The organism is Streptomyces spinoverrucosus, from assembly GCF_006539505.1.
Taxonomy (GTDB): domain Bacteria; phylum Actinomycetota; class Actinomycetes; order Streptomycetales; family Streptomycetaceae; genus Streptomyces; species Streptomyces spinoverrucosus.
In genome coordinates, this window is sequence record NZ_BJND01000033.1 from 1 (window position 1) to 57,076 (window position 57,076).

Sequence of the window (57,076 nt, forward strand, 5' to 3'; positions counted from 1 at the left end):
GGCGGGTCGCCAGCCGGGCGACCCGCCGTTGCTGTTCCTCGGAGCCCAGGGCCTCCAGGAAGAGCGAGGCCGTGACCAGCATCTGGTCGACGTACAGCCCCGCGAGCATCAGCAGATCGTCGTCGCTCCAGCCCTCGGCCGCGCGATCCTTGGCCAGTTCGGCCTTCACTTCCTCGGTGAACAGGGCCAGTTGACCGCGAATGGCCTCCCGCACCGGCTGGACCCCGCCGTGCTGCTCGCGGGCGATGAAGCGGACGTGGGCGGGGTGGGCCCGCACATGACCGCCGATCAACTCCACGGCGCGGGTGATGCGTTCGTCGCTGTCACCGGCCGTGGACACGATGGTGCGGATCGTCGGGTGCAGACTGCTCAGCGCCTCCTCGACCAGGGCCACGCCGAGGTCCGCGGTGGAGCGGAAGTGCCGGTAGAAGGCGGTCGGGGCGACACCGACCGCACGGGTGACCTCGCGCAGACCCAGGCTGCTCAGGCTCTGCTCCTCCAGCAGCTCCAACGCGGCGTCCAGGAGCGCCTGTCGGGTCTTCTGCTTCTGCGCCTGCCGGATGCCGAGGGTGTGACTCATACCATGCAGTTAACAACTGTTCTCTGTAATTGGGAAGTCGTGCGGCGCGCTAGACTGGGAAGTCAGTGAACAAGTGTAACTACAAGCGTTCACCGAAGCGGAGGGGACTCATCCCATGCTCTTCCTGGTCGCCGCGCTCCTGCTGCTCGGCGTGGTCATGGGCACCGTGGCCCACGCGCCGATCGGCTTCACCCTCGTCACCGCCGCCGTGATCGCCGCCTGGCTCGGCGTCTTCGCACTCCGTGAGCGTCACGGCCGTCGGCGCCGGACGCCGACCCACTGACCGTCAGGAGCCCATCATGCAACTGACCGCACCGGCCAAGCGCCGCACCGGCATCCACGACACCGACGGCATGGCCGTCGCGTCCTTCGTCCTGGGCCTCCTGGGCCTTCTGGTCCTCAACATCTTCCTCGGCCCCATCGCCATCGCCCTGGCCACCATCGCCCTCTGGCGCGGCACCAACCGCCGCTTCCGCGCCTACCTCGGCCTCGGCCTGGGCGTCGCGGACCTGCTGGTCCTGGCGGCATTCATGCAGGCGGACAACACGATTTCCTGGAGCTTCTGAGGGCGACCTACGACTAGAGGGGGTGGACACCAACCCCGGCCAACCTCGAAACCAGCCAAGGACCGCCGCGCGTAGAATCGGCGTCACCATGGCATACCTCGACCACGCCGCGACCACCCCGATGCTCCCGGAGGCGGCAGAGGCACTCACCGCCCACCTGCGCAGTACGGGCAACGCCTCCTCCCTCCACGCATCCGGCCGCCAGGCCCGCCGCACCGTCGAGGAAGCCCGCGAGACCCTCGCGGAAGCCCTCGGCGCCCGCCCCAGCGAGGTCGTCTTCACCTCCGGCGGCACCGAGGCCGACAACCTCGCCGTCAAGGGCCTGTACTGGTCCCGGCGTGACGCCGACCCGGCCCGCACCCGGGTCCTGGCCAGCCCCGTCGAGCACCACGCCGTCCTGGACGCCGTCCACTGGCTCGGCGAACACGAGGGCGCCACCGTCGAGTACCTCCCCGTCGACTCCTACGGCCGGGTCCACCCCGAGGCCCTGCGCGAGGCCATCGCCCGCAACCCCGACGACGTCGCCCTCGCCACCGTCATGTGGGCGAACAACGAGATCGGCACGGTCCTGCCGATCCGCGAACTCGCCGAGACGGCCGCCGAGTTCGGCGTACCGCTGCACTCCGACGCCGTCCAGGCCTTCGGCCAGCTCCCGGTCGACTTCGCCGCCTCCGGCCTCGCCGCGATGACCGTCTCCGGCCACAAGATCGGCGGCCCGTACGGCATCGGCGCGCTGATCCTGGGCCGTGAGTACAGCCCCGTACCCGTCCTGCACGGCGGCGGCCAGGAGCGTCACGTCCGCTCCGGCACCCTCGACGTCCCCGCCATCGCCTCCTTCGCCGTGGCCGGCCGGCACGCCGCCGAGCACCGCGAGCAGTTCGCCCGCGAGATCGGCGCCCTGCGCGACGACCTGATCGACGTGGTCCGTACGGCGGTGCCGGACGCGATCCTCGGCGGTGACCCGGTGAACCGCCTCCCGGCCAACGCCCACTTCACGTTCCCCGGCTGCGAGGGCGACTCCCTGCTGCTGCTCCTGGACGCCCAGGGCATCGAGTGCTCCACCGGCTCCGCCTGCACCGCCGGAGTCGCCCAGCCCAGCCACGTCCTGCTCGCCACCGGCACCGACCCGGACCTGGCCCGCGGCACCCTCCGCTTCTCCCTCGGCCACACCTCCACGACGGCCGACGCCGAGGCGGTGGCCAAGGCCATCGGACCGGCGGTGGAACGGGCCCGCGCGGCAGGGCTGACGTAATCCCGCGTCAGGCCGGCGTCGCAGCCGAGCTCGCCTGCCGTACGAGCTTCATGTACCGGTCCCAGTCCCAGTGCTCCCCGGGATCGGTGTGGTCGGTGCCCGGCACCTCCACGTGCCCGATGATGTGCTCGCGGTCGACGGGTATGCCGTACCGCGCGCATATCCCAGCCGTGAGGCGGGCGGACGCGGCGTACATCGCGTCCGTGAAGTCCTGCGGGCGGTCGACGAAGCCCGCGTGCTCGATGCCGACGCTGCGTTCGTTGTAGTCGCGGTTGCCCGCGTGGTACGCCACATCCAGCTCGCGGATCATCTGCGCGATGTGGCCGTCCTTGCGGACGATGTAGTGCGACGCCGCTCCGTGCCCCGGGTCCTGGAAGACCCTCACCGCGCTGTCGAAGCTGCCCTGGGTGACATGGATGATCACCATGTCGATCGTGTAGTCGTCCGGCCGGTCCGCCCGCCGCCAGTTCGCCGACGAGGCCGCCACCCAGCGCGCGCCCGTGTAGTCGACGGCCCCCGCCACCCGCGGCTTCTCCACCCCGGGCACCTGCCACCACAGCTGCGACAGCTCGTCCCGCGCCAGCACGGCACCCGTGCCCACCGCGGCCGCGGCCCCGCCGATGATCAGCGCGCGCCGCCCGATCCGCCGGTCCTGGCCGCCGCCCTTCGTCTGCTCCATGTGATCGAGAACGGATACTCGCGGGCTCTGGTTCCCGCGCCCCCGTACCCTGGAAGGGCTATGACTGACACCCCGCAGCGCTCCCGCCCCCTCCGCGTCCTCGCCGCCATGTCCGGCGGGGTCGACTCCGCCGTCGCCGCCGCCCGCGCGGCCGAGGCGGGCCACGACGTGACCGGAGTCCATCTCGCGCTCTCCGCGAACCCGCAGTCGTTCCGCACGGGCGCGCGGGGCTGCTGCACCATCGAGGACTCCCGCGACGCCCGCCGCGCCGCCGACGTCATCGGCATCCCGTTCTACGTCTGGGACCTCGCCGACCGCTTCCGCGAGGACGTCGTGGAGGACTTCGTCGCCGAGTACGAGGCGGGCCGCACGCCCAACCCGTGCCTGCGCTGCAACGAGAAGATCAAGTTCGCCGCGCTGCTGGACAAGGCGCTGGCGCTGGGCTTCGACGCGGTCTGCACCGGGCACTACGCGAAGATCGTGACCCTGCCCGACGGCAGCCGCGAGCTGCACCGCGCCTCCGACATGGCCAAGGACCAGTCGTACGTCCTCGGTGTACTGGACGAGAAGCAGCTCGCGCACGCGATGTTCCCGCTCGGTGACACGGTCACCACAAAGGACGAGATCCGCGCGGAGGCCGAGCGCCGGGGCCTGGCGGTGGCCAAGAAGCCGGACTCGCACGACATCTGCTTCATCGCCGACGGCGACACCCAGGGCTTCCTGGCGAACCGGCTCGGCCGGGCGGAGGGCGACATCGTCGACGAGTCCGGCACCAAGCTGGGCACCCACGACGGGGCGTACGGCTTCACCATCGGCCAGCGCAAGGGGCTCAGGATCGGCACCCCCGCGCCCGACGGCAAGCCGCGCTACGTCCTCGACATCTCGCCGGTGAACAACACGGTCACCGTGGGCCCCGCCGAGGCCCTCGACGTCTCGGCGCTCACCGCGATCAAGCCCCGCTGGTGCGGCGCCGCCCCGGTCGGCCCCGGCACCTACACCGCCCAGCTGCGCGCCCACGGCGGCGAGACCGAGGTGACCGCGGAGCTCATCGACGGCGAACTCCAGGTGACCTTCACCGAGCCGGTCCGGGGCGTGGCCCCGGGCCAGGCGATCGTTCTGTACGACGGCACGCGCGTGGTCGGCTCGGCGACCATCGCGTCGACCACGCGCGCGACGGCGGGCGTGGCCTGAACCGACCGGCTCAGGCCACCTTGTAGGAAGGTCAGGCCACCTCCACCTCGTAGAAGCAGAGGTGGTCCTTGATCGCGGCCACGTCCGGCTTGGGTTCCGGGTAGGACCAGACGAGGTCCGCGGCGTCCGGCAGCGACCAGTAGGACGCCGTGCCCTTGAACGGGCAGACGGTGTGGGTCTCCGACGGGGTGAGCAGGTCGAGCCGGACGTCCTGCGGCGGGATGTAGTAGCGCACGGGGCAGCCCGTCTCCCGCAGGACAAGGGGCCGGTCGCTCTCCGCCAGCACCTGCCCGTCGTGGACGACGCGCACGCGCTGCGTGCCCTGCTCGATGGTGATCGTGTGGCCTCGGGTCGTGTTCTGCGTCATGTCGGGAAAAGCGCTCGCGGGCGCCCGGTTCTTCCCCCGTACGGTTGCTCCATGAATATCTGCGTCTTCCTCTCCGCCGCCGACCTCGACGACCGCTACACGCGCCCCGCGCGCGAGTTCGCGAAACTGCTGGGCAAGGGCGGGCACACGCTGGTGTGGGGCGGTTCGGACGTCGGCCTGATGAAGGTGGTGGCCGACGGCGTGCAGGAGGCGGGCGGACGCCTCGTGGGCGTCTCCGTGGAATTCCTGGCGGCCAAGGCGCGCCAGGGCGTCGACGAGATGGTGATCGCCAGGGATCTGGCCGAGCGCAAGAAGCTGCTCCTGGAGAAGTCCGACGCCGTGGTGATCATGGTGGGCGGCACCGGCACGCTCGACGAGGCCACGGAGATCCTGGAGCTGAAGAAGCACGGCCACACCGACAAGCCCGTGGTGCTGCTGAACACCGCGGGCTTCTACGACGGCCTGAAGGAGCAGTTCCGCCGCATGGAGGACGAGGGGTTCCTGCCCCGGCCGCTGGCCGACCTGGTGTTCTTCGCGGCGGAGCCGGTGGGTGCGCTGGCGTACCTGGAGGAGAGCCGGGGCGTGGCGTGATGACACGCGGGTGATGCGAGCATGGCGGGCATGGCTACACATGTGATCACCGGGGCGGGTTCCGGCATCGGCGCGGCCGTGGCCCGCCGTCTGCACGCGCGCGGGGACGACCTCGTGCTGCACGCGCGCGACGCGGGCCGCGCGAAGGAACTGGCCGCCGAGTTCCCCGGGGCGAGGACCCTCGTCGGCGACCTCGCGGACCCCGACCGGCTGAGCTGGGCGCTGTCCCACCAGACGCTGCCGGACCGGGTGGACTCCCTGCTGCACATCGCCGGCGTGGTCGACCTGGGCCCGGTCGGCGACCTCACCCCCAAGACCTGGCGTCACCAGCTCAACGTCAACCTCATCGCCCCCGCCGAGCTCACCCGTCTTCTCCTGCCCCAACTGCGCGCCGCCCGCGGCCACGTGGTCTTCGTGAACTCGGGCGCGGGGCTGAACGCCCACGCCGACTGGTCCGCGTACGCGGCCTCCAAGCACGGCCTGAAGGCCCTCGCCGACTCCCTGCGCCACGAGGAGCACGCGGGCGGCGTCCGCGTCACCTCCGTCTATCCCGGCCGCACGGCGAGCCCCATGCAGGCCAAGGTCCACCAGCAGGAGGGCAAGGAGTACGACCCGTCGAAGTGGATCGACCCGGAGTCCGTCGCCACGACGATCCTGATGGCCCTGGACCTGCCGAGGGACGCGGAGGTGAACGACCTGACAGTGCGGCCGGGGCGGTGAAATCGGCGGCAGGCGTTCCGTAGGCTGCCGGAGTGAGCGAAAACAGCCAGTTCCACTTCGGTGCCGCCACCGGCGTCGGTTCCCTGCCGGGCGGGGACGCCCGTGAGGCCGCCAAGACCGTCACCGGGTCCTTCGAGGACTTCCCGTTCCTGCCCGAGCTGCCCGCGCGGGGGCCCGGCGCCGACATGATCGGGCGGACCGCCGGGATGCTCGTCGAGCTGTACGCGCGCGTGGAGCCCAGTGGCTGGCGGCTCGGGGACCGGCCGGGACGGGACACCAAGCGGGCGTGGTCGTGGCTCGGCGAGGACCTCGACGCCCTGGAGGAGTTCACGCAGGGGTACGAGGGCCCGCTGAAGGTGCAGGCCGTGGGGCCGTGGACGCTCGCCGCGGCCATCGAGCTGAAGAACGGCGAGGCGGTCCTGTCCGACCCCGGCGCATGCCGCGACCTCGCCGCCTCCCTCACCGAGGGCCTGCGCCTGCACCTGGACGAGGTGCGGCGGCGTATCCCCGGCGCCCGGCTCGTGCTCCAGCTCGACGAGCCCTCCCTCACCGCCGTACTGCGCGGCCAGGTGCGGAGCGCCAGCGGCTACCGCACCCACCGAGCCGTCGACCGGCAGATCGTCGAGGCCACGCTCCGGGACGTCGTCGGCGTGCACGACGGCGGCCCGGTCGTGGTCCACTCCTGCGCCCCCGACGTCCCGTTCGCGCTGCTGCGCCGGGCCGGTGCCGCCGCCGTCTCCTTCGACTTCTCGCTTCTCACCGAGCGTGACGACGACGCGATCGGCGAGGCCGTGGAGGGCGGCACCCGGCTGTTCGCCGGTGTCGTGCCGAGCACGGACGGCCCATTGTCAGACCCTGCCGGTAGCGTCATGGGTGTCAGGACGCTGTGGCGCAGGCTGGGGCTGTCACCGGGGCTTCTTCCGGAGGCGGTCACGGTCACGCCCACGTGCGGACTCGCGGGCGCTTCCCCCGAGTACGCGCGCAGGGCCCTCGCCCACTGCGTCCGGGCGGCGAGATCCCTCGCGGACAACCCTGAGTAACGGGAGGACAACACGGTGGCCGGCGACAAGCAAGCGGAGTCCACAGCGGTACCCGCCGAGGCACGGGAGCGGCATGCGCGGCTCGCCGAGCAGGTCGAGGAGCACCGCTTCCGGTACTACGTGAAGGACGCTCCCGTCATCAGCGACGCGGAGTTCGACCAGCTCCTGCGCACCCTGGAGGAGCTGGAGGAGGAGTACCCGGAGCTGCGCACCCCGGACTCGCCGACCCAGAAGGTCGCCGGGTCCTACGAGACGGATTTCACGGCGGTCGAGCACCGCCAGCGCATGCTGTCCCTCGACAACACCTTCAACGACGACGAGCTCGCCGCGTGGGCCGACCGCATCGCCCGCGAACTGGGTGCGCAGGACTACCACTTCCTGTGCGAGCTCAAGGTCGACGGCCTCGCCGTCAACCTCACCTACGAGCACGGCCGCCTCACGCGCGCGGCGACCCGCGGCGACGGCCGCACCGGCGAGGACATCACCCCCAACGTCCGGACCATCGCCGAGATCCCGGACCGGCTGAAGGGCGACCGCGTCCCGGACCTGGTGGAGATCCGCGGCGAGGTCTACTTCCCGATGGAGAAGTTCGAGGAGCTCAACCGCCGCCTGGTGGAGGCCGGCGACAAGCCCTTCGCCAACCCGCGCAACGCGGCGGCCGGTTCCCTGCGCCAGAAGGACCCGCGCGTCACGGCCACCCGCCCGCTGCACATGGTGGTGCACGGCATCGGCGCCCTGGAGGGCTTCCAGGGCCTCACCCGCCTCTCCCAGGTCTACGACCTGCTGGGGGAGTGGGGCCTGCCCACCTCGCAGCACAACAAGGTGGTCGACGACCTCGAAGGCGTACGGGAGTTCATCGCGTACTACGGCGAGAACCGCCACTCCGTGGAGCACGAGATCGACGGTGTGGTGGTCAAGCTCGACGAGATCCGCCTCCAGGGCCGCCTCGGTTCGACGGCCCGCGCCCCGCGCTGGGCGATCGCGTACAAGTACGCGCCGGAGGAGGTCAACACCAAGCTCGTCAACATCCGCGTCGGCGTGGGCCGTACCGGCCGCGTCACGCCGTACGCGCAGGTGGAGCCGGTGACGGTGGCCGGCTCGGAGGTCGAGTTCGCCACCCTGCACAACCAGGACATCGTCAAGGCCAAGGGCGTCCTCATCGGCGACACGGTGGTGCTGCGCAAGGCCGGTGACGTCATCCCGGAGATCCTCGGCCCGGTCGTCGACCTGCGCGACGGCACCGAGCGCGAGTTCGTGATGCCGTCCGAGTGCCCCGAGTGCGGTACGGCGCTGAGGCCGATGAAGGAGGGCGACGTCGACCTGCGCTGCCCGAACTCCCGTGCCTGCCCCGCACAACTGCGCGAGCGGCTGTTCTATCTGGCGGGCCGCAAGGCGCTGGACATCGAGCACTTCGGCTATGTCGCCGCGGCCGCGCTCACCGGTCCGCTGGAGCCGGAGGAGCCGCCGCTGAAGGACGAGAGTGATCTGTTCGACCTCACCGTCGAGCAGCTGCTGCCCATCAAGGCGTACGTCCTCGACCAGGACAGCGGCCTGCCCAAGCGGGACCCCAAGACCGGCGAGGAGAAGATCGCCACGGTCTTCGCCAACCAGCAGGGCGAGCCCAAGAAGAACGCCCTCGCGATGCTGGAGAACATCGCGGCCGCCAAGCAGCGCCCGCTCGCCCGCGTCCTGACCGGCCTGTCGATCCGTCATGTCGGCCCGGTCGCCGCGGAGGCGCTGGCCCGCGAGTTCCGCTCCATCGACCGCATCGAGCAGGCGACCGAGGAGGAACTGGCCACCACCGACGGGGTCGGCCCCATCATCGCCGCCTCGCTCAAGGAGTGGTTCGCCGAGGACTGGCACCGCGAGATCATCCGCAAGTGGAAGGCCGCCGGCGTCCGCCTGGAGGAGCAGAGCACCGGCGAGGACGAGGGCCCCCGCCCGCTCGAAGGCCTCACCGTCGTCGTCACCGGCACGCTCGAACACTTCACGCGGGACGGCGCGAAGGAGGCGCTGCAGACCCGGGGCGCCAAGGTGACGGGTTCGGTTTCGAAGAAGACGTCATTCGTCGTTGTGGGTGACAACCCCGGATCGAAATACGACAAGGCGATGCAGCTCAAGGTGCCGGTCCTGAACGAGGAGGGGTTCAACGTCCTTCTGGAGCAAGGGCCTGAGGCCGCGTCGGAGGTCGCGCTTCCGACCGGCGAGTAGCGGTTGAGGAACACCCGATCGGCGCATATCAGATGCATACGGGCGGCCGGGGCGCATTCGGGCAACCGTCGACGACCGCTGCCCGTGGAAGCCTTCTGCGGCCTACTGTTGAGGTGTGCACCTGCCGTGCCCAGCTGCGGTTGGGGCATTCCCTTGCTCCTGGCGAGCACGGGGAACGGTTTTCCAACGCGGTGCCGTTGATGGATGTCGGGCAACGGGCCGCGTGGCGTGGGCACCGCCGGCTGTGAGAGGGACGGGAATGGAACCGACCGAGAGCGCCGCCCCGTACTCACGGCTGCGCCGGATGGCCGGCGCCTGGCGAGGGGGCCTCCGTTCTGCCTGGCGTGCGAGTGCCGCGGCGACGAGGGACACCGACGCCGGGCAGCGCATCGTGCCGGCCGGATGCGACGCCGCCGCCCTCACCGCCGGGCACGCCCCAGGACTGCCAGGAGTCGACGCCGAACGGCACCTGTCCTGGCCCGCGCTGCCCGCGGCGGTCGTCGCGGCCGCCGGGTTCGCCCTCGGCGCCGGATTCCTGCGGGCGTTCACCGGCCACCACCCGCTCTTCCCGTCCGGCACGGCCGGCTGGTCGCTGGCCGTGCTGACCGGCATCATCGTCGGCCACCTGGTCGCGCTCGGCCGCGCCCGCTGGTGGGGCGGCACCGGCTCCGGCGCCGCGCTCACCCTCGCCGTCCTGCTGCTGTACGGCTGGGTGCCCGCCGGGCTGGTCAGCCTCACCGTCGTCGTCCTGGTCGGCATAGCCCGGCGGCACCGCTGGCGGCAGGGCGTGCTGCACGGCGCGGTGGACATCCTCGGCATCGGCGCCGGCGCCCTCCTGCTGGCCGCCTTCGGCCGCGTACCGTCCGTCGAGACCCCCTGGCACCCCGCCACCTGGTCCCTCTACACCGCCACCGAGGTCATCCTGGTCGCGACCGCCTACCTCGCGGTCTCGCGCACCCTGCTGTGGTACCTGCACGCGCCCCGCCCCGGCGGACTGCCCACCATCGCCCGCACCGCCCTGGTCCGGCACGGCCTGGTCGCGGTCGCACTGCTCGGCATCGCACCCCTGATCTGTGTGGTCGCCGTCGCCAAGCCGATCCTGCTGCCGCTGTTCGCCATCCCCCTGATCGCCCTCGACTCCACCCTGTGGATAGCCCGCGCCCGCGCGGAGGAGCAACTGCGCGATCCGCTCACCGGGCTCCCCAACCGCCAGTGGCTCCTGGAGCGCATCTGGACCGCACTCGACGACGCCGAGCGCATCGACGCCCGCGCCGCCCTGATGCTGATCGACCTGGACCGGTTCCGATCGGTCAACGACACCCTCGGTCATCTCGCCGGTGACCGGCTGCTGCTGCAGACCGCCGACCGGCTGCGGCTGGCCCTGCCGCGCGGGGCGGAGGCCGCCCGGCTCGGCGGAGACGAGTTCGCCGTGTTACTCCCGGTCGCCGACTCCACGACGTCCGCCACGAGGATCGCCCGCGGCCTGGTCACCGCGCTCAGCTCCCCGATCGACCTCGACGGCCTCACCCTCGTGCTGGAGGCCAGCGCCGGCGTCGCCGTCTTCCCCGACCACGCCCTCGACGCCGAGGGCCTGCTGCGCCGCGCGGACGTGGCGATGTACCAGGCGAAACGCGACCGTACGGGGGTGGAGGTGTACGAGTCCAAGCGGGACTCCAACACCCCGGACCGGCTCGGTCTTCTCGCCGACCTGCGCCGCGCGCTGGACGCGCACGAGGTCGAGCTGCACTACCAGCCCAAGGTGCGCTTCGACGGGCAGGTGGCCGGTCTTGAGGCGCTGGTGCGGTGGGTGCACCCGGAGCGCGGGAAGGTGCCGCCGGACGAGTTCATCGCGATCGCCGAGTCGTCCGGGCTGATGCCGCAGCTGACGGAGTACGTGCTGGAGACGGCGCTCGGGCAGGTGGCGCAGTGGCGGTCGCAGGGGCTGTTCGTGCCGGTCGCGGTGAATGTGTCCCCGCGTGACGTGCACACTCCCGGCTTCGCGGGCTCGGTCGCTGCGCGCCTCGCCCGGCACGGAGTGCCCGCGGGAGCGCTCCAACTGGAGATAACGGAACACGTACTCCTTGAGGACCCGCAGCGGGCGGCCGACACGCTCGCCGGGCTGACCGGGCACGGCGTGAAGATGTCGCTGGACGACTTCGGCACGGGGTACTCCTCGCTCGTCCACCTCAAGCGGCTGCCGGTGAGTGAGCTGAAGATCGACCGTTCGTTCGTGGCACGGCTGGCGGTCGACGCGGAGGACGCGGAGATCGTGCGGTGCACCGTCGACCTGGCGCATTCGCTGGGGCTGCTCGTGGTCGCCGAGGGGGTCGAGGACGACGAGACGTGGGAGCGGCTGCGGGATCTGCGGTGCGATGCCGTGCAGGGGTGGCTGGTCGCCGCGGCGATGCCTCCTGAGGAGACGACGGCTTGGTTGCGGGCTCGGGGGGCCAGGGGGTGGCAGCGGCCGAAGGCCGCCTTGCCTGCGGCCGACTGAACTTCCATGGGTAGTGCCGGGTACTGAAGTCGTTTGGTAGTGCCGGGTACTGAAGTCGTTCGGCTGCGGCGGCGTCGTGGTTGATCGCGCAGTTCCCCGCGCCCCTTAAGGGCGTGGCTGCACCGTCTCTCAGAGAGCTGCTGTTAACCGTTTCACTGTCACCCCTCCCCGCCCCATAGGATTGAGGCCAAACCACACACACTCACCCCAGAGGATCGCTGCATGCCTGGCATCACGCGCGAGGAGGTCGCCCACCTCGCCCGGCTGGCGCGTCTGGAGCTGAAGCCCGAAGAGCTTGACCACTTCGCCGGCCAGCTGGACGACATCATCGGCGCGGTCGCCCGCGTCAGCGAGGTCGCCGACCAAGACGTACCGCCGACCTCGCACCCGCTCCCGTTGACGAACGTCATGCGCCCGGACGAGGTCCGCCCGTCGCTCACCCCCGAGCAGGCGCTCTCCGGCGCCCCGGCCCAGGAGCAGCAGCGTTTCAAGGTGCCGCAGATCCTGGGGGAGGAGTAATCCGCATGACGGACGCAATCATCAAGCTCACCGCCGCCGAGATCGCCGCGAGGATCGCCTCCGGCGAGCTCACGGCCGTCGAGGTCACCGAGGCCCACCTGGCCCGCATCGAGGCCGTCGACGAGAAGGTGCACGCCTTCCTGCACATCGACCGCGAGGGCGCCCTCGCCCAGGCCCGTGCCGTCGACGAGAAGCGGGCCAAGGGGGAGAAGCTCGGGCCGCTGGCCGGCGTTCCCCTCGCGCTCAAGGACATCTTCACCACCGAGGGCGTTCCCACCACCGTCGGCTCCAAGATCCTGGAAGGGTGGATTCCGCCGTACGACGCCACCCTCACCAAGAAGCTGAAGGACGCCGACGTCGTCATCCTCGGCAAGACCAACATGGACGAGTTCGCCATGGGGTCCTCGACCGAGAACAGCGCGTACGGGCCCACCGGCAACCCCTGGGACCTCACCCGTATCCCGGGCGGCTCCGGCGGCGGTTCCTCCGCCGCGCTGGCCTCGTTCCAGGCCCCGCTCGCCATCGGCACCGACACCGGCGGCTCCATCCGTCAGCCGGCCGCCGTCACCGGCACGGTCGGCGTGAAGCCGACGTACGGGGCCGTCTCCCGGTACGGCATGGTGGCGTTCTCCTCCTCCCTCGACCAGGGCGGGCCCTGCGCCCGTACGGTCCTGGACGCGGCCCTGCTGCACGAGGTGATCGCCGGGCACGACCCGCTCGACTCCACCTCCATCGACGCCCCGGTCCCGCCGGTCGTCGAGGCCGCCCGCAACGGCAGCGTCGCCGGGATGCGCGTCGGCGTCGTCAAGCAGTTCCGCGGCGAGGGCTACCAGGCCGGCGTGATCCAGCGCTTCGACGAGTCCGTGACCCTCCTCAAGGAGCTGGGCGCGGAGATCGTCGAGCTGGACTGCCCGTCCTTCGACCTCGCGCTGTCGGCGTACTACCTGATCGCCCCGAGCGAGTGCTCCAGCAACCTCGCCCGCTTCGACGGCCTGCGCTACGGCCTGCGTACCGGCGACGACGGCTCGCACTCCGCCGAGGAGGTCACCTCGCTGACCCGCGAGGCCGGCTTCGGCGCCGAGGTCAAGCGGCGCATCATGCTCGGCACATACGCCCTGTCGAGCGGCTACTACGACGCGTACTACGGCAGCGCCCAGAAGGTCCGTACGCTGATCAAGCAGGACTTCGACAAGGCGTTCGAGCAGGTCGATGTGATCGTCTCACCGACCACGCCCACCACCGCCTTCCCGATCGGTGAGCGTGCCGACGACCCGATGGCGATGTACCTCGCGGACCTGTGCACCATCCCGACCAACCTGGCGGGCAACGCGGCCATGTCCCTGCCCTGCGGCCTCGCCCCGGAGGACAACCTCCCGGTCGGCCTGCAGATCATCGCCCCGGCGATGCAGGACGACCGCCTTTACAAGGTGGGCGCCGCCGTCGAGGCCGCCTTCGTGGAAAAGTGGGGGCACCCGCTCCTGGAGGAGGCTCCGTCGCTGTGAGTGCACTGTCCAAGGCCAAGGGCTTCAAGAAGTCGAAGTCCGGTACGTACCTGTCCATGGCCGCCACCGCGTTCGGCGCGATCGGCGTCGCCAAGCAGATCAAGAAGGCCCGTGCCGAGAACGACACGCTGCGGCTCGTCGACGCCGTCGTCACCGCCGCCGGCGTCGTCACCGGCCTCGCCATGCTCTACCGCGAGCTGAAGCGGCTGGGCGACGACGACGTCCTGCTGGGCTGAGAGGGAAGTTTCACCGTGACCACCACGACCGACCTGGTGTCGTACGAGGACGCGCTGGCGTCGTACGACCCCGTCATGGGCCTTGAGGTCCATGTCGAACTCGGCACCAAGACCAAGATGTTCTGCGGCTGTTCGACCGCGCTCGGCGCCGACCCGAACACCCAGACCTGCCCCGTCTGCCTCGGCCTGCCCGGCGCGCTCCCGGTCATGAACAAGACCGGCGTCGAGTCGGCCATCAAGATCGGCCTCGCGCTGAACTGCGAGATCGCCGAGTGGTGCCGCTTCGCCCGGAAGAACTACTTCTATCCGGACATGCCGAAGAACTTCCAGACCTCCCAGTACGACGAGCCGATCGCCTTCAACGGCTACCTCGACGTACAGCTGGAGGACGGCACCACCTTCCGCGTGGAGATCGAGCGCGCCCACATGGAGGAGGACACCGGCAAGTCCACGCACGTGGGCGGCGCGACGGGCCGGATCCACGGCGCCTTGCACTCGCTGCTGGACTACAACCGCGCCGGCATCCCGCTCATCGAGATCGTCACCAAGCCGATCGTCGGAGCGGGCGAGCGTGCTCCCGAGGTGGCGAAGGCGTACGTCCGTGAGCTGCGCGAGCTGATCCGCGCGCTCGGCGTGTCCGAGGCCCGCATGGAGATGGGCCAGATGCGCTGCGACGTGAACCTGTCGCTGATGCCCAAGGACGCCGACAAGTTCGGCACGCGCTCCGAGACCAAGAACGTCAACTCGCTGCGCTCCGTGGAGCGTGCGGTGCGCTTCGAGATCCAGCGGCACGCGGCCGTGCTCGGCGACGGCGGCACGGTGATCCAGGAGACCCGGCACTTCCACGAGGACACGGGGACGACGACCTCGGGCCGTACGAAGGAGGAGGCCGAGGACTACCGGTACTTCCCCGAGCCGGACCTGGTGCCCGTGGCCCCGTCCCGGGAGTGGGTCGAGGAGATCCGCGCCTCGCTGCCGGAGCTGCCGCTGGTGCGCCGCAACCGGCTGCGCGAGGAGTGGGGCATCTCCGCCACGGACATGCAGGCGATCCTCAACGCCGGTGCGCTGGACCCGATCGTCGCCACGATCGACGCCGGTGCCGACGCGGCCGCCGCCCGCAAGTGGTGGATGGGTGAACTGGCCCGCAGCGCCAACGAGTCGGGCAAGGCGCTCGACGAGCTGGCGATCACTCCGGCCCAGGTCGCGCGGGTCGCCGAGCTGGTCTCGAAGGGCGACCTGAACGACAAGCTGGCCCGCCAGGTCATCGAGGGCGTCCTCGCGGGCGAAGGCACCCCGGACGAGGTCGTCGACAAGCGCGGCCTGAAGGTCGTCTCCGACGAGGGCGCGCTCACCGCCGCCGTCGACGAGGCCATCGCCGGCAACCCGGGCGTCGCGGACAAGATCCGCGGCGGCAAGGTGGCCGCGGCCGGCGCCCTGGTCGGCGCGGTCATGAAGGCGACCCGGGGCCAGGCCGACGCGGCCCGCGTCAAGGAGCTGATCCTGCAGAAGCTGGGCGTCAGCGAGGGCTGAGCAACGACCAAGGGGGGTGCATCGGTCTCGGTGCACCTCCCTTGGTGTGTCCGCCCTTTGGTGTGTCCCCCTTTGGTGTGCCCCCCTTGGTGTGTCACAACGGCCGCTGCCCCACCAGTCGTACGAAGCCCAGCGCGCGGCCCTCGTCCGCCCGCAGCATCTCGCCGACCCGGCGGGACATCGTGCGATGGAACTCCTCCGGGCTCTCCTCGGCGACCACGTCGCACCACAGCAGCCAGTCCCGCCAGCCGTCGTCCAGCCAGTCGGCGGCCTCGACCTCGACAGCGCCGCCGCGGGTCCAGTGGCGTCGCCACCAGTCGGCGGAGTGGAAGCACCAGAAGTCGGGCTCCCACCATGGTCTGAGATGCTCGGGCGGCTCCGTGCCGTCCGGTTCGTCCCGCAGTGCGGGCACGACGACACCGATCCGCCCGCCGGGCTTCACCAGCCGCGTCAAGGTGGGCAGGTAGAGGTCGTCGGTGCCGAAGTACTGATACGCGTCGATGCTCACGATCGCGTCGAACGTGTCCTCGCCGAACGGCAGGTCGTGCGCCTCGGCGTGCACCGGCAGCACCCGGTCGGCGACGCCCGCCGCGGCGAGCCGCTCGGCGTTCTCGTCGGGCTTGATCCACAGGTCGGCGGCGGTGACCTGGACGTCGTACTCCCGGGCGAGGAAGACCGAGGTGAGCGCGCGGCCGCAGCCCAGGTCGAGCACACGCGCGCGTGGGGGCAGGGAATCGAGGCCGAGCGCGGGGGCCAGCCACTCCAGCAGCCACAGCGGGTTCGGGCCCATCTGATGGTCGACGACCCAGCGCGCGTCGTACTGGTTGCTGCGCGGGTAGCGGTCGTGGATGAGTCGCTCAGTGAGATCAGGCATAGACAGAGTTCACCCGATTGTCCTGTGAGCTGCCTCCCACTCTTGTGAATAAACACACGAAACGACCAAACGATCATTTCTCCCTGTAAGAGTGGCTGCATTGCTCATGCGTTCTTTGCGGGCCGTTCAGACTACGGACGACTGTTCCCGGTCAAAGATCCACAAGTCATATCCTGGGAGCACGTACGTGGCAGCCCTCGCCCGCTGGTGTGTTCGGAACCGCTTGGTCGCTGTTCTCCTGTGGCTCCTCGCTTTCGGCGGCGTTGCCGCTGCCGCCACCGCGACCGGCACGGCGTACTCGAACGACTACCAGGTCCCCGGCACCGAATCGGGGCGGGCCGGGCAACTGCTGAAAGAGGGCTTCCCGGAGCTGGGCGGCGCTGCGGGCACGGTCGTCTGGCACACCGAGACCGGGTCCGTCCGCGCGGCCGACGTCGAACAGACGATGACCCGCACCCTGCACGCCATCGCACAACTGCCCGGCGTGGCCACCGTGGTGAGCCCGTACGACGGTCAGGGCGCGGGCCAGATCAGCGAGGACGGCCGTACCGCGTACGCCACGGTCGCCTTCCGCGACCAGTCCCAGGACATCGGCGAGTCCGAGGCGCGGGCCGTCGTGGACACCGCCAAGGACGCCCAGGCCGACGGGCTCCAGGTGGAGCTGGGCGGCACCGCCATCGGCCTCACCGACCCGTCCGGCGGCCATCTCGCCGAGGTCGTCGGCGTGGTGGTCGCCGCGGTCGTGCTGTTCCTCGCCTTCGGCTCGCTCGCCGCCTCCCTGCTGCCCATCGCCACCGCCCTGGTCGGCGTCGGCACCGCCTACGCCGGGATCGTGCTGCTCGGGCACGCCATGACCGTCGCCGACTTCGCGCCCATGCTGGGCATGCTGATCGGGCTAGGCGTCGGCATCGACTACGCGCTGTTCATCGTCACCCGGCACCGGCGGGGCCTGAAACGCGGCCTGGACGTCACCGAGGCGGCCACAACGGCCGTCGCCACCACGGGACGTGCGGTGGTGTTCGCGGGTGCCACCGTTTGCATCGCGCTGCTGGGGATGCTGATACTCCAGCTCGGCTTCCTCAACGGTGTGGCCATCGCCGCCTCGCTGACCGTCGTGCTCACCGTCGCGGCCTCCGTGACCCTGCTGCCCGCCCTGCTGTCCTTCATCGGCATGCGCGCGCTCAGCCGCCGCGAACGCCGCCACCTGGAGGAACACGGTCCCGAACCCGAGCTGCCCACCGGGTTCGCCGCCCGCTGGTCCGCCTTCGTCGAACGGCACCCCAAGAAGCTCGGCGCCGTCGCGCTCGCCGTCATCACGCTGCTCGCCCTGCCCACCCTCTCGCTCCGCCTCGGCACCTCCGACCAGGGCAACAACCCCGAGTCGACCACCACCAGGAAGGCCTACGACCTCCTCGCCGACGGCTTCGGACCCGGCGTCAACGGCCCCCTCACCCTCGTCACCGACATCCACGGCGCCGAGGACCGGCTCGCCGTCGACAGCCTCGGCAGCAGCCTGCGCGCCACCGAGGGGGTCGCCGCCGTGACACCGGTGACGTTCGACTCCGGCGGGCACACCGCGTACCTCACCGTCGTACCCGAGTCGTCCCCGCAGTCGGCGAGCACCAGTGACCTCGTCGACCGGCTGCGCACCGAGGTGCTGCCGCGCGCCGAGGCCGGCACCTCGCTCGACGTGCACGTCGGCGGGGTCACGGCCGCCTACGACGACTTCGCGGAGGTGATCATCGACAAGCTGCCGCTGTTCGTCGGCGTGGTCATCGGGCTCGGCTGTGTGCTGCTGCTGCTCGCCTTCCGGTCCGTCGGCATCCCGCTGAAGGCCGCCGCGATGAACGTCGCCGCCGTCGCCGCCTCCTTCGGGGTGGTCGTCGCGATCTTCCAGTGGGGCTGGGGCAGCGAACTGCTCGGGCTCGGCCGCGCGGGCCCGATCGAGCCCTTCCTCCCCGTGATCATGGTGTCGGTGCTCTTCGGGCTCTCCATGGACTACCAGGTCTTCCTGGTCAGCCGGATGTACGAGGAGTGGCTGGAGACCGGCGACAACCGGCGGTCCGTCCGGGTCGGCCTCGCCGAGACCAGCCGGGTGATCAACTCCGCCGCGGTCATCATGATCTCGGTCTTCCTGGCCTTCGTGCTCAGCGGCGACCGCGTGATAGCCATGTTCGGCATCGCGCTCGCCGCCGCCGTCGCCCTCGACGCGTTCGTGCTCCGTACGCTGCTGGTGCCCGCCCTGATGCACCTGCTCGGCGGCGCCAACTGGTGGCTGCCCGGCTGGCTCGACCGGCACCTGCCCCGGATCAGCATCGAGCCGCCCGAGTCCCGCGCCGAGCAGGAAAATCTCAAGGACGTCGACGCCGAACGTGAGAAGCTCACGGACGTCGTGGACGTACTGGAGAAGGAGCGGCGTTCGGATGTACGCGATATCCCTGGGTGACGACGGGGCCCGGCTGCGGCCCCTGGAGCCCTGGCACGCCGAGGAGTTCCTCGCCCACCTCGACCGCGGGCGGGACTTCATCACCCGGCACATCCCGTTCGGCGCCAAGGCCACCGACCTCGACTCCGCCCGGGCCCTGCTCCAGTCGTACGCCGACAAGCGCGCCGCCGACAGCGGCTCCATGCACGGCATCTGGCTGGACGGCAAGCTCGTCGGCGGTGTCCTCTTCCGCGTCTTCGACGCCGCCACCGGGGTCTGCGAGATCGGCGTCTGGCTGGAACCGGCGGCCACCGGACGAGGCCTCATCACGCGCGCGTCCCGCATCCTGATCGACTGGGCGTTCGACGAGCGCGGTATGCACCGGGTGGAGTGGCACGCGGCGTCCGACAACACGGCCAGCATCAACGTGGCACGCCGGCTCGGCATGACCCGGGAGGGCGTGCTGCGCGAGAGCTATCCCTGGCGGGGCGTGCGGCAGGATTACGAGATCTGGGCGGTGCTGGCGCCGGAGTGGGCCGAGGCAAGCATGCGCGGCGCTCACAACGATCATTAAGGAACCTCTCAGACTCCGTCCGTACGGTGCGGGGCATGGGAACCAAGACTGTGGACGAGACCCCCGCCGAGACCGGCGCCGAGGCCGAGGCGAAGACCGACGAGGAGCGGGTCGAGGAGGCGGCGGACGCCACCGCCACGGAAGCCGACACCGACCCCGGCGCCGAGGACGGTGACGCGCAGCCCGAAGCGTCCAACGACGCCGGCCCCTCCGGTGTCGGCCAGGGCGCCGGCGCCGTCGTCGCCGTCGCGCTCGGCATCGTCTCGCTCACCGGCAGCTGGGTCGGCACCGTGGCCTCCGCGCGCGAGTCGCTGATCGGCCAGCTGCAGACCTCGCAGACCTCCAGCGTCGCCACCATGGTCAAGGAGGGCTACGGCGACGCCTGGGCCGCCAACGCCCTGTGGGCCGGCGTGTTCGCGCTGGCCGCGCTGATCGTCGGCGTCGTGGTCCTGGCCCGCCCCGCGTTCGGCGCCCCCGGAAAGCCGCAGGCGCCGTGGATCAAGTCGGTCGCCTGGGCCGGTGTCTCCCTCGGCGTGATCGGCCTGTTCCTGGCCGTCCTGAAGTACACCGGCGTACTCCTGGGCCTGCCCGCCACCGGCTGAGCCGACACGGACCCACGAGGGGTCCCCGGACGTCCAGAGGTACTGACGGACGTACGGGGACCCCTCGTTTTTTGCGCGTCGGCGTGCGGCTCAGGAAGCGAGCACTGCGCGGCCCTCGGCGATGATGGCCGCCAGTTCCTCGACCTCCTGCGGGGCGAGGGACGTCAGCGGCGGCCGTACCGGTCCCGCTTCGATGCCCTCCAGGGTGACCCCGGCCTTCACCAGCGCCACCGCGTAGCCCGGAACCCGCTGGCGCAGCCGGACCAGGGGGTGGAAGAAGGCGCGCTGCAGCGCGTCGATCCGCTTCTGGTCGCCCTCCTCCACCGCGCGGTGGAAGGCGATGGAGACATCCGGCGCGAAGGCGAAGGCGGCCGAGGAGTACAGCTCCACCCCCAGCGCCCGGTACGCCTGCTGGCTGGCCTCTGCCGTGGGCATGCCGTTGAAGAACTGGAACTGCTTGCCGGTCCCGTCGAGTGAGTCCCGTACGGCGGGGACGATCCGCGCGACGAGATCGAGGTCGCCCGTTCCGTCCTTCAGACCCATGACGGTGTGCAGCTGGGCGACCTCCGCCGCCGAGCGCTCGTCGAACCGCGCGTTGGCCCGGTTGTAGACGATCAGCGGCAGGTCGGTCTCCCCGGCGACTTCCCGGGTGTAGGCGACGAGCCCGGCAGCGGGTGCCTCGACCAGGTAGGGCGGCATGAGCAGCAGGCCGTCCGCACCGGCCTCGGCCGCCGCCCGCGCGAACCGCCTGGCCAGGCCGAGGGCGCCGCCGGCCCCGGCGTACACCGGGACGCGTCCCCCCACCGCGTCGACGGCGGTCCGTACGACCGCGGTGAACTCATCCAGGTCCAGGGCATGGAACTCGCCGGTGCCGCAGGCGACGAACACTCCGCCCGGGCTGGCGTCGACCCCGGCCGCGATGTGCCGGCGCAGCGCGTCGAGGTCGACCTCGCCGGTCGCGGTGAACGGGGTGACGGGGAAGAAGAGAACGCCTTCGAGCATGGTGTTTTCCTACTCATCGTGAGGGACAGCGCGGGCGGGGGACGGGGGTGCTGCGGCGACGCTTCCGGTTGACGCCGGGGCGCGGACCACGTTGCTGAGCGCGTCGCCGCGCTTCAGCCGGTCGATGTTGTCGGCGATCTCTGTCGCGCGGGCGGCGAAGGTGTCGGCCGTGTGGCCCGAATGGTGCGGGGTCATCAGCACGTTCGGCAGGTCGTGGAAGGGCAGTCGGCTGGGCGCCTCGGGAGGGCCCGACCACCACACGTCCAGTGCGGCGCCCGCGATGGTGCCCGAGCTCAGCGCTTCGTAGAGCGCTTCCTCCTGCACCACCGGCCCGCGGGCCACGTTGACCAGCAGGGCCTCGGGGCCCATGGCCGCCAGTTCGGCGGGGCCGATCAACCCCCTGGTGGCGGCGGTGAGGGGGACGGTGACCACCACGATGTCGGAATCGGCGAGGAGTTCGGCCAGCCGGTCGTTGCCGCCGACCCAGTCGGGCCGCAGATCCGCGGGGACCGGCGCGCGGGGGTCGCGCCGTACGGCACGGATGCGCAGGCCGACCGCCTGGCAGAGCCGGGCGACCTCGGTGCCGGTCTCGCCGAAACCGATGATGCCCACGCGGCGGCCCGGCAGCGTGGTCCCGAAGGCAAGCCCGGGATCGACCGCCACATTGCGCCAGCGTCCGGCGCGCAGCGCGCGGTCGGCTCCCAGGACGTCCCGGGAGAGCATCAGGATCGACATCAGCACGTGCTCGGCGATGGAACGGCCGTGGTGGTGGGTGGTGGCGACCGTGACCCCCGGGTGGAGCGCGTCCAGCGGGATGCCGTCGTAGCCGGCGCCGACAACATGGACGAGCCGCAGCCGTTGGGCACGCCGTGCGTCCTCGGGGCGCAGCGTGGAGCCGACGTAGACCTCGACGTCGGCGATGGCCTCGGAGCGCCGCGCCGCGTCCCAGTCGTAGGACTCCAGCCAGTCGTGCTGTCCCCGCGTGGACGTTGTGAGCCGGTCGTGGAAGCGGCTCAGGATGCGGTGGTCCAGCATGATGCGCATGAGCCGCTCACCACCTCCGAGTTCCGTATCATGAACGCCATCCCCATATGTAGTCGGCGTTCTCATTTGTAGACAGCTGTGGGCCGCGGTGTCAATGGGCGGCCTCCGGCACCGGGGTGAGCAGGACCCCCTCGGTCATGAACCGCTCCACATTGCGCAGCACCAGCTCGCCCATGGCCTCGCGGGTCTCCCTGGTGGCGCTGGCGATGTGGGGGAGCAGGACCACCCGGTCCGAGTCCAGCAGCGCCTGGGGCACGTTCGGCTCGTCGGCGAAGACATCGAGCGCCGCACCCGCGATCCGCCCCGCCTCCAGCGCCGCGACCAGGGCCGATTCGTCGACGACGCTGCCCCGCGCCACGTTCACCAGGTGACCCTCGGGCCCGAGCGCCTCCAGCACCGCCGCCGAGACCAGCCCCTCGGTGCCCGCCCCGCCCGCGACCGTGACCACGAGCGCGTCGCAGGCGGCGGCCAGCGCCTCGGCGGTGGGCAGATGGCGGTAGGGCACATCGGCCACCGGGACGCGCGAGCAGTACGACACCTCGGTACCGAAGCCTTCGAGCCGCCGCGCGACGGCCCGGCCGATGCGGCCGAGCCCGAGGATGCCGACCCGCTTCCCGCTCACCCGCGAGGCCAGCGGAAACGGCGCGGCGGTCCACCCTCCGCCGCGTACGTACCGGTCGGCGGCCGACAACCGGCGCATGGAGTCGATCAGCGCGCCCACGGCGAGGTCGGCCACACAGTCGGTGAGCACGTCGGGGGTGTTGCTGACGTCGATGCCGCGCGCCCGGGCGCGGACCACGTCCGTGGTCTCGTAGCCGACGCCGAAGTGGACGATGGCGCGCAGCCGCGGCAGTGCGTCCATCAGGGCGTTGTCGACCCCGGTCCGCGCGCTGGTCACGGCGGCGACCACCTCGCCGCCGTGGTCGCGCAGGTACGCGGCCGGATCGGGCAGTTCGTGCAGGCGCACCGTGCGGTAACGCCCGGCCAGGGTCCGCTCCAGGCCGGTGAGCAGGGGCGACACCTGGAGCAAGGTGGCCGGGGTGCTGGAGGTGATGTCGGCCGTGGGTCCGGGGATGGCCATGTGATCTCCTGTCTGCGTCGAGGAAGTCGAGGAAGTCGAGGGGTCGGGGGCGCGCGGCACGTGCGGCCGGGGTGGGTCGGGCCGGGGGGTGCGGAAGCGGCGCGGGACGGGTCCGATCCTGCGCATCCCTTGACGCTGCCACGGCGCCGGTTTAGCTTCGGCGTTCACAGATGCGGACCGCGTACGCAAGTGTAGACACCGCCTCGCGGCCGCCCGTACGTGGAACGCGACACATCAGCACTCACCGGAGACGAGCCGACAATGAAGTTCTCCGTTTCCCCCATCCCGCCCGCCGGACGAAGGCGGTCCCGCGCGACGACTGCGATGCTCCTGGCGGGCACGGTGCTGTTGTCCAGCGGCTGCGCTGTCGCGGGCAGCGCCGCCGGTGACGCCGGCCGCGCCGACGGCCGCACGCTGCGGGTGGTGCTCACTCAGGAGCCACCGACCCTGGAACCGTGCGAGGCCTCCCTGACCGGCACCGGCGTCGTCGTCCGGTCCAACATCACCGAGCCGCTCGTCGAACGCGACCCGGACTCCGGCGAACTGCACCCCCTGCTCGCCACGGGCTGGAAGCAGACGGACGAGCGCACCTGGACTTTCGACACGCGCACCGGGGTGACCTTCCAGAACGGCGAGCCGTTCACCGCCGAGGACGCCGCCTTCTCCATCGACCGGGCGGTCAACTCCGACCTCGCCTGCAACGTCGAGGGCTATGTCTTCGGCGACGCCGACCTCGAAGTGAAGGCGGTGAGCGACACCCGGCTGACCGTCACCACCGAGCAGCCCGACCCGATCCTGCCGCTGCGCCTGAGCTTCGTGGAGATCGTGCCGCGCACGACCGACGCCGAGGCAAAGGTCCGTATCCCCATAGGCACCGGCCCCTACGCCGTCAGCTCCTGGCAGCCCGGAGCGGCGATCTCCCTCAACCGCTACGACGGCTACTGGGGCGAGGCCCCGGCCTTCCCCCGGGCCCGTTACGTCTGGCGCAGCGACGCGAGCGTCAGGGCCGCCATGATCGACAAGGGCGAGGCGGAGATCGCGGTGGCCCTCGACCCCATCGAGGCCCACAAGGACACGACTGCCTCCTACCCCAACAACGAGACGACCGCGCTGCGGCTGGACGGCCGCGAGCCGCCGCTCGACGACCTCCGGGTACGCCGGGCCGTCGACCTGGCCGTGGACCGCGAGGGCATCATCGACGCCCTGCTCGGCGGACTCGCGGAGCCGGCCGGGCAGCTGGTCCCGCCCGGCGTGGTGGGACACAACGACGAGATCCGGCCGACCCGGCAGAACGTTGCCCGGGCCAAGGCCCTGATCGAGGAGGCCAAGGCCGACGGTGTGCCCGTCGACCGGCAGATCACCCTGGTAGCCCGCAACGGCATGTTCTCCGGGGTGTCGGAGACCGCTGAGGCCCTCCAGTACCAGATGCAGCAGATCGGGCTGAACGTACGAGTACGGATGGCCGACACCGCCACCCAGCTCCAGTACCAGCTCCGGCCGCTGCCCAAAGGCGTCGGCCCCATCGCCCTGCTGATCATGCACGGCAACCAGGCCGGCGACGCGGCCTTCACCACGAGCCAGTACCTGATGAGCGACGGCCCGCAGTCCACCTTCGGCACCGAGGAACTCGACCGGCGCATCGCCGAGGCGGATGCCCTCTCCGGCGACGAGCGCCAGAAGGCCTTCGCGGAGTTGCTCGCCGACCAGAACAAGACGGTCGTTCAGTACACCCATCTGGCCCACATGAGCGGACTGCTCGGCCTGTCACCGTCCATCCGGTACGAGCCGGACTCCGCCACCGGCGACGAGATGCGGCTGGCAGAGGTCAGCCCGGCGAAGGCGGCACAGCACTGACATGGTTACCTTTCTGCGCAAACGCATGCTCTCCAGCGCCATCCCCCTGGTGTGCGTGGTGCTGGGCGTGTTTTTCCTGGCCCGGATGACGGGCAACCCGGTCGACCTCTACCTCCCGCTGAGCGCCACCGCCGAGCAGCGCGCGGAGTTCGCCGCGGCGCAGGGCTTCGACCTCTCCATCCCGGCACAGCTGTGGAACTACCTCGTCGACGCCGCGCACCTGGACTTCGGCACCTCGCTCAGGACCGGGCAGTCCGCGACCGAGATGGTGCTCGACGCCTTCCCCGTCACCCTGCAGCTCGCCGGCGTGACCATGCTGCTGGCGATCACCGGAGCGGTACTGATCGGCAGCCTGGCCGCCTACCGGCCCAACTCCCTGGTCGACCGGATCGCCAGCCTGCTGTCCATGACGGCCGCCAGCATCCCCGACTTCTGGTTCGCCGTCATGGGCGTCCTGGTCTTCGGCGTGAGCCTCGGCTGGTTGCCCACCTCGGGCACCCTGGGCGGACCCGAGGTCTGGGTCCTGCCCATCGCGACCCTGCTGATCCGCCCGTTCGGTGTGCTGGTCCAGGTGGTGCGCGGCAGCATGGTCTCCGCGCTCTCCGCGCCCTACGTCAAGATCGCCCGGAGCAAGGGCGCCACGCCCCGCCGGGTGATCTTCGGTCACGCCCTGCGCAACGCGGTGACGCCCGTGCTGACCGTGGCCGGTGACCTGACGGTGGGCCTGGTCAACGGTGCCGTGATCGTGGAGACGATCTTCGGCTGGCCCGGCATCGGCAAACTCATGATCGACTCCATTCTGCAGCGCGACTTCGCGGTCCTCCAGGCGGCCGTTCTGCTCACCGCGGTGACCATCTTCGCGCTGAACATTCTGGTCGACGTCTGTCACGCGCTGACCGATCCCCGAGTGCGTCAGGCGGTGCCGGCATGAGCGAAGGAAGCAGCATGACCACAGCAGAGACCTCCGCCGTCCCCGTGAACGAAACCGTTCCCGCCCGGCACCGTCCGCCGCGCTGGTGGCGGCTGCTCGGCCGGGACCGCGCCGCGGCCGCCGGAGCCGTCGTCCTCACCCTGGTCGCCCTCGTCGCCCTCTTCGGCCGGCTGTTCATCGGCGACCGCGCACAGCGCCAGGACCTGGACGCCTCCCTGCGGCCGCCGTCCCTGAGTGACGGGGTGTACGGGCTGCTCGGCACCGACGTCCTCGGGCGCAGCGTGCTCGCGCGCCTGATCGACGCGGCGGGGACGACCCTGTCCGTGGCCGTCCCCGCGGTGCTGTGCTCACTCGTGATCGGATCGGCCCTCGGCCTGTGGGCCGGCTACCACGGGGGACGCCGGGAGAGTCTGGCGATGCGCGTCGCCGATGTCATCCTCAGCTTCCCCTCCCTGCTCATCGCGGTGGTCGTGCTCTACGTCTTCTCGCCCTCCGCGCTGAACATCGTGCTGATCCTCGCCGTGGCCCGCATCCCGGTGTATCTGCGCACCTCCCGGGCGGAGGCGGCCGAGCTGAGGAGCCGGCTGTTCGTCGACGCGGCCCGCACCTTCGGCACCCCCAGCCGGCACATCATCTACCGGCACATCCTGCCGATCGCCCTGCCGACGCTGCTGACCGTCGCCACCCTCGACTTCTGCTTCGTGATGCTCACCGAGTCCTCGCTGAGCTTCCTCGGCATCGGAATCCAGCCCCCGGACGTCAGCTGGGGCCTGATGGTCGCCCAGGGCCGGCAGTACCTCCAGACCGCCTGGTGGATCACGGTGCTGCCCGGGCTCGCCATCGTGCTCACCACGGTGTCCGCCACGCTGCTCGCCGCGTGGGCCCGGATCGCCACCGACCCCGCCCAGCGCTGGCGTCTGACGCTGCCCCGCAAGCGCCGCGGTGCCTCCGCCGCCGTTCCTCCGGAGATGATCCCGTGACGACCACTTCCGCCCCCGCCCCGTCCGACACCGCCCCCGCCCTCGACGTCGAAGGGCTGTGCGTGGACCTGAGCACGCCCTCCGGGACCGTACGCGCCGTGAACGGCGTCAGCTTCAGCGTCCGCCGCGGCCGCACCCTCGCCCTGCTCGGCGAGTCCGGCTGCGGCAAGTCGATGACCGCGCTGTCGGTGGTGGGACTGCTCGACCCCGCGGCCTCCGTGACCGGCGGCGCCGTACGGGTCAGGGGCAAGGACACCCTGCGGCTGAGCCCGGCCGAACGCCGCAAGCTGGCCGGCCCCGTCCTGTCCATCGTCTTCCAGGACGCCCTGACCGCCCTCAACCCGGTGCAGCCGGTGGGCCGGCAGATCGGCGAGCCGTTCCGCATCCACCGCGGACTCTCCCGGCGGCAGGCCGAGGAGAAGGCGATCGAGCTGATGACCCGCGTGGGCATCCCCGAGCCGCGGCAGCGGGCCAAGTCCTATCCGCACCAGTTCTCCGGGGGCATGCGCCAGCGGCTGCTGATCGCGATGGCCGTCGCCCTCGACCCCGACGTGCTCATCGCCGACGAGCCGACCACCGCGCTCGACGTCACCGTGCAGGCACAGATCATGCGGCTGCTGCGGGACCTCCAGGACGAGCGGCACATGGCCGTCGTACTGATCACCCATGACCTGGCCGTGGTCGCCCAGCGCGCCGACGACGTGGTCGTGATGTACGCCGGGACGGTCGTGGAGCAGGGAGCGGTGCACGACGTCTTCACCTCACCCCGCCACCCCTACACCCGCGGACTGCTCGACTCGGTCCCGGAGGACGCCGAGCGCGGACGCCCGCTGCCCGCCGTCCCCGGCAGCCCGCCCGAGCTGAGCGCGGTGCCGCCCGGCTGTGTCTTCCAGGCCCGCTGCCCGCTGGTGCGGGAGCGGTGCGTCCGGGAACGGCCGTCCCTGCGCAGCACGGGCGACGGACGTTCGGCCGCCTGCCACTTCTCCGAGGAGCTCGACCGTGCCTGAGTCCCGCGCCACCACCGCCGCCCCCGAACCCCGGGCGGAGGGAACCGACGGACACCCGCCGCTGCTGGAGGTCCGCGGTGTCACGAAGAGCTTCGGCAGCGGCCGACGCCGGCTGACCGCCCTGGACGGAGTGGACGTACAGCTCGGCCGGGGACAGACACTCGGGCTCGTCGGGGAGTCCGGCTGCGGCAAGTCCACCCTGGCCCGGGTGCTGCTCGGGCTGGAACGGCCCGACGCGGGCACGGTGCGGTACGACGGCGTCGACCCCTTCGCGCTGCGCGGCAAGGAGCTGCTGAACTGGCGACGCCGCGTCCAGATGGTCTTCCAGGACCCCTTCGCCTCCCTCAACGCCCGTATGTCGGCCGCCGATCTGATCGGTGAGCCCTGGCGCACCCACCGGGACGTCGTCCCGGACGCGAAGGCCCGCGAGAAGCGGATCCGGGAACTGCTGTCCCTGGTCGGGCTACGGGAGAGCGACGCCCACCGCTACCCCAACGAGTTCTCCGGCGGGCAGCGCCAGCGCATCGGCATCGCCCGCGCGCTGGCCCTGGACCCCGACCTCATCGTGTGCGACGAGCCGGTCTCCGCCCTGGACCTGTCGGTGCAGGCACAGGTCCTCAACGTGCTCTCGGAACTCCAGTCGCGCCTCGGCGTCGCGTATGTGTTCATCTCCCACGACCTGTCCGTGGTGCGGTACATCTCCGACCGGGTGACGGTGATGTACTTGGGCAAGGTCATCGAACACGGCGAGACCGAGGACGTGTTCGAACGCCCGCAGCACCCCTACACGGCCGCGCTGATGTCGGCCGCACCCGTCCTGGACACCTCCCGCGCCTCCGACGACCAGGAGATCCAGCTCAAGGGCGAGATCCCGTCGCCCTTCGACATCCCGTCCGGCTGCCGCTTCCGCACCCGGTGCTGGCGCGCCGAGGACCGCTGCGCCACCGAGGCGCCTCCGGCCGTCGTCCGGGAGCCACAGGGCATGGGCGACGCCCACACCGCCCTGTGCCACTTCCCGCTGTAAGTCGGGGCTTAGGAGATGCCCTGCCGAACCGGTGCCGTACTAAGTGCCTTCCAAGGCCCCGACCCCGCCCAAGATACGGAACTCTCCCGATGTGGCGAACCCCCCTGGGAAACGAAGGTGGAGGCATCGCACCCAGCGATACCGCACACCGAACTCTCCGGGGGAGAAGAGATGTACGAGTACGAGCTTCAGCAGATCCGTTCCGCCGAGCTGATCCGCCGCGCCGAGCACCAGCGGCTGGTCCGCGAAGCCATACGCAGTGGCCGCGCCGCCCGCCGGGAAGCCGCCGAACGCGCCGCCGGGAACGAGGCGGATACCCGCCGTCCACGGCGGAACCGGTCCCCACGCACCGCGTGAGCGAGGCCGGGCCGGGGGACGGCTCGCGGGACGGACTCCACCGCACGAAAACCGGTGCCGCGTTGTCAGACCCCCGTGCGATGCTCGGGGGCGTGGAGACCAGGTCCGTCAGTCCCGTCTTCGTCGGCCGCGCCGAGGAGTTGGACACCCTGAACGACGCGCTCGCCCGCGCTGATGCGGGCGAGCCGCAGGCGTTGCTGGTCGGCGGTGAGGCCGGTGTCGGAAAGACCCGGCTCGTCGAGGAGTTCGCCACCGCTGCGGCCCGCAAGGGCGCCGTCGTCGCGCTCGGCGGCTGTGTCGAGATCGGCGCCGACGGGCTGCCCTTCGCCCCGTTCTCCACCGCACTGCGCGCCCTGCGCCGTGAACTGCCGGACGAACTGGCCGCCGCGGCCGCCGGGCAGGAGGAGGAACTGGCCCGGCTCCTCCCCGAGTTGGGTGACACAGGCACCGGCCGGCCCGACGAGGAGGGCATGGCCCGCCTCTTCGAACTCACCGCCCGCCTGCTGGAACGCATCGCCGCCGACCGCACGGTCGTCGTCGCCCTGGAGGACCTGCACTGGGCCGACGCCTCCACCCGCCACCTCCTCGCCTACCTCTTCCGCACCCTGCGCACCGGCCGCCTCGTCGTCCTCGCCACCTACCGCTCCGACGACATCCACCGCCGCCACCCGCTGCGCCCGCTGCTGGCCGAACTCGACCGGCTGCGCACGGTCCGGCGCATCGAACTCGCCCGCTTCAACCGCGCGGAAGTCGCCTGCCAGATCGCCGGCATCCACGCCGCCGAACCGGACCCGGCCCAGGTCGACGAGATCTTCCAACGCTCCGACGGCAACGCCTTCTTCGTCGAGGAACTCGCCGTCGCCGCCCACGAGGGCTCCCGCACCGGCCTCACCGACTCCCTGCGCGATCTGCTCCTCGTCCGCGTCGAGGCGCTGCCCGAGAGCGCCCAACGGGTCGTCCGGATCGTCGCCGAGGGCGGCTCCACCGTCGAGTACCGGCTGCTCGCCGCGGTCGCCGGTCTCGCCGAGGACGACCTCATCGAGGCCCTGCGCGCGGCCGTCAACGCCAACATCCTGCTCGCCGCCCCCACCGGCGACGGCTACCGCTTCCGCCACTCCCTGGTCCGCGAGGCCGTCGGCGACGACCTGCTGCCCGGCGAGCGCTCCCGCCTCAACCGCCGTTACGCCGAGGCCCTGGAGGCCGACCCGAGCCTCGTCCCCGCCGACCAGCGCGTGACCCGCCTGGCCAGCTACTGGTACCACGCCCACGACGCCGCCAAGGCCCTGCCCGCCGTCCTCGACGCCTCCGTCGCCGCCCGCCGACGGCACGCCTACTCAGAGCAACTCCGGCTCCTGGAGCGCGCGATGGAGCTGTGGGACCCCGCCCCCGAGGACGTCCGGGCCGCACTGCGCCCCGCCGGCTACACGGACGTGTACCGCGCTGCGGACGGCGGAGATCAGACGGACACTGCGCTGCGCTACCTCGACCTGATGGCCGCGGCCGCCGTCGCAAGCCGCTTCTGCGGAGAACGCGAGCGCGCCCTGAAGATCACCAAGCGGGCGCTGCGCCTGCTGGAGGACGAGGACGACCCGCTGCTCGCGGCCTGGTTCTGGGTCCAGCGCTCCCGACTGGTCCAGGCGAAGGGCCGCGACGACGGCTGGAAGGAACTGGCCACCGCCCAGGAACTGGTCCGCGGACTGCCGCCCTCCGAAGTGCACGCCGAGGTCCTGACCAACGTCGCGAGCTGGTCCATGCTGCACCAGCCCGGCGCCGAGGCCCTCGCCGCCGCCGAGCGCGCCGTGGAGTACGCGCGCATGGTCGGGGCCCGCGAGGTCGAGCTGAACGCCCGCGTCACCCGTGGCGTCCTCCTCGTCGACGCCGGCGACATAGAAGCCGGGCTCGCGGAGATGTACGAGATCAAGGAGCAGGCCCTCGCCGGGTCCTTCACCCATGTCGCGGGCCGTACGTACGTCAACCTCCCGTCCGAACTCGAAGCCGTCGGCCGCTCCGGCGAAGCCGCCGGGATCCTGGAGGAGGGCATCGGGTTCGCCCAGAAGTACGGTCTGCTGGACACCGCGGCGTGGATCTGGGGAAACCTCTCCGACTCGCTGTTCTCACTGGGCCGCTGGGACGAGTCCGCCGAGGCCGCGTCGAACGCGCTGCGCCGCGGCCACAGCGCCAAGCCCCAGGGCACGGCCGCCCTGTGCCTGGCCAATGTCGCCCTGGCCCGCGGCGACACCGCCGAAGCCGGCCGCCAACTGGCCGCGGCACACGGCCACTTCGGCACCCACGACCCCATGCCCCAGCAGTGGCTCCCGCTGGGCTTCATCGCCATCGGCGTCGCCGCCTCGGAGGGCCGCATCCTGGACGCCCGCGGCGAACTCGACCGCGCCCTCGACGCCGGCATCCCGCCCGGCACCCAGCGCTACGGCTGGAAGCTGCTGCTCGCCGCCGCCACCGCCGAGGCCGACAGCCGCAACCTGCCCGCCGCCCGGCAGGGCCGCGAGGAGGCCCTGGAGCGCATCTTCAGCACCGTCAAGCGTCTCGCCACCGGCGCTCCCATCTGGGTCGCCCACGAAAAGTGGGTACGCGCCGAACTCCAGCGCGCCGAGGGCATCGCCGGTCCGGACACCTGGTCCGAGGTGGTCACGGCCTTCGAGCGCCTGGAACGCCCCTACGACCTCGCCCGCGTCCGCCATCGCCTCGCCGAGGCCCTCCTCACCGCCGGGGGAGAGGACGACCGCGACCGTGCCACCGAGCTGCTCCGCCTCGCCCACGCCGTCGCCGACCACCTCGGCGCGCGCCCCCTCGCCGACGCCGTCGGCCTGCTCGCCCAACGCGCCCGCCTCAGCCTGCGCCAGGTCCCGCAGCAGTCGCCCGCCGCCGATCCGGTCCAGGCCCTCGGCCTCACCAGCCGGGAACGCGACGTCCTCCGCCTGGTCTCCAGCGGCCGCACCAACCGCCAGATAGCGGAGGAACTCTTCATCTCCCCGAAGACGGCCAGCGTCCACGTCTCCAACATCCTCGGCAAGCTCGGCGTCTCGGGCCGCGGCGAGGCGGCGGCGCTGGCGCACCGGCTGGGCCTGTTCCCGTCCGAAACGCTCAGCGCTCCAACGGCAGGGTGAGGCTTACGCTGTAGAACAACCGGCCGAGGGAGGCCCCGTGTTCAACGTCTTCGAGGAACTGTTCGCACCCGGCCGCAAACACACCCGCGACGAACAGAACCGCCTGGAACTGACCCGAGAGGACGTCGGCGACGGCGACCCGGGCCGCGGCCCGATAGACCTCGCGTCCGGCAAGGTGGTGGTGCGACCACCGGAGCCGACCGAGGACGAGCAGCCGGCGTCCGAGGGGCCGCGCTAGCTCACCTCCAGCTCCAGAATCCGGTCGTCCCCCTCACCCGGGGAACCCCGGCCGTCCGTCTCGCTCGTCGTCAGCCACAGCTTGTTGCCGTCGGCCGCGAGGACCGTGCGCAGGCGGCCGTAGTCGCCCTCCAGGAAGGACTGGGGGTCGGCCGAGGCCTCCGTGCCGTCCAGGGGGATGCGCCACAGGCGTTCGCCGCCCAGGCCCGCCATCCAGATGGAGCCCTCGGCGTAGGCGATGCCGCTGGGGGAGGCCTCGTCGGTGCTCCACTGGGCGATCGGGTTGCGGTACGCGGAGTCGTCGGACCTGCCCTCCACCTCCGGCCAGCCGTAATTGGCGCCCGGCTCGATCGCGTTCAGCTCGTCCCAGGTGTCCTGACCGAACTCCGCGGCGAACAGGCGCTGCTTGCCGTCCCAGGCGAGGCCCTGCACATTGCGGTGGCCGTAGGAGTACACCGTCGAGTCCGGGAACGGATTGCCCGGGGCCGGCTCGCCCTCCGGGGTCATACGCAGGATCTTGCCGCCGAGCGACTCCCTGTCCTGCGACAGACCTTCCTCGCCGCTCTCGCCCGTGCCCGCGTACAGCATCTTGTCCGGGCCGAAGGCGATTCGGCCGCCGTTGTGGATGAAGCCCTTGGGGATGCCGCGGAAGATCGTGTCGGGGGCGCCCAGCTGTTCGCCGGAGGGCTTCTGCTCGTCGTACAGCATGCGGACGATGCGGTTGTCCGAGGCCGAGGTGAAGTACGCGTAGACCATGTGGTCCGAGGCGTAGTCCGGGGACAGCGCGAGCCCCATCAGGCCGCCCTCGCCCGCCGGGGACACCCCGGGCACCTCGCCCAGCTCGGACTTCCGGCCCGTCTCCGTGTCGACGCGCGTGATCGTGCCCTCGTCGCGGGAGGAGACCAGCAGGTCGCCGTCGGGCAGCGCGGCCAGGCCCCAGGGGCTGTTGAGGCCCTCGGTGACCGTGCGCACGACCTTCACCGAGCCCTCGGCGGGCGGGGTCTCCTCGGCGGCCGCTCCGGAGGGCGACGACTGCGCCGACGTACCACTCGGCGTCGTGCCGCCCTGTGGTGGGCCGCCTCCGCCGTCGTCGGAGGAGCAGCCGGCCGTGAGCAGGAGGGCGGCCGCGGCCAGAACGGCCGTCACAGCTCGACGTTGCACGATCATGGTCCCTTCGACGCGGCGAGTTCTACTTGTCATACACCGCTCGCGCCCCACAGGTTCCCGATCAGCGGATCCCGAACCGAGGAATGCGCCGACGAACCACGAAGCCCGTCCTCAGTCCCACGACCCCTGCGCCCCCGGCAGCCCCGACACCTCCGCCAGATCCTCCGCCGTCAGGCGCACCCCCACCGCTCCGGCGTTCTCCGTCACCCACCGCTCCTGCTTCGCCCCCGGCACCGGCACCACGTGCCGCCCCTGGGCCAGCACCCACGACAGGGCCACCTGGGCAGGGGTGACGTCCTCGCCGTGGCGGGCGGCGACGCGGCGCAGACCGGCCACTATCGGCTGGTTCGCGGCCATCATCTCCGCCGTGAAGCGCGGGTGGCGGGCCCGCATGTCGTCCGGCTCGAAGCCCTCGCCCGGCGTGAGGGTGCCGGTCAGGAAGCCGTTGCCGAGCGGCATCGCGGCCAGGAAGCCGATGCCGCGGGCCTCGCACCACGGCAGCAGCGCGTCCAGCGCCTCCGGTGACCACACCGACAGCTCCGCCTCGACCGCGCTCACCGGAAAGACCTGCTGCACCCGCTGCAACTGCCGGATCGTCGCATCGTGCAGCCGCGTCCCGGACCGTCGTCCGCCCCGCGCACCCACGGCGCACAGCCCCAGCGCCCGCACCTTTCCGGCCTGCACGAGCTCCGCCATCGCGCCCCAGGTCTCCTCGACCGGCACCTCGGGATCCGCGCGGTGAAGCTGGTAGAGGTCGATCACGTCGGTCTGCAGCCGCCGCAGCGAGGCGTCGCAGGCCCGCTTCACGTATCCGGGGCGGCCGTTGGCCACGATGTGCTGCTCGCCCACCAGCAGCCCCACCTTGGTCGACACGAAGGCGTCGGAGCGCCGCTCCTTCAGTACCCGTCCCACCAGCAGCTCATTGGTGAACGGGCCGTACATGTCGGCCGTGTCCAGCAACGTCGAGCCCAGATCGAGCGCCCGGTGCACGGCCCTCAGCGACTCGTCGCCCCGCTGCCGTGACGTGCTGTACGCCCAGCTCATCGGCATGCACCCGAGTCCGACGGCCCCCACCGCGAGCGCCGCCGCGCCGATCGTCCTGCCCTCCACCTGCCCGTAACCCTCCCTCTCCCGGCCCCCCAACCTAACCTCCGCACAACCCCGCACCTCACATAGCCTCGTGACCATGACTGCTGACGTGTGGCTGCCCATCCCGCCGGAAGACATCGAGGGGCTTCCGGACGGGCCGAAGTACCGCTTTTGGGACGGTGAGGAAACGTTCCCCGCGGACCCCGCCGACTGCTCCTTCTACGTCGTCCCCTACATGAAGCCCTCAGGTGTCGGCGTACGGCCGCTGCCCGAGATGACCTCCGTGCAGGTCGTGCAGACGCTCTCCGCCGGAATCGACCATGTCGAGCCGGGGCTGGGACACCTGCCCCCGGGGGTGCGCCTGTGCAACGCGCGCGGAGTGCACGAGGCGAGCACGGCGGAGCTCACCCTCACCTTGATCCTCGCCTCGCTGCGCGGGATTCCGGACTTCGTCCGGGCGCAGGACAGGGGCGAGTGGCTCGGCGGTTTCCGGCCGGCGCTCGCCGACCGGAACGTCCTCATCGTCGGGTACGGCTCGATCGGCGCGGCCATCGAGGACCGGCTCACGCCCTTTGAGCTCGCGCGGGTGGCGCGCGTCGCGCGCTCCGAGCGCACCACGGCGCGCGGTCCCGTGCATCCGCTCACCGACCTGCCGACCCTGCTCCCCGAAGCGGATGTCGTGATCCTTTCCACGCCGCTGACCGAAACCACTCGGGGGCTGGTGAACGACGAGTTCCTGGCCCGGATGAAGGACGGCGCGCTGCTCGTCAACGTCGCCCGAGGTCCCGTCGTGGACACCAAAGCGCTGCTCACGGAGCTGGAGAGCGGCCGGATCACCGCGGCCCTCGACGTCACCGATCCGGAGCCGCTGCCGCCGTCACATCCCTTGTGGCAGGCGCCCGGTGTGCTGATCAGCCCCCATGTCGGCGGCCCCACGTCCGCGTTCCTGCCGCGCGCCAAGCGGCTGCTCGTGGACCAGTTGCACCGTTTCGTGAACCGCGAGCCGCTGCGCAACGTGATCCTTACGACGGGCGCGAGGGGTGCGTAGAACCGTCGGCGTGGCCGACGTCTGACCCGGTTCGGGCACCCTCCGCAACCGTCCGGACGCGGTCCGTGCCGCGTTCTCCCTGGTGGTCACTGTGCGTAGAGAAGCTATGTCCCTGAGTGACGATACTGGTGTATCGTCCCGACAGGGGCTGCGCCGCTCACCGTTCGGCGCCGGGGATGGAATTTCAGACTGCGAGGGGGGCGACGGGCGATGCACGGCCTATGGACGAACGATCCGACGAGGCGGGGCCGCCGACGGCGGCCCTGGCGCACGGCCACGCGACGACGGGGCCACCACGCCAGTCACGGCGGGCACCACAACCATCACCACCGCAGACACAGCAGCCGCAGGAAGCAGGCACACTGCGCGCCCCGCGGCCCTCGGGACGCGGGAGTGGTACGGACCGGGAGGGCCCGGTGAACGCGCCCTCGCCGCCCACGACCACCCTCGACCAGCCGCTGCGGCCGCAGCGCGCGCCGGGCACCCTGCTGCCCCGGCCGCAGGCCGCCCGCATCGGGTCGGGTGTGTACCCCCAACTGGTCCTGGCCCTGCTGTGCGCGGGCTACGCCGTCGGCTCCGCGGTCGGCTGGGGCTCGGACCAACTCGCCCTGATCATGGGCGACTTCGGGCTCAGCGCCGCGGCCGCCGCGGCCGCCGTGTCGTGCTTCCTGTACGCACACAGCCGCCGCGTCCGGTTCCGCTCCGCCTGGCTGCTGTTCGCCCTCTCCTCGGCCATGGCCGCCCTGGGCAACGGCGTCTGGGGGTGGTATGAGGTCGTCCTGGGACAGCCCGTGCCCAGCCCCAGCTACGCCGACCTGTTCTTCCTCTGCTTCGCGCCCCCCGCCATCGTGGGCCTGCTGGTCCTCGCCAAGCGGCCGGTGACGAAGGCGGGCTGGGTCTGCCTCGCCCTGGACGCCTGGCTGATCGGCGGCTCCCTGGTCACCCTCTCGTGGAGCCTCGCGCTCGCCCAGGCGGCCAAGGGCGGCGGCCCCGGCGTCGCGCACACCGCGCTGTCGCTGGCGTACCCGCTGCTCGACATCGCCCTGGTCAGCATGGTGCTCGCGCTGCACTTCCGGCGCTCGGGCGCGAACCGCTCCGCGGTGAACACCGCGATCGGCGCCCTCGCCCTGACCGTGATGTGCGACGCCCTGTTCACCTCACCGCTGATGCACAACAACTACCACTCGGGTCAGCTGCTGGACGCCGGCTGGTTCGCCGGCTCGCTGCTCCTGGCGTACGCCCCCTGGACCACCCCACGCCCCGGACAGCCCGGCGACGAGCCGCACACGCGCGTGGTGCACGAGCACGTGCCCGGGCAGCGCGGCACCACCCACCCGCACCCGCCCGCACCGCAGGGCGAGCCCAGCCGGTATCCGGCCACCCGCCCGCTCACCGGCTCGCTGGCCGCCCTCACGCCGTACCTCGCCGCCGCCGTCTGCACGCTGGGGATCCTCTACAACGTGCTCAACGGCCGCAGCGTCGACCGCGTGGTGCTGCTCACCGGCGGCACGGTCGTGCTCGCGCTGGTGGTGCGCCAGGGGATCATGCTGCTCGACAACATCACCCTCACCCAGGAACTGGCGCAGAAGGAGAACCACTTCCGCTCCCTGGTGCAGGGCTCCAGCGACGTCATCATGATCGCCGCGCCCAACGGCATCCTGCGGTACGTCTCCCCGGCCGCCGCCGGGGTCTACGGACGCCCCGCGGAGGAGCTGGTGGGGACCGAACTGGCCGAACTCATCCACCCGGAGGACCTGGGCCGTGTGGTGCACGAGGTGCGCCGCTTCCTCGCCGCCAGCCCGCTGGAGGAACCCACTACGCGCATCGAGTGCCGTTTCCGGTCCGGTGAGGGCGGCTGGCTGAACGTCGAGTCGACCGTCAACCGGCACCACGGCGGCCTGATCTTCAACAGCCGGGACGTGACCGAACGAGTGCGCCTGCAGGCGCAGTTGCAGCACAACGCCGAGCACGACCCGCTCACCGACCTGCCCAACCGCGCGCTGTTCACCCGGCGCGTCCAGCAGGCCCTGTCCGGCCGCCGCAGCACCGACCGCGGAGCCGCCCTGCGGGGCACGGCCGTGCTCTTCATCGACCTGGACGGCTTCAAGGCCGTCAACGACACGATCGGGCACCAGGCCGGGGACGAGCTGCTCGTCCAGGCCGCGCGCAGACTCCAGGAGGCGGTCCGCCAGGGCGACACCGCGTCCCGGCTGGGCGGCGACGAGTTCGCGGCCCTGATCGTCGGCGACGGCGCCCGGGACCGGGCCGCCCGCGAACGCAACATCCTGGAGCTCGCCGACCGCCTCAGGGTGACGCTGTCGCAGCCGTACCTCATCGACGGCACCGATGTCCGGGTCGCCGCGTCCATCGGCGTCGCCTTCGCCGAACCTGGCCTCGGCGCGGGCGAGCTGCTGCGCAACGCCGACCTCGCGATGTACCGCGCGAAGTCGGCCGGCAAGGGCCGGGTCGAGCTGTACAAGCCACAGATGCAGCAGGACGTCGTACGCAAGGCGGAACTGGCCACCCGGCTACGGGCCGCGCTGCACGACGGCGAGTTCACACTGCTGCACCAGCCCGTGGTGTGTCTGGAGGACGGCCGGATCACGTCGGTCACCGCGCAGGCGCGCTGGCGGTCGTCCCAAGGGGTGCTGTTCACGCCCGCGGAGTTCCTGCGCGTGGCCGAGGACAGCGACAAGACGGCCGAGCTGGGCCGCTGGACGCTGGCGGAGGCCGTGGAGCGGGCCGCCGAACGCGCCGCGACCGGCCACGCCGTACCGGTCGCCGTCCGGATGGCCGCCCGCCGACTGCTGGACCGGTCGATGCCCCTCGGCTCCGTCGAGGCGCTGCTGACCCGGCACGGGCTGCCGTCCGGGGCGCTGGTCATCGAGCTGTCCGACATCGATGCCAAGATCCCCCTGGACGACCTGGAGCGCCGCCTGGGCACCCTCCGCCGGCTCGGCGTCCGTATCGCGCTGGACGGCTTCGGCACCGGCAGCCCGGCCGCCATCACGGCGCTGCGCCGACTCCCGCTGGACGTGCTGAAACTCGACCGAGGCCTGGTCGAGGGCGTCGTCGAGTCCGCGCGGCTGCACAAGATCACCAGCGGGCTGCTGCGCATCGCCGGCGATCTCGGCCTGCAGTCCGTGGCGGACGGCGTGGATCTGCCCGAGCAGGTCGTCGCCCTGCGCGCGATGGGCTGTACGCACGGGCAGGGCATGGCCTTCTCCGGGCCACTGGACGAGTACCGGCTGCGCCGGGCGCTCAGTTCCGGCCAATATCCGGTGCCGCACGGACCGGCCGAGCCCGCCTTCGCGGGCGGCGGCGCGGGCACGTACTCCGGAGGGGTGACCACCGTCTTCTCAGGCGGCACACCGGTCGGCACGCCCGTCGCCACACCGGTCGGCCCATCCCTCGCCACCCCCCTGCGCTCACATAATGAGACTCCCGTCCCACCCACTTGACAGTGGGTGCGCGCCGGGGGGAGGGTCAGTGCCATGCGCACCCGAATTCTCGTACTTGGACAGCGCGTCGGCTGAGCTGGGACCCACCGGAGGACGATCCGGAAACCCCAGCGACCACACCGGCGCGCTCCCCTCGCTTGCCTGACGGCACGAGGGGTTTTTTGTTGCACAGGCACCTGCCGTACAGCAGTCGTACACCGCACAAACCTCGCAAAAACCCTCAGCATCGAGAAGAGAATGCCGATGACCGAGCAGGCCACCGGGGCCCATCATCCGCAGCCGCGGCCCCGTTCCGGAGGACAGCAGTCCGCCCCCGAGCACGTCACGGGTGCGCAGTCCCTCATCCGCTCTCTCGAGGAGGTCGGCGCCGACACGGTATTCGGCATTCCCGGTGGCGCGATCCTTCCGGCGTACGACCCGCTGATGGACTCCGGCAAGGTCCGCCACGTCCTGGTGCGGCACGAGCAGGGCGCCGGTCACGCGGCCACCGGCTACGCGCAGGCCACCGGCAAGGTCGGCGTCTGCATGGCGACCTCGGGCCCCGGCGCCACCAACCTGGTCACGCCGATCGCCGACGCGCACATGGACTCCGTGCCGCTGGTCGCGATCACCGGCCAGGTCGCCTCCAAGGCGATCGGCACGGACGCCTTCCAGGAGGCGGACATCGTCGGCATCACCATGCCGATCACCAAGCACAACTTCCTGGTCACCAAGGCCGAGGACATTCCCCGGGTGATCGCGCAGGCGTTCCACATCGCCTCGACCGGCCGCCCCGGCCCGGTCCTGGTCGACATCGCCAAGGACGCCCTCCAGGCGAGGACCACCTTCTCCTGGCCGCCCACCATGGACCTGCCCGGCTACCGCCCGGTGACCAAGCCGCACGCCAAGCAGATCCGCGAGGCCGCCAAGCTGATCACCTCCGCCAAGCGGCCGGTGCTGTACGTCGGCGGCGGTGTGATCAAGGCCAAGGCCACCGCCGAGCTGAAGGTCCTCGCCGAGCTCACCGGAGCGCCCGTCACCACCACCCTGATGGCGCTCGGCTCCTTCCCCGACAGCCACCCGCTGCACGTGGGCATGCCCGGCATGCACGGCGCGGTCGCCGCCGTCACCGCACTGCAGAAGGCCGACCTGATCGTCGCCCTCGGCGCCCGCTTCGACGACCGCGTCACCGGCAAGCTGGACAGCTTCGCCCCGTACGCCAAGATCGTGCACGCCGACATCGACCCGGCCGAGATCGGCAAGAACCGCGCCGCCGACGTGCCGATCGTCGGGGACGCCCGCGAGGTCATCGCCGATCTGATCCAGGCCGTGCAGAAGGAGCACAGCGAGGGTCACCGGGGCGACTACGAGGCCTGGTGGAAGGACCTCAACCGCTGGCGCGACACCTACCCGCTCGGCTACGACCAGCCCGACGACGGCTCGCTCTCCCCGCAGCAGGTCATCGAGCGCATCGGCCAACTCGCCCCCGAGGGCACGATCTTCGCGGCCGGCGTCGGCCAGCACCAGATGTGGGCCGCGCACTTCATCCAGTACGACAAGCCCGCCACCTGGCTGAACTCCGGCGGTGCCGGGACGATGGGGTACGCCGTCCCGGCCGCGATGGGCGCCAAGGCCGGCGAGCCCGAGCGCACCGTCTGGGCGATCGACGGCGACGGCTGCTTCCAGATGACCAACCAGGAGCTCACCACCTGCGCCCTGAACAACATCCCGATCAAGGTCGCCGTCATCAACAACGGCGCCCTCGGGATGGTCCGCCAGTGGCAGACCCTCTTCTACAACCAGCGGTACTCCAACACCGTGCTGCACTCGGGCCCCGACGACGTCAACCCGCAGGCCCGGGGCACCCGCGTCCCCGACTTCGTGAAGCTGTCGGAGGCCATGGGCTGCTACGCCATCCGCTGCGAGGACCCCGCCGACCTCGACAAGGTCATCGAGGAGGCGAACTCGATCAACGACCGCCCGGTCGTCATCGACTTCATCGTCCACGAGGACGCGATGGTGTGGCCGATGGTCGCCGCCGGCACCTCCAACGACGAGATCATGGCCGCCCGGGACGTTCGCCCCGACTTCGGCGACAACGAAGACGACTGAGAGCCGCAGGTAAAGGAATCAGACCCATGTCCAAGCACACGCTCTCCGTCCTGGTGGAGAACACACCGGGCATCCTGGCCCGGATCGCCGCCCTGTTCTCCCGCCGCGGCTTCAACATCGACTCGCTCGCGGTCGGCGTCACCGAGCACCCCGACATCTCCCGCATCACCATCGTGGTGAACGTCGAGGACCTGCCGCTGGAGCAGGTGACCAAGCAGCTCAACAAGCTGGTCAACGTGCTGAAGATCGTCGAGCTGGAGCCGTCGCAGGCCGTGCAGCGCGAACTCGTTCTGGTGAAGGTGCGCGCCGACAACGAGACGCGCTCCCAGATCGTCGAGATCGTCCAGCTGTTCCGCGCCAAGACCGTCGACGTCTCCCCGGAGGCCGTCACCATCGAGGCCACCGGCTCCAGCGACAAGCTGGAGGCCATGCTGAAGATGCTGGAGCAGTTCGGCATCAAGGAACTGGTCCAGTCCGGCACCATCGCGATCGGACGTGGTGCGCGTTCGATCACGGACCGCTCGCTGCGCGCGCTGGACCGATCGGCGTAACGATGTGAAACGGGCGGTCCGTGCGACACGGGCCGCCCGGATGGCGAGACCCCGAACCTTCCCTTCCGCCCGTCGTCATACGGTGGGACGCAACAACTGCACTCCAAGGAGAGACCCAAAGTGGCCGAGCTGTTCTACGACGCCGACGCCGACCTGTCCATCATCCAGGGCCGCAAGGTCGCGGTCATCGGTTACGGCAGCCAGGGCCACGCCCACGCCCTGTCGCTGCGTGACTCGGGTGTCGACGTCCGCGTCGGTCTGCACGAGGGCTCCAAGTCCAAGGCCAAGGCCGAGGAGCAGGGCCTGCGCGTGGTCACCCCGGCGGAGGCCGCCGCCGAGGCCGACGTCATCATGATCCTCGTCCCGGACCCGATCCAGGCCCAGGTCTACGAGGAGCACATCGCCCCCAACCTGAAGGACGGCGACGCGCTGTTCTTCGGCCATGGCTTCAACATCCGCTTCGGCTTCATCAAGCCCCCGGCGGGTGTCGACGTCTGCATGGTCGCCCCCAAGGGCCCGGGCCACCTGGTGCGCCGTCAGTACGAGGAAGGCCGCGGCGTTCCGTGCATCGCGGCCGTCGAGCAGGACGCCACGGGCAACGCCTTCGCGCTGGCCCTGTCGTACGCCAAGGGCATCGGTGGCACCCGCGCCGGTGTCATCAAGACGACGTTCACCGAGGAGACCGAGACCGACCTGTTCGGTGAGCAGGCCGTCCTCTGCGGTGGTACGGCCGCCCTGGTCAAGGCCGGTTTCGAGACGCTGACCGAGGCCGGCTACCAGCCGGAGATCGCGTACTTCGAGTGCCTGCACGAGCTGAAGCTGATCGTGGACCTCATGTACGAGGGCGGCCTGGAGAAGATGCGCTGGTCGATCTCCGAGACCGCCGAGTGGGGCGACTACGTCACCGGCCCGCGGATCATCACCGACGCCACCAAGGCCGAGATGAAGAAGGTCCTCGCCGAGATCCAGGACGGCTCCTTCGCGCAGGCCTGGATGGACGAGTACCACGGCGGTCTGAAGAAGTACAACGAGTACAAGCAGCAGGACTCCGAGCACCTGCTGGAGACCACCGGCAAGGAGCTGCGCAAGCTCATGTCGTGGGTGAACGAGGAGGCGTAAGCCTCGGGCAACGGGGCCGGAGCAGTCGCTCCGGCCCCGTTGTCCACCTCGTCCAACCACGGACGAGTGATCCTTCCGCAGAGGCGCGGGACTGCCTCCGCCACAGCACTAGACTGCCGTACTACATACGCGTCAGGCCCACAGCGTCGTGCGTCTTCCACGCGGCAAGCCCCCTCCACCGCCTGCGGCCGTCGGGACGGCCGTCCGCAATGGACATGTGAGGACTCACGTGAGCTCGAAACCCGTCGTACTCATCGCCGAAGAGCTGTCGCCCGCCACCGTGGACGCGCTGGGCCCGGACTTCGAGATCCGGCGCTGCAACGGAGCGGACCGAGCCGAACTGCTCCCGGCCATCGCCGACGTCGACGCGATCCTGATCCGCTCCGCCACCAAGGTCGACGCCGAGGCGATCGCCGCCGCGGACAAGCTCAAGGTCGTCGCACGAGCCGGCGTCGGCCTGGACAACGTCGACGTCTCCGCCGCCACCAAGGCCGGCGTGATGGTCGTCAACGCCCCCACCTCGAACATCGTGACCGCCGCCGAGCTGGCCTGCGGCCTCATCCTCGCCACCGCCCGCAACATCCCGCAGGCCAACGCCGCGCTGAAGAACGGCGAGTGGAAGCGCAGCAAGTACACGGGCGTCGAGCTGGCCGAGAAGACCCTCGGCGTCGTCGGCCTCGGCCGCATCGGTGCCCTGGTCGCCCAGCGGATGTCCGCCTTCGGCATGAAGGTCGTCGCCTACGACCCCTACGTGCAGCCCGCGCGCGCCGCGCAGATGGGCGTCAAGGTGCTGTCGCTGGACGAGCTGCTGGAGGTCTCCGACTTCATCACCGTCCACCTGCCCAAGACCCCCGAGACGCTGGGCCTGATCGGCGCGGAGGCGCTGCGCAAGGTCAAGCCGAGCGTGCGGATCGTCAACGCCGCGCGCGGCGGGATCGTCGACGAGGAGGCGCTGTACTCGGCGCTGAAGGAGGGCCGCGTCGCCGGCGCGGGCCTCGACGTGTACGCCAAGGAGCCCTGCACCGACTCGCCGCTGTTCGAGTTCGACCAGGTCGTGGCCACCCCGCACCTCGGTGCCTCCACCGACGAGGCGCAGGAGAAGGCCGGTATCGCCGTCGCCAAGTCGGTCCGGCTCGCCCTCGCCGGTGAGCTGGTCCCGGACGCGGTGAACGTCCAGGGCGGTGTCATCGCCGAGGACGTCAAGCCGGGCCTGCCGCTCGCCGAGCGCCTCGGCCGGATCTTCACCGCGCTCGCCGGTGAGGTGGCCGTACGGCTGGACGTCGAGGTGTACGGCGAGATCACCCAGCACGATGTGAAGGTGCTGGAGCTCTCCGCCCTCAAGGGCGTCTTCGAGGACGTCGTCGACGAGACCGTGTCCTACGTCAACGCCCCGCTGTTCGCCCAGGAGCGTGGCGTTGAGGTACGGCTGACCACCAGCTCGGAGTCGCCGGACCACCGCAACGTCGTGACCGTGCGCGGCACGCTCGGCGACGGCGAGGAGGTGTCGGTGTCCGGCACGCTCGCCGGTCCCAAGCACCTGCAGAAGATCGTCGCGGTCGGCGACTACGACGTGGACCTCGCGCTGGCCGACCACATGGTGGTCCTGCGCTACGAGGACCGGCCGGGCGTCGTCGGCACGGTGGGCCGGATCATCGGCGAGGCCGGGATCAACATCGCCGGTATGCAGGTCGCTCGCGCGGCGGCGGGCGGCGAGGCGCTGGCTGTGCTGACCGTCGATGACGCGGTGCCCACGGGAGTGCTCGCCGAGGTCGCCTCGGAGATCGGGGCGACGTCTGCTCGTGCGGTGAACCTCGTCTGAGGTTGCCGTCCCTGGGGGTTGCTGTGCCTGGGGGCTGCCGCCCCCAGACCCCGCTTCGGCCCTGAACGGGCCTCCTCAAACGCCGGACGGGCTGAGTTGATCGGCCCGTTCGGCGTTTTCGTGTGTCCGTATCCGCCGTAGCGTGACCGCCGCCAGCGCCGCCGCCCCCGTCAGCAGCACCGCTCCCGCGATCGCCGCCCCCTGCATGCCGCTGGTGAACGCCTCCCGTGCGGCCGTGGCCAGCCCCGGTACCTGATCGGCGACCGCCAGCGCGCCGCCCAGGGTCTCGCGCGCCGCGTCCGGGGCCGACGCCGGGATCTCATGGCTGTAGATCGCCGTACCGATCGAGCCGAGCACCGCCATGCCCAGCGCCCCGCCGAACTCTCCGCCGGTCTCCATCAACGAGGACGCGGAGCCCGCCCGCTCCACCGGAGCCGTGCCCATGGCGAGGTCCATGATCTGGGACATGACGGTGACGCCTCCGACGGCGATGACCGCGCACGCGGTCAGCACCAGCCACATCGAGTCCGTACCGGCCAGGGCCAGCAGTCCGAAGCCGGAAGCGGCGATCGCGAAGCCCACGGTGACGACGTGGGCGCGGTTGACGCCCTTCTGCACCAGCTGGGTCGCGATCGGCCCCGCCGCCCCGATCGGCAGCGAGGGCAGCAGCGCCCACAGGGCCGCTTCCAGTGCGCCCTTGCCGAGCACCGACTGCAGGTACTGCGTGGTGAAGTAGGACGAGCCCATCACCCCGAACATGCAGACGAGGTTGAGGCCCACCGAGGGGGCGAAGCCCCGTCCGCGGAACAGGGCCGGGGAGATCATCGGTGCGGCGGCCGTGCGCTGGCGGTGGACGAACAGGGCCGCGAACAGCAGGCCGACGGTGATCGAGACGACGTAGCGGACGTTCCAGCCCTCGGAGGGGATCTCCTTCAGGCCGTAGATCACGGGGAGCACCGCCGCCATCGACAGCGGGACGCTCAGCCAGTCGAAGCGGGCGGACGCAGGGTTCCTGTACTCGGGGAGCAGCGCCGGGCCGAGGGCGAGCAGCAGCGCCATCGCGGGCAGGTTGACCAGGAAGACCGAGCCCCACCAGAAGTACTCCACCAGCACCCCGCTCATCACCGAGCCGAGCGCGATCCCGGCCGTCATCACGCCGGACCACATCCCGATCGCTTTCGCGCGCTGGGCCGGGTCGGTGAACATCGTGCGGAGCAGGGCCATCGTCGACGGCATCAGGGTCGCGCCGCCGATGCCGAGGACCGCGCGCGCCGCGATCAGCATCTCGGCGCTGTTGGCGTACGCCGCCGCCAGAGAGGCCGCACCGAAGGCCGCTGCGCCGATGAGGAGCAGCTTGCGGTGGCCGATGCGGTCGCCCAGCGAGCCCATCGTCATCAGCAGACCGGCCAGTACGAAGGCGTAGATGTCGAAGATCCACAGCTGCTGGGTGCCGCTCGGCTCCAGGTCCGCGCTGATCGCCGGGATGGCGAAGTAGAGGACCGAGACGTCCATCGAGACCAGCAGCAGCGGAAGCATCAGCACGCCGAGCGCGGTCCATTCGCGGCGTCCGGCGCGGGTGTTGGTCGGGTTCGTCGTCATGGCGGTGACTGTACGGGCGTCCTAAACGCTTGTCTAGAACGCTTGTTTAAGACGGGTGTATATGAGCCGCGCTACGATGACGTCATGGGACACCGTGAGGATCTGCTCGAAGGCGCCAAGCGCTGCCTGCTCGCCAGGGGCTTCGCCCGCACGACCGCGCGCGACATCGTCAAGGAGTCGGGGACCAACCTGGCGTCCATCGGCTATCACTACGGCTCCAAGGACGCCCTCCTCGCCCAGGCGTACGTCTCTCTGGTCGAGGAGATGGGCGACGCCTTCGAGGGCGAGGGGTCCTCCGGGATCAGCGCCGAGCCCGGCTCGATCGAGCGGTTCCAGGAGGTGTGGTCGAACATCATCGGGACGATGCGGGGGCCCGGTTCGATGTGGCGCCTCAGTGTGGAGGTCATCTCCATGGGTGATCAGCTGCCCGAGGTGCGCGACCATCTGTCGCGTGCCCAGCTGGAGGCCGGGCGCGGGATCATCCCGCTGCTCATGGGCGGGCGGGAGGAGGACGTCCGGGACGAGACCGTGGACACCCTCGGCAAGTTCTATCTGACGTTGATGACCGGACTCATCGCCCAGTGGACTTTCGACCCCAAGACCGCACCCAGCGCGGAGGAGCTCACCGAAGGCCTTCGCCAGGTGATCGAGGCCGCTACCCGGAAGTGACCCGCCCCTCGCGCATCTCGATCGCCCGGTCCGCGAAATGCCGTACGACCGCCCGGTCGTGGCAGATGAACAGATAGCCGAGGCCGAGGTCGTCCTGGAGGTCGGCGAGCAGGTTCAGCACGCCGGCCCGGACGGAGGGGTCGAGGGCGGAGACCGGCTCGTCCAGCACCAGCAGGCGCGGCTCGGACGCCAACGCCCGGGCGATTCCGGCGCGTTGGCACTGGCCGCCGGAGAGTTCGTGCGGGTGGCGGTCGCCGTACGACGGGTCCAGGCCCACCCGGTCGAGGAGTTCGGCCACGCGGGTGGGGCCGTCGGTGTCGTTCCAGCGGCCCTGCACCTTCAGCGGTTCCGCCACCGCGTCGCGGATGCGGTGGCGAGGGCTCAACGACCCGTACGGGTCCTGGAAGACGGGCTGCATGCGCGGGCGGATCGGGCGCAGCTCGCGTTCGGTGAGGGTGGTCAACTCCCGCCCCTCGAAGAGGACTTCACCGGCGTCCGGACGCCGCAGCTGGAGTACGGCCAGGGCCGTGGAGGACTTGCCGCAGCCGGACGGGCCGTTCAGGGCGAGGGTCTCGCCCGCGCCGACCGGGAAGGAGACCCGGTCCACGGCGGTGAAGTCGCCGTAGCGGACCACTAGTTCACGTACATCGAGGAGCGGGGTCATGCGGGTTGCACCTCCTGGAACAGCTCGATCGTGACGTCCTCCGCGCGATGGCAGGAGACGGTACGGCCGTCCAGCGGGCGCGGCTGGGGCTCCTCGGTGCGGCAGCGGTCGGTGGCGAGCGGGCAGCGCGGGGCGAAGGCGCAGCCCGGGGGGAGGGCGCCGGGGGCCGGAGGGGTGCCGGGGAGGGTGGGCAGGCGGCGGCCGCGGGCGTACTGGGGGAGCGAGGCCAGCAGGCCCGCCGTGTAGGGGGCGCGGGGGCGGGTCAGTACGTCCGCCGCCGGGCCGAGTTCGCTCTGGCGGCCGGCGTACATCACCAGGACCCGGTCCGCGTGCGCCCGTACCGCCTCCATGTCGTGCGTGACCAGCACGAGCGCGGCGCCGACCGCCTCACGCTGCTCGCCGAGCAGCCGCAGGACCTGCTCCTGGCGCTCGGCGTCGAGTGCGGTGGTGGGTTCGTCGGCCACGACGACGTCGGGTTCGTTGATCGTCGCCATGGCGATGACGGCGCGCTGCCGCATGCCGCCGGAGTACTCGTGCGGGTACGACCGGGCCTTGCGGGCGGCGTCCGGGATGCCGACCCGGTCGAGCGCGGCGACGGCGAGGGCGCGGGCCTCCTTGCGGGTCACGCGGCGCACGGATCGTACGGCGGCGGCGAGTTGGTCGCCGACGGGGTGCACGGGGGAGAGGGCGGAGAGGGCGTCCTGCGGGACGAGGGTGATCCGGCGGCCGCGGTCCGCCGAGAGGTCCGGCCGGATCGTGCCGCTCGTCGTGGCGTCCCGCGGCAGCATGCCGAGCAGTGCCCGGGCGGTGAGGGACTTGCCCGCGCCCGACTCGCCGACGAGGGCGAGGACTTCGCGCGGGCGGACGTCGAAGGAGAGGCCGCGGACGGCCTCGACATCGTGGAAGGCGATGCGCAGATCGCGTACCGAGAGCAGTGCTTCAGACGGCAACGGGGGTCTCCTTCCCCACGGGCTTCGCTGCGGGCGTGAGCCTGCGTGCTCGTCGGGTGTACGTGGCACCCGTCACCGCCAGCGCCGCCAGCAGGGCCAGGGCCACGGCCGGGGCGAGGGCGGCCCAGGGGGCGCGTTCCACGTAGGCGCGGGACTCGTCGAGGAGCAGGCCCCATTCCGGGGCGGGCGGCTGGGCGCCGAGGCCCAGGAAGCCGAGGGAGGCCAGCGCGAGGGCGATGCCGGGCAGGCGCAGCAGGGCGTGCCGGGCGACGGGTGCGGCGACGGACGGCAGGACGTGCCGGGTGAGGATCCACCACGGTGTCGCCCCGATGGCCCGCTGGGCGGTGAGGAACGCCGACGCCCGCACCTCCTGCACCAGCGCCGCCGCGTGGGCGGCCAGCGGTGGCCAGGAGATCAGCGCGACGGCGACGGCCGCGCCGCCGGTGCCGGGTCCGGCGGCCGCGGCGACCAGGATGCCGACGATGACCGGGGGCAGGGCGTTGGCGATGTCGGCGGCGCCGGCCGCGATGCCGGGGAGGAAGCCGAGGGCCAGCCCCACCAGCAGGGACAGCAGGCATACCGCGGCCGCCGTGCCGACGGTCGAGGCGGCGCCGTGCCCGAGGCGGGCGAGGACGTCGCGGCCCAGGGCGTCGGTGCCCAGCGGGTGGGTCAGGGAGGGGGCGGCGAGGCGGGCCGCGGTGTTCACGGCGTACGGGTCGCGCAGCAGGCCCCAGCCGATGGTCATGGCGAGGACTGTGAACAGGGTCAACGGCACCGCCCAGTGTGTACGGACCGGTCGGGCCGGAGGCAGGGCGAGCCCGGCGTCACGCAGGGCCGGGCCCAGCAGTCGGCGCCGCACGAGAGCGGCGACCGCCCCCGTGGCCAGGCCGAGCAGCAGCAGCGCCAGCACCGAGCCCTGGAGCAGCGGCAGATCCTGCGACTTGGCCGCGCCCAGCGCCGTACGGCCGATGCCCGGCACCGCGAAGACGGTCTCCACCGCGACCGCGCCCCCGGTCAGCCCGACCGCCGCCATCCCGAACTGCGGTACCAACGGCGGAAGTACGCGCTTCAGGGCAGCCGCCGAGATCAGCATGCGGCTGACTCCCGCACCCCGCCACAGCTCCACCCACCGCTCGTCGAGCACGGCGGGCAGCGCGTCCGCGACCAGCCGGCCGAGCAGACCGCCCGCCGGGACGCCGAGCGCGAGCGCGGGCAGGACCATGTTCTGCGGCCCCTGCCAGCCGGACGTCGGCAGCCACCCCAGCCACACCCCGCACACCAGCAACGCGACGGTGGCCAGCAGGAACTCGGGTACGGCGGCCAGCATCGCGGCGAATCCGCCGCCCGACCCCCGCCCCCGTACCAGCACCGGCGCCACCAGCGCGGCGGCCAGCAGCACCGCCACCGCCAGCGCCACGCCCATCAGCCCGAGCGACACCTGGAGCCCGGCGACGACGGACGGCAGGACCTCCGTGCCCGACACCCACGAGGTGCCGAGGTCACCGCGCAGCAGGCCACCGGCCCACTGCCCCAGCAGGGCGAGCGGACCGGCGTCCAGACCGAGGTCCCGGCGTACGGCGTCCAGGGCCTCCCTGGTCGGCTCCTGCTCGGCGGAGCGGGCGCGCAGGACGGTCAGCGCGGGGTCGCGGCCGGAGAGCCAGGGCAGCAGGCCGACGGCGGCGACGACCACGACGAGACACAGGGCGCGGGTGAACCCCGCGGCGGTGGGCTTCACTTGACGTACGTGTCGACCGTGACCAGCTCCCGCTCGCGCGGGTCGTGGGCGGCGTCGACGACCCCGGCGGCGTCGCCCTGGATCACGCGCTCGTGCAGCATCGGGATCGCGGCGTCGGTGCCGAGCACGGCGGCCTCGGCCTCGACGATCGCCTTGCGGCGCGCGTCACCGACGTTGGTCTCGCCGGCCTTCTTCAGGGCCTTGTCGACCGTCGGGTCGGCGAGCTGGGAGATGTTGAAGGAGCCGTCGGAGGCGAAGTCGCTGTAGAGGTACGCTGCCGGGTCGCCGGAGTCGAGGACGGTCGCGCGGGAGAGGATGAACGCGTCGAACTCGCCCGCCAGCGCGTCGGATTCGATGTTGGCGTACTCGCGCACGTCCAGCTTCACCTTGAACCCGGCCTTCTGGAGCTGCTGTTGCAGCGCCGCCGCGACCTCGGGCAGCTCGGCGCGGTCGGTGAAGGTGCCGATGGTGACGGTCTGGCCGTCCGCCTTCCCGGCCTTGGCCCGCTGCACGTCCGAACGCAGGTCGGCCGCCCACGGCAGCGCCGGGCCGAGCAGCCCCTCGGCGACGTCGGCGCGGGACTCGTACACGCCCTTGACGATCGACTCGGCGTCGATCGCCTCGCGGACGGCGGCGCGCAGCGAGGCGTCCTTGAAGACGCCGTTGTCGGTGTTGAGGTACAGGGTGTTGGTGCGCGGCATCGGGACCTCGGTGATCAGCTCCTCGTCCAGCAGCGCGGCCTGCGACACCGGTATCGCCTCGACGATGTCGGCCTCGCCGCTGCGCAGGGCGGCGGCGCGGGCGGTGCCGTCCGGCACGAACTTCACGTCGATTCCGGGGGCCTTGGCCTTGCCGCCCCAGTAGGCGTCGTAGCGGTCGAGGGTGGCGGAGGTGGTGCCGTTGACCTTGGTCAGCTCGAAGGGGCCGGTGCCGGCGCCGACGGGGTTCACCGTCTTCCCCTGGTAGGCCTTGGCGGCGAGGATCGACAGCTGGGGGGAGCTGAGCCGCTGCGGTACGAGGGGGTCCTCGGCGGCGGTGGTGACGGTGACCCGGTTGTCCCCGTCGGCCTTCGCGGTCAGCTCGACGCCGTCGAGGATGCGGGGCTTGGGGGAGGCCGCGGCGGCCTTGGTGAGGGAGTTGACGACGGCCTGGGCGGTGAGCTCGGTGCCGTCGTGGAAGGTGACGTCGTCGCGGAGGGTGAACGTCCAACTCCGCCCGGACTGCTCCCACTCGGTGGCCAGCGCGGGCACGGCGTTCCCGTCCGCGTCCAGCTTCACCAGCGTCTCGGCGGTCGACCAGCGGGACAGTTTGAACGCGTCGTCGGAGAGCGGGGACAGGCCCGAGCGGGGCGGCTGCATATGGGCGACGCGGATGCGCTTGCCCTCGCCGGCGTCACCGTCGGTACCGGTGCTTGCGAAGCAGCCGGTGAGCAGGGCGGAGGCCGCGGTGACCGCGGTGAGGGACACAAGGCGGGCGGGGAGGCGCACGGGACACTCCGGGTAAGGGCAAGGTCAAAGGTTGATCGTTCGACGACCTTAGCATGATGACAATCGTTTTCATCGTCCCCTCGTTGTGGTGCGGTCGACCACCAGGGCGAGCAGGGCGGCCACCAGGCAGATGGCGCTCAGCTCCATGATCGGAGGCACGTCGGTGGACCAGGTGGCCGCACGAGTGGGTCTGGGCACGGCCGCCAATCTGCGCCAGCACTTCCACGCCGCGGTGGGCACCTCGCCGAGCGCCTACCGGGCGACGTTCCGGGGGACCGGGGCCGCGGCATAAGGGGCCGCGGCATGGGGAAGCGCGGCATGAAGGAGCGCGGTATGAGGGAGTGCGGCGCTCACAGCCGCGCCCCCTTCAACGCCATGTGCAGCAGCAGACGGTCCTCCCCGTCGTCCAGGTCCAGGCCCGTCAGTTGTTCCACCCGGGACAGGCGGTAGTACAGCGTCTGTCGGTGGATGCCCAGTTCGGCGGCGGTGCGGGCGGCCTGGCCCGCGCAGTCCAGGTAGACCTCCGCCGTGCGGGCGAGCTCGTGGTGGGTGGGGGAGAGGAGCGGGGCGACGGCGGGGTCGTGGGCCGTCTCCGGGGGGAGGGCGGTCAGGAGGCGGTACGGGCCGATGCGGGACCACTCGGCCACCGGGCCGAGGCCTGGCTCGGCCAGCGCCGCGCGGGCCGCGGCCGTCGCCTCCTGCCAGGCCGTGCCGAGGTCGGCGAGGCCGGTCAGCGGGTCGCCCACGCCGGCCCGGGCGCCCTCCTTCAGCAGCCGGGCCGCCGCCGTCAGCGCCGGAGTGCGTACGTCCGTGGAGCGCAGCCGGACCAGCACCGCCAGGCTCTGGCTGGTCGTACCCCACGGGATCGTGCACAGGGCCGTCGTGTGCGGCACCGCCCGGGCCGACGGGGCGTCCTCCGGGTCCGCGGACGGCCACGGCGCCACGCACACCACCACGTGCGGGCCCTCACCGCGCGGCCCGAGCGCCGTGCGCAGGGCGGCCACCGCCATGTCGCGCTGCCAGCCGCGCTCCGCCGTCAGCACCGCCCGGAACTCCCGGGTCAGGTCGGCGCCCGCCTGCGCCTCGTCGGCGAGCAGCGCGCCGATCCGGCCGGTCACCTCCATGGCGGCGGCCAGCTGGGCGTCCGTGGGCCCGGGCTCGCCGTCGAGCAGCCACACGTAACCGAGGACGACCCCCCGATGCCGTACCGGAAGACAGATACGGCCCCGGTGCACCCCCGCCTCCGGGGTGCGCGGGATCCGCACCGGGCCCGTCGCCCGGGTGATGCCGAAGCTCTCGAACCAGGCGCGGACCGCGGCCGTGGAGCGGCGGGTCAGGATCGAGCGGGTGCGGACCGGGTCCAGGGCCGACGGATCGAGGTCGCCCTCGCTGTCGTAGGCGCCGAAGGCGATCAGCTCGAAGTCGCGGTTCTCCAGGGTCGCGGGGGCGCCCAGGAGCTCGGAGATCTCGTCGACCAGCTCCTGGTAGTCGCCCCGGTAATCCGCCGTCACCCGGGCATTCTCTCCCATTTTCCGAGGGCCTTCATACATCTGTCTGAGATCTGCGGCACGGATGCGTGACAGCTGTCGATGGCCGACGATCGGAGCGATCCCTAGGTTTCACGGTGGTTCTCCGTGCCGTTCCCGAATCGTCGGGTATCGGCCTTATGTTGGTTGTGTTCTGGAGGTGCCCCGTGCTGGGTCCCGTGATTCTCGCCGCGTCGCGCAGCGACCGGATGCGACGCCTGATGACGGCGGCACCGGGGACGAAACAGGTCGTCGACCGCTTCATTCCGGGCGAGCGGGTGGACGACGTCGTCCCGATCATCGAGGACCTCACCGGCCGGGGCCTGGAGCTGACGATGGACGTCGTCGGCGAGGACATCACCACCCGTGAGCAGGCCTACGCCGCCCGGGACGCCTACCTGGAGCTCATCGACCGGCTCAAGCCGCTGGAGCTGGGCGAGCGCGTCGAGATGTCGGTGAAGCTGTCGATGTTCGGCCAGGCGCTGGAGGGCGGCCACGAGCTGGCGCTCGCCAATGTCCGTCCGGTCGTCGAGGCCGCCGCCGAGATCGGTACGACGGTCACGCTGGACGCGGAGGACCACACCACCCTCGACTCGATGTTCGCCATCCACGACGAGCTGCGGAAGGACTTCCCGCAGACCGGCTGCGTCATCCAGGCCTACCTCTTCCGCACCGAGGCCGACGCCCGCCGCCTCGCCGCGAACGGCAGCCGCGTCCGCCTCGTCAAAGGCGCCTACAAGGAGCCCGCCGAGGTCGCCTACCAGCAGAAGCACGAGATCGACAAGGCGTACGTCCGGGTCCTGCGCACCCTGATGGAGGGTGAGGGGTACCCGATGATCGGGTCCCACGACCCGCGCCTGATCTCCATCGCCCAGGAGCTCGCCCGGCGCGCCGGGCGCAAGCTGAACGAGTACGAGTTCCAGATGCTGTACGGCATCCGGAGCGAGGAGCACCTGCGGCTCGCCGCCGAAGGTCACCGCATGCGCGTCTACACCGCGTACGGCACCGACTGGTACGGCTACTTCATGCGCAGGCTCGCGGAGAAGCCCGCCAACCTGCGCTTCTTCCTCCGTTCCATGGTCACCAAGGGCTGAACCCGAAACACCCGCTCACTAAGGAGTTACGGAAAACATGGACGCTGTGACCCAGGTCCCCACCCCCGTCAACGAGCCGGTGCACGGCTACGCCCCCGGCTCGCCCGAGCGCGCCCGGCTGGAGGTCAAGCTCAAGGAGCTGGCCGAGAACCCCATCGACCTGCCCTGCACCATCGGCGGTGAGAAGCGGATGGGCGGCGGCGAGGAGTTCAAGGTCGTCCAGCCGCACAACCACAAGGCCGTGCTCGGCACGTACCGCAACGCCACCCAGCAGGACGCGCAGGACGCCATCGACGCCGCCCTCGCCGCCGCCCCGGCCTGGCGCGCGATGTCCTTCGACGACCGCGCGGCGATCATCCTGCGCGCCGCCGAGCTGCTGGCCGGCCCGTGGCGCGAGACCCTGGCCGCCTCCACCATGCTCGGCCAGTCCAAGACCGCCCAGCAGGCCGAGATCGACACCCCCTGCGAGCTGATCGACTTCTGGCGCTTCAACGTCGCTTACGCCCGCCAGATCCTGGCCGAGCAGCCCCCGGCCAACTCCCCGGGCGTCTGGAACCGCCTCGACCACCGCCCGCTGGAGGGCTTCGTCTACGCGATCACGCCGTTCAACTTCACGGCCATCGCGGGCAACCTGCCCACCGCGCCCGCGCTCATGGGCAACGTGGTCGTCTGGAAGCCGAGCCCGACGCAGACCCACGCCGCCGTGCTGCTGATGCAGCTGCTGGAGGAGGCCGGTCTGCCCAAGGGCGTCATCAACCTCGTCACCGGCGACGGCATCGAGGTCTCCAAGGTCGCCCTGGAGCACCGCGACCTCGCCGGCATCCACTTCACCGGCTCGACCAAGACCTTCAAGTACCTGTGGAAGACGGTCGGCGCCAACATCGACAAGTACCGCGCCTACCCGCGCATCGTCGGCGAGACCGGCGGCAAGGACTTCCTGGTCGCCCACCCGTCGGCCGACCGCGCGGTGCTGAAGACCGCGCTGACCCGCGGTGCCTTCGAGTACCAGGGCCAGAAGTGCAGCGCCACCTCCCGGGCGTACATCCCGGCGTCCATCTGGAACTCCGGCTTCAAGGAGGAGTTCGCCGCCGAGGTCGACTACCTCACCATGGGTGACGTCACCGACCTGTCGAACTTCATCGGCGCCGTGATCGACGACCGCGCCTTCGCCAAGAACAAGGCCGCGATCGACCGCGCGAAGTCCGACCCGAGCTGCACGATCGTCGCGGGCGGCTCGTACGAGGACTCGGTCGGCTACTTCGTCCGCCCGACGGTCATCGAGTGCACCGACGCGGAGAACGAGGTCTTCACCACCGAGTACTTCGGCCCGATCCTCGCCGTGCACGTCTACGAGGACGACCAGTACGAGGAGATGCTGACGCAGATGGAGTCGGTGTCGGACTACGCGCTGACCGGCTCGGTCATCGCGGGCGACCGTGCGGCGGCGGCGTACACCGCCGACAAGCTGCGTTACGCGGCCGGCAACTTCTACATCAACGACAAGTCGACCGGCGCCGTCGTCGGCCAGCAGCCCTTCGGCGGCGGCCGCGCGTCCGGCACCAACGACAAGGCGGGCGCCCCGCAGAACCTGATGCGCTGGACCCTGACCCGCGCGATCAAGGAGACGCTGGTCGCGCCGACCGACTACACCTACCCGCACATGGGCTGACGCTCCGTCACACCCCCATCGGGCCAGGGCACCTCCCCTCCGGAAGGTGCCCTGGCCCGTGCGCGTCCGGCCCGGGCAGACTGCCCTCATGATCTGGACGGGAAGTGAGAGTGAGACCGAGTCCGTGACCGTCACGGCCGACGACGGGGTACGGCTGTGGGCGTCCCGGTCGGGCCGGGGCGTGGAGCCGCTGCTGCTGTGCCACGGCGGACCGGGCCTGTGGGACATGTTCGAGGACGTCGCCGCCATGCTGGCCGACCTGGCCACGGTGATCCGCTGGGACCAGCGGGGCTGCGGCCGCTCCGAGCGGTGCGCGGGGCCCTGGACCACCGACCGCTTCGTGGCGGACCTGGACGCCGTACGCCGCCACTTCGGCCTACGGCGCATCACCCTGCTGGGCCACTCCTGGGGCGCACGGCTGGCGCTCGCCTACGCCCTCGCCCACCCCGGCCGCGTGAACGCGCTGGTCTACGTCGCCGGTACGGGCATCGGACCGTACACCGACTGGCACCCCGCTTACGAGCAGAACCTCCTCGCCCGCCTCGGCCGGAACCCCGAACACCTCGCCCGCTGGCATGAGTTGAAGGGCCGCGCGCAGCTGACCGAGGAGGAGGAACGCGAACGGGCGCTCCTTCAATGGTCCGCCGAGTTCGCGGATCCCGAACGCGGCATGGCGTACGCCCGCCGCATGGCCGACCCGTGGTTCGGCGTCAACGCCGAGTGCAACACGTCCCTGAACGCCG

The 57,076-nt window shown here is 71.4% G+C and carries 50 protein-coding genes and 1 pseudogene (1 of these 51 cut by a window edge); 35 read left to right on the forward strand and 16 right to left on the reverse strand.

Annotated features, from left to right (window positions below; genetic code table 11):
- Positions 1–580, reverse strand: a 580-nt coding sequence (locus SSP24_RS22475; RefSeq protein WP_141311492.1) for a TetR family transcriptional regulator, incomplete at its 3' end; no start/stop codon positions are given.
- A 115-nt stretch (positions 581–695) separates the two neighbouring features.
- On the opposite strand from SSP24_RS22475, the gene SSP24_RS42955 reads away from it, so the two are divergent.
- The 3 genes from SSP24_RS42955 to SSP24_RS22485 all read left to right on the forward strand — a co-directional run bounded on the left by SSP24_RS42955 (position 696) and on the right by SSP24_RS22485 (position 2,398).
- Positions 696–863 carry a hypothetical protein gene (locus tag SSP24_RS42955; protein ID WP_167529661.1) on the forward strand — a complete coding sequence of 56 codons (168 nt, stop codon included), beginning with the start codon at positions 696–698 and terminating at the stop codon, positions 861–863.
- Positions 864–879: 16 nt separating this feature from the next.
- Positions 880–1,146 carry a DUF4190 domain-containing protein gene (locus SSP24_RS22480; protein ID WP_141311493.1) on the forward strand — a complete coding sequence of 89 codons (267 nt, stop codon included), beginning with the start codon at positions 880–882 and terminating at the stop codon, positions 1,144–1,146.
- A gap of 88 nt (positions 1,147–1,234) precedes the next feature.
- Entirely contained in the window at positions 1,235–2,398 is a 1,164-nt protein-coding gene (locus SSP24_RS22485; protein WP_141311494.1) for a cysteine desulfurase family protein, read from the forward strand.
- Positions 2,399–2,405: 7 nt separating this feature from the next.
- Here the strand turns inward: SSP24_RS22485 and SSP24_RS22490 are convergent, their stop codons facing one another.
- Entirely contained in the window at positions 2,406–3,077 is a 672-nt protein-coding gene (locus SSP24_RS22490) for an N-acetylmuramoyl-L-alanine amidase (RefSeq protein WP_141311495.1), read from the reverse strand.
- Between the two features lie 60 nt (positions 3,078–3,137).
- On the opposite strand from SSP24_RS22490, the gene mnmA reads away from it, so the two are divergent.
- Positions 3,138–4,268 carry a tRNA 2-thiouridine(34) synthase MnmA gene (gene mnmA / locus SSP24_RS22495; protein ID WP_141311496.1) on the forward strand — a complete coding sequence of 377 codons (1,131 nt, stop codon included), beginning with the start codon at positions 3,138–3,140 and terminating at the stop codon, positions 4,266–4,268.
- A 31-nt stretch (positions 4,269–4,299) separates the two neighbouring features.
- Here the strand turns inward: mnmA and SSP24_RS22500 are convergent, their stop codons facing one another.
- Positions 4,300–4,635 carry a DUF427 domain-containing protein gene (locus SSP24_RS22500; protein WP_141311497.1) on the reverse strand — a complete coding sequence of 112 codons (336 nt, stop codon included), beginning with the start codon at positions 4,633–4,635 and terminating at the stop codon, positions 4,300–4,302.
- 51 nt (positions 4,636–4,686) lie between these two features.
- On the opposite strand from SSP24_RS22500, the gene SSP24_RS22505 reads away from it, so the two are divergent.
- The 9 genes from SSP24_RS22505 (at position 4,687) to gatB (ending at position 15,478) form a co-directional block, all read left to right on the forward strand.
- A complete protein-coding gene (locus SSP24_RS22505; protein WP_141311498.1) occupies positions 4,687–5,226 on the forward strand; it encodes an LOG family protein in 540 nt (179 codons plus the stop codon).
- Between the two features lie 21 nt (positions 5,227–5,247).
- Positions 5,248–5,946: an SDR family oxidoreductase gene (locus SSP24_RS22510; RefSeq protein ID WP_141311499.1), complete on the forward strand. Its 699-nt coding sequence runs from the start codon at positions 5,248–5,250 to the stop codon at positions 5,944–5,946.
- Between the two features lie 32 nt (positions 5,947–5,978).
- Positions 5,979–6,986: a methionine synthase gene (locus SSP24_RS22515; RefSeq protein ID WP_141311500.1), complete on the forward strand. Its 1,008-nt coding sequence runs from the start codon at positions 5,979–5,981 to the stop codon at positions 6,984–6,986.
- A 15-nt stretch (positions 6,987–7,001) separates the two neighbouring features.
- Complete coding sequence (gene ligA / locus SSP24_RS22520; protein ID WP_141311501.1) at positions 7,002–9,197, forward strand: NAD-dependent DNA ligase LigA; 2,196 nt, start codon at positions 7,002–7,004, stop codon at positions 9,195–9,197.
- A gap of 259 nt (positions 9,198–9,456) precedes the next feature.
- Entirely contained in the window at positions 9,457–11,691 is a 2,235-nt protein-coding gene (locus SSP24_RS22525) for a putative bifunctional diguanylate cyclase/phosphodiesterase (protein ID WP_141311502.1), read from the forward strand.
- Positions 11,692–11,913: 222 nt separating this feature from the next.
- Positions 11,914–12,210 (forward strand): Asp-tRNA(Asn)/Glu-tRNA(Gln) amidotransferase subunit GatC, encoded by a 297-nt coding sequence (gene gatC / locus SSP24_RS22530; protein WP_004925108.1) that lies wholly within the window; start codon positions 11,914–11,916, stop codon positions 12,208–12,210.
- Positions 12,211–12,215: 5 nt separating this feature from the next.
- A complete protein-coding gene (gatA, locus tag SSP24_RS22535; RefSeq protein ID WP_141311503.1) occupies positions 12,216–13,712 on the forward strand; it encodes an Asp-tRNA(Asn)/Glu-tRNA(Gln) amidotransferase subunit GatA in 1,497 nt (498 codons plus the stop codon).
- Positions 13,709–13,948: a hypothetical protein gene (locus SSP24_RS22540; RefSeq protein ID WP_141311504.1), complete on the forward strand. Its 240-nt coding sequence runs from the start codon at positions 13,709–13,711 to the stop codon at positions 13,946–13,948. The genes gatA and SSP24_RS22540 overlap by 4 nt, the downstream gene beginning before the upstream one ends.
- A gap of 15 nt (positions 13,949–13,963) precedes the next feature.
- On the forward strand, positions 13,964–15,478 hold the full coding sequence (gene gatB, locus SSP24_RS22545) for an Asp-tRNA(Asn)/Glu-tRNA(Gln) amidotransferase subunit GatB (protein WP_141311505.1): 1,515 nt from the start codon (positions 13,964–13,966) through the stop codon (positions 15,476–15,478).
- Between the two features lie 94 nt (positions 15,479–15,572).
- Here gatB and SSP24_RS22550 read toward each other — a convergent pair whose 3' ends face one another.
- Positions 15,573–16,352 carry an SAM-dependent methyltransferase gene (locus SSP24_RS22550; RefSeq protein WP_141311506.1) on the reverse strand — a complete coding sequence of 260 codons (780 nt, stop codon included), beginning with the start codon at positions 16,350–16,352 and terminating at the stop codon, positions 15,573–15,575.
- 187 nt (positions 16,353–16,539) lie between these two features.
- Between SSP24_RS22550 and SSP24_RS22555 the strand changes: the two genes are divergently transcribed.
- The 3 genes from SSP24_RS22555 to SSP24_RS22565 are packed head-to-tail and all read left to right on the forward strand — an operon-like array spanning position 16,540 to position 19,953.
- A complete protein-coding gene (locus tag SSP24_RS22555; RefSeq protein WP_141311507.1) occupies positions 16,540–18,798 on the forward strand; it encodes an MMPL family transporter in 2,259 nt (752 codons plus the stop codon).
- Positions 18,776–19,351 carry a GNAT family N-acetyltransferase gene (locus tag SSP24_RS22560; RefSeq protein WP_141311508.1) on the forward strand — a complete coding sequence of 192 codons (576 nt, stop codon included), beginning with the start codon at positions 18,776–18,778 and terminating at the stop codon, positions 19,349–19,351. The genes SSP24_RS22555 and SSP24_RS22560 overlap by 23 nt, the downstream gene beginning before the upstream one ends.
- Before the next feature lie 35 nt (positions 19,352–19,386).
- Positions 19,387–19,953 (forward strand): hypothetical protein, encoded by a 567-nt coding sequence (locus tag SSP24_RS22565; protein WP_141311509.1) that lies wholly within the window; start codon positions 19,387–19,389, stop codon positions 19,951–19,953.
- Between the two features lie 90 nt (positions 19,954–20,043).
- Here SSP24_RS22565 and SSP24_RS22570 read toward each other — a convergent pair whose 3' ends face one another.
- The 3 genes from SSP24_RS22570 to SSP24_RS22580 all read right to left on the reverse strand — a co-directional run bounded on the left by SSP24_RS22570 (position 20,044) and on the right by SSP24_RS22580 (position 23,080).
- Complete coding sequence (locus tag SSP24_RS22570; protein ID WP_141311510.1) at positions 20,044–20,955, reverse strand: 5-dehydro-4-deoxyglucarate dehydratase; 912 nt, start codon at positions 20,953–20,955, stop codon at positions 20,044–20,046.
- Between the two features lie 9 nt (positions 20,956–20,964).
- Positions 20,965–21,999 (reverse strand): 2-hydroxyacid dehydrogenase, encoded by a 1,035-nt coding sequence (locus SSP24_RS22575; protein WP_141311511.1) that lies wholly within the window; start codon positions 21,997–21,999, stop codon positions 20,965–20,967.
- A gap of 91 nt (positions 22,000–22,090) precedes the next feature.
- Positions 22,091–23,080 carry a 2-hydroxyacid dehydrogenase gene (locus SSP24_RS22580; RefSeq protein WP_141311512.1) on the reverse strand — a complete coding sequence of 330 codons (990 nt, stop codon included), beginning with the start codon at positions 23,078–23,080 and terminating at the stop codon, positions 22,091–22,093.
- A 261-nt stretch (positions 23,081–23,341) separates the two neighbouring features.
- Here SSP24_RS22580 and SSP24_RS22585 point away from each other — a divergent pair, with 261 nt between their 5' ends.
- The 8 genes from SSP24_RS22585 to SSP24_RS22620 all read left to right on the forward strand — a co-directional run bounded on the left by SSP24_RS22585 (position 23,342) and on the right by SSP24_RS22620 (position 32,596).
- Entirely contained in the window at positions 23,342–24,934 is a 1,593-nt protein-coding gene (locus tag SSP24_RS22585; protein ID WP_229865919.1) for an ABC transporter substrate-binding protein, read from the forward strand.
- Between the two features lies 1 nt (position 24,935).
- Positions 24,936–25,865 (forward strand): ABC transporter permease, encoded by a 930-nt coding sequence (locus SSP24_RS22590; protein WP_141311513.1) that lies wholly within the window; start codon positions 24,936–24,938, stop codon positions 25,863–25,865.
- Between the two features lie 14 nt (positions 25,866–25,879).
- The gene (locus tag SSP24_RS22595; RefSeq protein ID WP_141311514.1) at positions 25,880–26,845 is read left to right on the forward strand and encodes an ABC transporter permease; all 966 of its coding nucleotides are present in this window, start codon (positions 25,880–25,882) and stop codon (positions 26,843–26,845) included.
- On the forward strand, positions 26,842–27,852 hold the full coding sequence (locus SSP24_RS22600) for an ABC transporter ATP-binding protein (protein ID WP_141311515.1): 1,011 nt from the start codon (positions 26,842–26,844) through the stop codon (positions 27,850–27,852). The genes SSP24_RS22595 and SSP24_RS22600 overlap by 4 nt, the downstream gene beginning before the upstream one ends.
- Positions 27,845–28,876, forward strand: a complete 1,032-nt coding sequence (locus SSP24_RS22605; protein WP_141311516.1) for an ABC transporter ATP-binding protein — start codon at positions 27,845–27,847, stop codon at positions 28,874–28,876. The genes SSP24_RS22600 and SSP24_RS22605 overlap by 8 nt, the downstream gene beginning before the upstream one ends.
- A 171-nt stretch (positions 28,877–29,047) precedes the next feature.
- Positions 29,048–29,233, forward strand: a complete 186-nt coding sequence (locus tag SSP24_RS22610; RefSeq protein ID WP_141311517.1) for a hypothetical protein — start codon at positions 29,048–29,050, stop codon at positions 29,231–29,233.
- Positions 29,234–29,313: 80 nt separating this feature from the next.
- Complete coding sequence (locus SSP24_RS22615) at positions 29,314–32,358, forward strand: helix-turn-helix transcriptional regulator (RefSeq protein WP_141311593.1); 3,045 nt, start codon at positions 29,314–29,316, stop codon at positions 32,356–32,358.
- 37 nt (positions 32,359–32,395) lie between these two features.
- Entirely contained in the window at positions 32,396–32,596 is a 201-nt protein-coding gene (locus SSP24_RS22620; RefSeq protein WP_141311518.1) for a DUF6191 domain-containing protein, read from the forward strand.
- Here SSP24_RS22620 and SSP24_RS22625 read toward each other — a convergent pair.
- Together SSP24_RS22625 and SSP24_RS22630 are read right to left on the reverse strand one after the other, a co-directional pair.
- Entirely contained in the window at positions 32,593–33,795 is a 1,203-nt protein-coding gene (locus tag SSP24_RS22625) for a PQQ-dependent sugar dehydrogenase (RefSeq protein WP_141311519.1), read from the reverse strand. The two genes, SSP24_RS22620 and SSP24_RS22625, sit on opposite strands and share 4 nt — an antisense overlap.
- Before the next feature lie 78 nt (positions 33,796–33,873).
- Positions 33,874–34,872, reverse strand: coding sequence for an aldo/keto reductase (locus SSP24_RS22630; protein WP_141311520.1), 999 nt, complete (start codon positions 34,870–34,872; stop codon positions 33,874–33,876).
- 76 nt (positions 34,873–34,948) lie between these two features.
- Here SSP24_RS22630 and SSP24_RS22635 point away from each other — a divergent pair, with 76 nt between their 5' ends.
- The 6 genes from SSP24_RS22635 (at position 34,949) to serA (ending at position 44,940) form a co-directional block, all read left to right on the forward strand.
- Positions 34,949–35,899, forward strand: a complete 951-nt coding sequence (locus tag SSP24_RS22635; protein ID WP_141311521.1) for a 2-hydroxyacid dehydrogenase — start codon at positions 34,949–34,951, stop codon at positions 35,897–35,899.
- A gap of 416 nt (positions 35,900–36,315) precedes the next feature.
- Positions 36,316–39,360 (forward strand): putative bifunctional diguanylate cyclase/phosphodiesterase, encoded by a 3,045-nt coding sequence (locus tag SSP24_RS22640; protein WP_167529663.1) that lies wholly within the window; start codon positions 36,316–36,318, stop codon positions 39,358–39,360.
- A 243-nt stretch (positions 39,361–39,603) separates the two neighbouring features.
- A complete protein-coding gene (locus SSP24_RS22645; protein ID WP_174864691.1) occupies positions 39,604–41,451 on the forward strand; it encodes an acetolactate synthase large subunit in 1,848 nt (615 codons plus the stop codon).
- A 26-nt stretch (positions 41,452–41,477) separates the two neighbouring features.
- The gene (gene ilvN, locus SSP24_RS22650) at positions 41,478–42,002 is read left to right on the forward strand and encodes an acetolactate synthase small subunit (protein WP_141311524.1); all 525 of its coding nucleotides are present in this window, start codon (positions 41,478–41,480) and stop codon (positions 42,000–42,002) included.
- Between the two features lie 120 nt (positions 42,003–42,122).
- Positions 42,123–43,121 carry a ketol-acid reductoisomerase gene (ilvC, locus tag SSP24_RS22655; RefSeq protein ID WP_141311525.1) on the forward strand — a complete coding sequence of 333 codons (999 nt, stop codon included), beginning with the start codon at positions 42,123–42,125 and terminating at the stop codon, positions 43,119–43,121.
- A 229-nt stretch (positions 43,122–43,350) separates the two neighbouring features.
- Entirely contained in the window at positions 43,351–44,940 is a 1,590-nt protein-coding gene (gene serA / locus SSP24_RS22660; protein ID WP_141311526.1) for a phosphoglycerate dehydrogenase, read from the forward strand.
- Between the two features lie 75 nt (positions 44,941–45,015).
- Here the strand turns inward: serA and SSP24_RS22665 are convergent, their stop codons facing one another.
- On the reverse strand, positions 45,016–46,539 hold the full coding sequence (locus tag SSP24_RS22665) for an MFS transporter (RefSeq protein WP_141311527.1): 1,524 nt from the start codon (positions 46,537–46,539) through the stop codon (positions 45,016–45,018).
- 84 nt (positions 46,540–46,623) lie between these two features.
- Here SSP24_RS22665 and SSP24_RS22670 point away from each other — a divergent pair, with 84 nt between their 5' ends.
- Positions 46,624–47,208 (forward strand): TetR/AcrR family transcriptional regulator, encoded by a 585-nt coding sequence (locus SSP24_RS22670; RefSeq protein ID WP_141311528.1) that lies wholly within the window; start codon positions 46,624–46,626, stop codon positions 47,206–47,208.
- Here SSP24_RS22670 and SSP24_RS22675 read toward each other — a convergent pair.
- The 5 genes from SSP24_RS22675 to SSP24_RS44945 form a co-directional block, all read right to left on the reverse strand.
- Entirely contained in the window at positions 47,195–47,872 is a 678-nt protein-coding gene (locus SSP24_RS22675; protein ID WP_141311529.1) for an ATP-binding cassette domain-containing protein, read from the reverse strand. The genes SSP24_RS22670 and SSP24_RS22675 overlap by 14 nt on opposite strands.
- Positions 47,869–48,822: an ABC transporter ATP-binding protein gene (locus SSP24_RS22680; RefSeq protein WP_141311530.1), complete on the reverse strand. Its 954-nt coding sequence runs from the start codon at positions 48,820–48,822 to the stop codon at positions 47,869–47,871. The genes SSP24_RS22675 and SSP24_RS22680 overlap by 4 nt, the downstream gene beginning before the upstream one ends.
- Positions 48,812–50,557, reverse strand: coding sequence for an ABC transporter permease subunit (locus SSP24_RS22685; RefSeq protein ID WP_141311531.1), 1,746 nt, complete (start codon positions 50,555–50,557; stop codon positions 48,812–48,814). Before SSP24_RS22685 ends, SSP24_RS22680 begins: the two co-directional genes overlap by 11 nt.
- Positions 50,554–52,044 (reverse strand): ABC transporter substrate-binding protein, encoded by a 1,491-nt coding sequence (locus SSP24_RS22690; protein WP_141311532.1) that lies wholly within the window; start codon positions 52,042–52,044, stop codon positions 50,554–50,556. The genes SSP24_RS22685 and SSP24_RS22690 overlap by 4 nt, the downstream gene beginning before the upstream one ends.
- Before the next feature lie 69 nt (positions 52,045–52,113).
- Positions 52,114–52,242, reverse strand: coding sequence for a hypothetical protein (locus SSP24_RS44945; protein ID WP_268255103.1), 129 nt, complete (start codon positions 52,240–52,242; stop codon positions 52,114–52,116).
- Between SSP24_RS44945 and SSP24_RS22695 the strand changes: the two are divergent.
- Positions 52,208–52,336, forward strand: a pseudogene (locus SSP24_RS22695) (AraC family transcriptional regulator); the annotation flags it as partial. The gene SSP24_RS44945 and the pseudogene SSP24_RS22695 sit on opposite strands and share 35 nt — an antisense overlap.
- A gap of 58 nt (positions 52,337–52,394) precedes the next feature.
- Here SSP24_RS22695 and SSP24_RS22700 read toward each other — a convergent pair.
- The gene (locus tag SSP24_RS22700; RefSeq protein WP_174864692.1) at positions 52,395–53,573 is read right to left on the reverse strand and encodes a PucR family transcriptional regulator; all 1,179 of its coding nucleotides are present in this window, start codon (positions 53,571–53,573) and stop codon (positions 52,395–52,397) included.
- Between the two features lie 164 nt (positions 53,574–53,737).
- Here SSP24_RS22700 and SSP24_RS22705 point away from each other — a divergent pair, with 164 nt between their 5' ends.
- From SSP24_RS22705 to SSP24_RS22715, 3 genes are all read left to right on the forward strand, one after another.
- Positions 53,738–54,664 carry a proline dehydrogenase family protein gene (locus tag SSP24_RS22705; RefSeq protein WP_141311533.1) on the forward strand — a complete coding sequence of 309 codons (927 nt, stop codon included), beginning with the start codon at positions 53,738–53,740 and terminating at the stop codon, positions 54,662–54,664.
- Positions 54,665–54,701: 37 nt separating this feature from the next.
- Positions 54,702–56,333, forward strand: coding sequence for an L-glutamate gamma-semialdehyde dehydrogenase (gene pruA, locus SSP24_RS22710; RefSeq protein ID WP_141311534.1), 1,632 nt, complete (start codon positions 54,702–54,704; stop codon positions 56,331–56,333).
- Between the two features lie 88 nt (positions 56,334–56,421).
- Positions 56,422–57,076, forward strand: the 5' portion of a protein-coding gene (locus SSP24_RS22715) for an alpha/beta fold hydrolase (RefSeq protein WP_141311535.1). It continues 221 nt past the right edge of the window; the window shows 655 of its 876 coding nt (coding positions 1–655); it begins with the start codon at positions 56,422–56,424; its stop codon lies off the right edge, out of view.

Excerpts from the sequence above, each read along its gene's own strand:
- SSP24_RS42955 (WP_167529661.1), top strand. The coding sequence starts at position 696 with ATGCTCTTCCTGGTCGCCGCGCTCCTGCTGCTCGGCGTGGTCATGGGC.
- SSP24_RS22480 (WP_141311493.1), top strand. The coding sequence starts at position 880 with ATGCAACTGACCGCACCGGCCAAGCGCCGCACCGGCATCCACGACACC.
- SSP24_RS22485 (WP_141311494.1), top strand. The coding sequence starts at position 1,235 with ATGGCATACCTCGACCACGCCGCGACCACCCCGATGCTCCCGGAGGCG.
- SSP24_RS22490 (WP_141311495.1), bottom strand. The coding sequence starts at position 3,077 with ATGGAGCAGACGAAGGGCGGCGGCCAGGACCGGCGGATCGGGCGGCGC.
- mnmA (WP_141311496.1), top strand. The coding sequence starts at position 3,138 with ATGACTGACACCCCGCAGCGCTCCCGCCCCCTCCGCGTCCTCGCCGCC.
- SSP24_RS22500 (WP_141311497.1), bottom strand. The coding sequence starts at position 4,635 with ATGACGCAGAACACGACCCGAGGCCACACGATCACCATCGAGCAGGGC.
- SSP24_RS22505 (WP_141311498.1), top strand. The coding sequence starts at position 4,687 with ATGAATATCTGCGTCTTCCTCTCCGCCGCCGACCTCGACGACCGCTAC.
- SSP24_RS22510 (WP_141311499.1), top strand. The coding sequence starts at position 5,248 with ATGGCGGGCATGGCTACACATGTGATCACCGGGGCGGGTTCCGGCATC.
- SSP24_RS22525 (WP_141311502.1), top strand. The coding sequence starts at position 9,457 with ATGGAACCGACCGAGAGCGCCGCCCCGTACTCACGGCTGCGCCGGATG.
- gatC (WP_004925108.1), top strand. The coding sequence starts at position 11,914 with ATGCCTGGCATCACGCGCGAGGAGGTCGCCCACCTCGCCCGGCTGGCG.
- gatA (WP_141311503.1), top strand. The coding sequence starts at position 12,216 with ATGACGGACGCAATCATCAAGCTCACCGCCGCCGAGATCGCCGCGAGG.
- SSP24_RS22550 (WP_141311506.1), bottom strand. The coding sequence starts at position 16,352 with ATGCCTGATCTCACTGAGCGACTCATCCACGACCGCTACCCGCGCAGC.
- SSP24_RS22560 (WP_141311508.1), top strand. The coding sequence starts at position 18,776 with ATGTACGCGATATCCCTGGGTGACGACGGGGCCCGGCTGCGGCCCCTG.
- SSP24_RS22565 (WP_141311509.1), top strand. The coding sequence starts at position 19,387 with ATGGGAACCAAGACTGTGGACGAGACCCCCGCCGAGACCGGCGCCGAG.
- SSP24_RS22570 (WP_141311510.1), bottom strand. The coding sequence starts at position 20,955 with ATGCTCGAAGGCGTTCTCTTCTTCCCCGTCACCCCGTTCACCGCGACC.
- SSP24_RS22575 (WP_141311511.1), bottom strand. The coding sequence starts at position 21,999 with ATGCGCATCATGCTGGACCACCGCATCCTGAGCCGCTTCCACGACCGG.
- SSP24_RS22580 (WP_141311512.1), bottom strand. The coding sequence starts at position 23,080 with ATGGCCATCCCCGGACCCACGGCCGACATCACCTCCAGCACCCCGGCC.
- SSP24_RS22585 (WP_229865919.1), top strand. The coding sequence starts at position 23,342 with ATGAAGTTCTCCGTTTCCCCCATCCCGCCCGCCGGACGAAGGCGGTCC.
- SSP24_RS22590 (WP_141311513.1), top strand. The coding sequence starts at position 24,936 with ATGGTTACCTTTCTGCGCAAACGCATGCTCTCCAGCGCCATCCCCCTG.
- SSP24_RS22595 (WP_141311514.1), top strand. The coding sequence starts at position 25,880 with ATGACCACAGCAGAGACCTCCGCCGTCCCCGTGAACGAAACCGTTCCC.
- SSP24_RS22610 (WP_141311517.1), top strand. The coding sequence starts at position 29,048 with ATGTACGAGTACGAGCTTCAGCAGATCCGTTCCGCCGAGCTGATCCGC.
- SSP24_RS22615 (WP_141311593.1), top strand. The coding sequence starts at position 29,314 with ATGCTCGGGGGCGTGGAGACCAGGTCCGTCAGTCCCGTCTTCGTCGGC.
- SSP24_RS22625 (WP_141311519.1), bottom strand. The coding sequence starts at position 33,795 with ATGACAAGTAGAACTCGCCGCGTCGAAGGGACCATGATCGTGCAACGT.
- SSP24_RS22635 (WP_141311521.1), top strand. The coding sequence starts at position 34,949 with ATGACTGCTGACGTGTGGCTGCCCATCCCGCCGGAAGACATCGAGGGG.
- SSP24_RS22645 (WP_174864691.1), top strand. The coding sequence starts at position 39,604 with ATGACCGAGCAGGCCACCGGGGCCCATCATCCGCAGCCGCGGCCCCGT.
- ilvN (WP_141311524.1), top strand. The coding sequence starts at position 41,478 with ATGTCCAAGCACACGCTCTCCGTCCTGGTGGAGAACACACCGGGCATC.
- SSP24_RS22665 (WP_141311527.1), bottom strand. The coding sequence starts at position 46,539 with ATGACGACGAACCCGACCAACACCCGCGCCGGACGCCGCGAATGGACC.
- SSP24_RS22670 (WP_141311528.1), top strand. The coding sequence starts at position 46,624 with ATGGGACACCGTGAGGATCTGCTCGAAGGCGCCAAGCGCTGCCTGCTC.
- SSP24_RS22675 (WP_141311529.1), bottom strand. The coding sequence starts at position 47,872 with ATGACCCCGCTCCTCGATGTACGTGAACTAGTGGTCCGCTACGGCGAC.
- SSP24_RS22700 (WP_174864692.1), bottom strand. The coding sequence starts at position 53,573 with ATGGGAGAGAATGCCCGGGTGACGGCGGATTACCGGGGCGACTACCAG.
- pruA (WP_141311534.1), top strand. The coding sequence starts at position 54,702 with ATGGACGCTGTGACCCAGGTCCCCACCCCCGTCAACGAGCCGGTGCAC.